This window comes from Kitasatospora sp. SUK 42, assembly GCF_015776785.2.
GTDB lineage: Bacteria > Actinomycetota > Actinomycetes > Streptomycetales > Streptomycetaceae > Kitasatospora.
Genome location: NZ_LFMD02000002.1, coordinates 646,916 through 704,586, shown reverse-complemented (window position 1 = coordinate 704,586; position 57,671 = coordinate 646,916). Strand labels below are relative to the sequence as shown.

At 72.2% G+C, this 57,671-nt stretch carries 47 protein-coding genes, 2 pseudogenes and 1 other annotated feature (2 of these 50 running past the window's edge); of the genes and pseudogenes, 42 read left to right on the top strand and 7 right to left on the bottom strand.

Features of this window, described 5'->3' with window-relative positions:
- The 4 genes from RZ50_RS02910 to ftsH all read left to right on the top strand — a co-directional run.
- Positions 1-2,154: the 3' portion of a [protein-PII] uridylyltransferase gene (locus RZ50_RS02910; protein ID WP_196946886.1), read on the top strand. The gene continues 342 nt to the left of window position 1, outside the view; 2,154 of the gene's 2,496 nt are visible here — the last part of the coding sequence; its start codon lies off the left edge, out of view; the stop codon is at positions 2,152-2,154.
- 101 nt (positions 2,155-2,255) lie between these two features.
- On the top strand, positions 2,256-3,821 hold the full coding sequence (gene ffh / locus RZ50_RS02905) for a signal recognition particle protein (protein ID WP_196946926.1): 1,566 nt from the start codon (positions 2,256-2,258) through the stop codon (positions 3,819-3,821).
- 148 nt (positions 3,822-3,969) lie between these two features.
- Positions 3,970-4,512 carry a GNAT family N-acetyltransferase gene (locus tag RZ50_RS02900; protein ID WP_196946887.1) on the top strand — a complete coding sequence of 181 codons (543 nt, stop codon included), beginning with the start codon at positions 3,970-3,972 and terminating at the stop codon, positions 4,510-4,512.
- Positions 4,513-4,584: 72 nt separating this feature from the next.
- Positions 4,585-6,621 (top strand): ATP-dependent zinc metalloprotease FtsH, encoded by a 2,037-nt coding sequence (ftsH, locus tag RZ50_RS02895; protein ID WP_196946888.1) that lies wholly within the window; start codon positions 4,585-4,587, stop codon positions 6,619-6,621.
- Between the two features lie 55 nt (positions 6,622-6,676).
- Here the strand turns inward: ftsH and RZ50_RS02890 are convergent, their stop codons facing one another.
- Positions 6,677-7,501 carry a class I SAM-dependent methyltransferase gene (locus RZ50_RS02890; RefSeq protein WP_196946889.1) on the bottom strand — a complete coding sequence of 275 codons (825 nt, stop codon included), beginning with the start codon at positions 7,499-7,501 and terminating at the stop codon, positions 6,677-6,679.
- A gap of 200 nt (positions 7,502-7,701) precedes the next feature.
- Between RZ50_RS02890 and proS the strand changes: the two genes are divergently transcribed.
- From proS to RZ50_RS02800, 18 genes are all read left to right on the top strand, one after another.
- Positions 7,702-9,114, top strand: a complete 1,413-nt coding sequence (gene proS, locus RZ50_RS02885; protein WP_196946890.1) for a proline--tRNA ligase — start codon at positions 7,702-7,704, stop codon at positions 9,112-9,114.
- Positions 9,115-9,516: 402 nt separating this feature from the next.
- On the top strand, positions 9,517-10,095 hold the full coding sequence (locus RZ50_RS02880; RefSeq protein WP_196946891.1) for a hypothetical protein: 579 nt from the start codon (positions 9,517-9,519) through the stop codon (positions 10,093-10,095).
- A 413-nt stretch (positions 10,096-10,508) separates the two neighbouring features.
- Positions 10,509-10,937, top strand: a complete 429-nt coding sequence (gene rpsP, locus RZ50_RS02875) for a 30S ribosomal protein S16 (RefSeq protein WP_196946892.1) — start codon at positions 10,509-10,511, stop codon at positions 10,935-10,937.
- A gap of 2 nt (positions 10,938-10,939) precedes the next feature.
- Positions 10,940-11,179 carry an RNA-binding protein gene (locus tag RZ50_RS02870; RefSeq protein ID WP_030056773.1) on the top strand — a complete coding sequence of 80 codons (240 nt, stop codon included), beginning with the start codon at positions 10,940-10,942 and terminating at the stop codon, positions 11,177-11,179.
- Between the two features lie 157 nt (positions 11,180-11,336).
- Complete coding sequence (gene rimM / locus RZ50_RS02865) at positions 11,337-11,897, top strand: ribosome maturation factor RimM (protein ID WP_196946893.1); 561 nt, start codon at positions 11,337-11,339, stop codon at positions 11,895-11,897.
- A gap of 101 nt (positions 11,898-11,998) precedes the next feature.
- Complete coding sequence (gene trmD / locus RZ50_RS02860; protein WP_196946927.1) at positions 11,999-12,817, top strand: tRNA (guanosine(37)-N1)-methyltransferase TrmD; 819 nt, start codon at positions 11,999-12,001, stop codon at positions 12,815-12,817.
- A 154-nt stretch (positions 12,818-12,971) separates the two neighbouring features.
- A complete protein-coding gene (gene rplS / locus RZ50_RS02855) occupies positions 12,972-13,322 on the top strand; it encodes a 50S ribosomal protein L19 (protein WP_030243502.1) in 351 nt (116 codons plus the stop codon).
- Positions 13,323-13,648: 326 nt separating this feature from the next.
- Positions 13,649-14,443 carry a signal peptidase I gene (gene lepB, locus RZ50_RS02850; RefSeq protein ID WP_196946894.1) on the top strand — a complete coding sequence of 265 codons (795 nt, stop codon included), beginning with the start codon at positions 13,649-13,651 and terminating at the stop codon, positions 14,441-14,443.
- Positions 14,427-15,398 carry a signal peptidase I gene (gene lepB / locus RZ50_RS02845; protein ID WP_196946895.1) on the top strand — a complete coding sequence of 324 codons (972 nt, stop codon included), beginning with the start codon at positions 14,427-14,429 and terminating at the stop codon, positions 15,396-15,398. Before lepB (RZ50_RS02850) ends, lepB (RZ50_RS02845) begins: the two co-directional genes overlap by 17 nt.
- A 243-nt stretch (positions 15,399-15,641) precedes the next feature.
- Positions 15,642-16,646, top strand: coding sequence for a signal peptidase I (gene lepB / locus RZ50_RS02840; RefSeq protein WP_196946896.1), 1,005 nt, complete (start codon positions 15,642-15,644; stop codon positions 16,644-16,646).
- A gap of 145 nt (positions 16,647-16,791) precedes the next feature.
- A complete protein-coding gene (lepB, locus tag RZ50_RS02835) occupies positions 16,792-17,547 on the top strand; it encodes a signal peptidase I (RefSeq protein ID WP_196946897.1) in 756 nt (251 codons plus the stop codon).
- Positions 17,548-17,659: 112 nt separating this feature from the next.
- Entirely contained in the window at positions 17,660-18,133 is a 474-nt protein-coding gene (locus tag RZ50_RS02830) for an NUDIX hydrolase (protein ID WP_196946898.1), read from the top strand.
- Between the two features lie 54 nt (positions 18,134-18,187).
- The gene (locus tag RZ50_RS02825) at positions 18,188-18,514 is read left to right on the top strand and encodes a DUF2469 domain-containing protein (RefSeq protein ID WP_030056781.1); all 327 of its coding nucleotides are present in this window, start codon (positions 18,188-18,190) and stop codon (positions 18,512-18,514) included.
- A gap of 168 nt (positions 18,515-18,682) precedes the next feature.
- Entirely contained in the window at positions 18,683-19,186 is a 504-nt protein-coding gene (locus RZ50_RS02820) for a YraN family protein (protein ID WP_196946899.1), read from the top strand.
- 1 nt (position 19,187) lies between these two features.
- Entirely contained in the window at positions 19,188-20,909 is a 1,722-nt protein-coding gene (locus RZ50_RS02815) for a YifB family Mg chelatase-like AAA ATPase (protein ID WP_196946900.1), read from the top strand.
- Complete coding sequence (dprA, locus tag RZ50_RS02810) at positions 20,906-22,090, top strand: DNA-processing protein DprA (protein ID WP_196946901.1); 1,185 nt, start codon at positions 20,906-20,908, stop codon at positions 22,088-22,090. Before RZ50_RS02815 ends, dprA begins: the two co-directional genes overlap by 4 nt.
- A 594-nt stretch (positions 22,091-22,684) precedes the next feature.
- Positions 22,685-23,539, top strand: a complete 855-nt coding sequence (whiG, locus tag RZ50_RS02805) for an RNA polymerase sigma factor WhiG (RefSeq protein ID WP_196946928.1) — start codon at positions 22,685-22,687, stop codon at positions 23,537-23,539.
- Positions 23,540-23,713: 174 nt separating this feature from the next.
- Entirely contained in the window at positions 23,714-24,307 is a 594-nt protein-coding gene (locus tag RZ50_RS02800) for a TetR/AcrR family transcriptional regulator (RefSeq protein ID WP_196946929.1), read from the top strand.
- A 207-nt stretch (positions 24,308-24,514) separates the two neighbouring features.
- Here the strand turns inward: RZ50_RS02800 and RZ50_RS28820 are convergent.
- Positions 24,515-24,715, bottom strand: a pseudogene (locus RZ50_RS28820) (M23 family peptidase); the annotation flags it as partial.
- Positions 24,716-25,636: 921 nt separating this feature from the next.
- Between RZ50_RS28820 and rpsB the strand changes: the two are divergent.
- The 8 genes from rpsB to rlmN all read left to right on the top strand — a co-directional run bounded on the left by rpsB (position 25,637) and on the right by rlmN (position 36,578).
- Entirely contained in the window at positions 25,637-26,509 is an 873-nt protein-coding gene (rpsB, locus tag RZ50_RS02790; RefSeq protein WP_196946902.1) for a 30S ribosomal protein S2, read from the top strand.
- A gap of 129 nt (positions 26,510-26,638) precedes the next feature.
- The gene (tsf, locus tag RZ50_RS02785) at positions 26,639-27,478 is read left to right on the top strand and encodes a translation elongation factor Ts (RefSeq protein WP_196946903.1); all 840 of its coding nucleotides are present in this window, start codon (positions 26,639-26,641) and stop codon (positions 27,476-27,478) included.
- Positions 27,479-27,739: 261 nt separating this feature from the next.
- Positions 27,740-28,504 (top strand): UMP kinase, encoded by a 765-nt coding sequence (gene pyrH, locus RZ50_RS02780; protein WP_030056790.1) that lies wholly within the window; start codon positions 27,740-27,742, stop codon positions 28,502-28,504.
- 105 nt (positions 28,505-28,609) lie between these two features.
- Positions 28,610-29,167, top strand: a complete 558-nt coding sequence (gene frr / locus RZ50_RS02775; protein WP_196946904.1) for a ribosome recycling factor — start codon at positions 28,610-28,612, stop codon at positions 29,165-29,167.
- A gap of 323 nt (positions 29,168-29,490) precedes the next feature.
- Positions 29,491-30,711: a phosphatidate cytidylyltransferase gene (locus tag RZ50_RS02770; protein ID WP_254802167.1), complete on the top strand. Its 1,221-nt coding sequence runs from the start codon at positions 29,491-29,493 to the stop codon at positions 30,709-30,711.
- A gap of 476 nt (positions 30,712-31,187) precedes the next feature.
- Entirely contained in the window at positions 31,188-33,113 is a 1,926-nt protein-coding gene (locus RZ50_RS02765; RefSeq protein WP_196946905.1) for a stealth family protein, read from the top strand.
- 181 nt (positions 33,114-33,294) lie between these two features.
- Entirely contained in the window at positions 33,295-35,379 is a 2,085-nt protein-coding gene (locus RZ50_RS02760; protein WP_196946906.1) for a PIG-L family deacetylase, read from the top strand.
- A gap of 98 nt (positions 35,380-35,477) precedes the next feature.
- Entirely contained in the window at positions 35,478-36,578 is a 1,101-nt protein-coding gene (rlmN, locus tag RZ50_RS02755; RefSeq protein ID WP_196946907.1) for a 23S rRNA (adenine(2503)-C(2))-methyltransferase RlmN, read from the top strand.
- Between the two features lie 12 nt (positions 36,579-36,590).
- Here rlmN and RZ50_RS02750 read toward each other — a convergent pair whose 3' ends face one another.
- The 4 genes from RZ50_RS02750 to RZ50_RS02735 all read right to left on the bottom strand — a co-directional run bounded on the left by RZ50_RS02750 (position 36,591) and on the right by RZ50_RS02735 (position 40,619).
- Positions 36,591-37,742 (bottom strand): hypothetical protein, encoded by a 1,152-nt coding sequence (locus tag RZ50_RS02750; RefSeq protein WP_196946908.1) that lies wholly within the window; start codon positions 37,740-37,742, stop codon positions 36,591-36,593.
- A gap of 27 nt (positions 37,743-37,769) precedes the next feature.
- On the bottom strand, positions 37,770-38,525 hold the full coding sequence (locus tag RZ50_RS02745) for an ABC transporter ATP-binding protein (RefSeq protein ID WP_196946909.1): 756 nt from the start codon (positions 38,523-38,525) through the stop codon (positions 37,770-37,772).
- A 229-nt stretch (positions 38,526-38,754) separates the two neighbouring features.
- The gene (locus RZ50_RS02740) at positions 38,755-40,149 is read right to left on the bottom strand and encodes an aspartate aminotransferase family protein (RefSeq protein ID WP_196946910.1); all 1,395 of its coding nucleotides are present in this window, start codon (positions 40,147-40,149) and stop codon (positions 38,755-38,757) included.
- The gene (locus RZ50_RS02735) at positions 40,146-40,619 is read right to left on the bottom strand and encodes an Lrp/AsnC family transcriptional regulator (protein WP_030243538.1); all 474 of its coding nucleotides are present in this window, start codon (positions 40,617-40,619) and stop codon (positions 40,146-40,148) included. The genes RZ50_RS02740 and RZ50_RS02735 overlap by 4 nt, the downstream gene beginning before the upstream one ends.
- A gap of 297 nt (positions 40,620-40,916) precedes the next feature.
- Here RZ50_RS02735 and RZ50_RS02730 point away from each other — a divergent pair, with 297 nt between their 5' ends.
- From RZ50_RS02730 to RZ50_RS02720, 3 genes are all read left to right on the top strand, one after another.
- Positions 40,917-42,362, top strand: a complete 1,446-nt coding sequence (locus tag RZ50_RS02730) for a gamma-aminobutyraldehyde dehydrogenase (protein ID WP_196946911.1) — start codon at positions 40,917-40,919, stop codon at positions 42,360-42,362.
- Between the two features lie 222 nt (positions 42,363-42,584).
- Entirely contained in the window at positions 42,585-43,943 is a 1,359-nt protein-coding gene (locus RZ50_RS02725) for an aspartate aminotransferase family protein (protein WP_196946912.1), read from the top strand.
- Between the two features lie 67 nt (positions 43,944-44,010).
- Positions 44,011-45,213 (top strand): spermidine/putrescine ABC transporter substrate-binding protein, encoded by a 1,203-nt coding sequence (locus RZ50_RS02720; protein ID WP_374199861.1) that lies wholly within the window; start codon positions 44,011-44,013, stop codon positions 45,211-45,213.
- Positions 45,214-45,235: 22 nt separating this feature from the next.
- On the opposite strand, the gene RZ50_RS02715 is transcribed toward RZ50_RS02720, so the two are convergent.
- On the bottom strand, positions 45,236-46,891 hold the full coding sequence (locus tag RZ50_RS02715; protein ID WP_196946913.1) for a PucR family transcriptional regulator ligand-binding domain-containing protein: 1,656 nt from the start codon (positions 46,889-46,891) through the stop codon (positions 45,236-45,238).
- Positions 46,892-47,160: 269 nt separating this feature from the next.
- Between RZ50_RS02715 and RZ50_RS02710 the strand changes: the two genes are divergently transcribed.
- The 9 genes and pseudogenes from RZ50_RS02710 to RZ50_RS30280 form a co-directional block, all read left to right on the top strand.
- Positions 47,161-48,672, top strand: a complete 1,512-nt coding sequence (locus RZ50_RS02710; protein ID WP_196946914.1) for a gamma-aminobutyraldehyde dehydrogenase — start codon at positions 47,161-47,163, stop codon at positions 48,670-48,672.
- Between the two features lie 52 nt (positions 48,673-48,724).
- Positions 48,725-49,984 carry a spermidine/putrescine ABC transporter substrate-binding protein gene (locus RZ50_RS02705; protein WP_196946915.1) on the top strand — a complete coding sequence of 420 codons (1,260 nt, stop codon included), beginning with the start codon at positions 48,725-48,727 and terminating at the stop codon, positions 49,982-49,984.
- Positions 49,985-50,016: 32 nt separating this feature from the next.
- The gene (locus RZ50_RS02700) at positions 50,017-51,156 is read left to right on the top strand and encodes an ABC transporter ATP-binding protein (RefSeq protein ID WP_196946916.1); all 1,140 of its coding nucleotides are present in this window, start codon (positions 50,017-50,019) and stop codon (positions 51,154-51,156) included.
- Positions 51,153-52,082, top strand: coding sequence for an ABC transporter permease (locus tag RZ50_RS02695; RefSeq protein ID WP_196946917.1), 930 nt, complete (start codon positions 51,153-51,155; stop codon positions 52,080-52,082). Before RZ50_RS02700 ends, RZ50_RS02695 begins: the two co-directional genes overlap by 4 nt.
- A complete protein-coding gene (locus RZ50_RS02690; protein WP_196946918.1) occupies positions 52,082-52,885 on the top strand; it encodes an ABC transporter permease in 804 nt (267 codons plus the stop codon). Before RZ50_RS02695 ends, RZ50_RS02690 begins: the two co-directional genes overlap by 1 nt.
- Before the next feature lie 110 nt (positions 52,886-52,995).
- Positions 52,996-54,390: an FAD-binding oxidoreductase gene (locus RZ50_RS02685; RefSeq protein ID WP_196946919.1), complete on the top strand. Its 1,395-nt coding sequence runs from the start codon at positions 52,996-52,998 to the stop codon at positions 54,388-54,390.
- A 224-nt stretch (positions 54,391-54,614) separates the two neighbouring features.
- Positions 54,615-55,046 carry a hypothetical protein gene (locus RZ50_RS02680; protein WP_196946920.1) on the top strand — a complete coding sequence of 144 codons (432 nt, stop codon included), beginning with the start codon at positions 54,615-54,617 and terminating at the stop codon, positions 55,044-55,046.
- Between the two features lie 58 nt (positions 55,047-55,104).
- On the top strand, positions 55,105-55,869 hold the full coding sequence (locus RZ50_RS02675; protein ID WP_196946921.1) for a hypothetical protein: 765 nt from the start codon (positions 55,105-55,107) through the stop codon (positions 55,867-55,869).
- A gap of 236 nt (positions 55,870-56,105) precedes the next feature.
- Positions 56,106-57,518, top strand: a pseudogene (locus tag RZ50_RS30280) (CoA-acylating methylmalonate-semialdehyde dehydrogenase); the annotation flags it as partial.
- A 59-nt stretch (positions 57,519-57,577) separates the two neighbouring features.
- Positions 57,578-57,671: a sequence feature (23S ribosomal RNA rRNA prediction is too short), on the top strand (it continues 156 nt past the right edge of the window).

Sequence of the window (57,671 nt, the reverse complement as noted above, 5' to 3'; positions counted from 1 at the left end):
GCCCGTTCCGTCGCCGCCGCCGACCTCAAGGCCCAGCTGGGCCTGCTGAACGCCCGCCACCTCGCGGGGGACGGGGCGCTCACCGCCGCGCTGCGCTCCGCGGTGCTCACCGACTGGCGCGCGAGCGCCCCCGCGCGCCTGCCCGAGCTCCAGGAGCTGGGCCGGGAGCGGGCCGAGCGGCACGGCGAGCTGTCCTTCCTGCTGGAGCCCGACCTCAAGGAGTCCCGCGGCGGTCTGCGCGACCTGGTCGCGCTCGACGCCGTCGCCGCCACCTGGCTCGCCGACGCGCCCCGGGACGGCCTGGCCGCCGCCGCGCTGCGGCTCGCCGACGTCCGCGACGCGCTGCACCTAACCACCGGCCGGGCCACCGAGCGGCTCAGCCTGCAGGACCAGGACCAGGTCGCCGAGCGGCTCGGCGTCCTGGACGCCGACACCCTGCTGCGCCAGGTCTACGAGGCCGCCCGCACGATCGCCTACGCGAGCGACGTCACCTGGCGGGCGGTGGACCGGGTGCTCGCCGCCCGCTCCGGCCGGGGCCGCCGGGTGGGCCGGCTGGCCTTCCCCTTCACCGGCGCCGGACGCGGCACCGGCGCGGTGGCCCGGGGCGCGGTCCAGCGCCGCCCGCTCGCCGAGGGCGTGGTCGAACAGGACGGCGAGGCGGTGCTCGCCCAGGCCGCCCGCCCTGCCGCCGACCCGGTGCTGCCGCTGCGCGCCGCGGCCGCCGCGGCGCAGAACGGGCTGACCGTCTCCCATGCGACGGTGCGCCGGCTGGCCGCCGAGTGCCGCCCGCTGCCGGTGCCCTGGCCGGACGAGGCACGCGAGCGGCTGGTCGCCCTGCTCGGCGCGGGGGCGGCGGCCGTCCCGGTGTGGGAGGCGCTGGAGGCGCAGGGCCTGGTCACCCGGCTGCTGCCGGACTGGGAGCGGGTCCGCTGCCGTCCGCAGCGCAACGCGGTGCACCGCTGGACGGTGGACCGGCACCTGGTGGAGACGGCGGTCCGGGCCGCCGCGATGACCCGCCGGGTGGCCCGGCCGGACCTGCTGCTGGTCGCCGCGCTGCTGCACGACATCGGCAAGGGGTGGCCCGGCGACCACAGCGCGGCGGGCGAGGTGATCGTCCGCGACCTGGCCGCCCGGATGGGCTTCCCGCCCGAGGACACCGAGACCCTGGCGGTGCTGGTCCGCCACCACCTGACCCTGGTGGACACCGCGACCCGGCGCGACCCGGACGACCCGGCGACCGTCGAGGCGGTCACCAAGGCGGTCGGCACCCTGCCCGAGCTGGAGCTGCTGCACGCGCTCACCGAGGCCGACGCGCTGGCCACCGGCCCGGCCGTGTGGAGCCGCTGGCGCGCCTCGCTGGTGGACGGCCTGGTGGCCCGGGCCGCCGCGCGGCTGGACGGGGGCGGGACCGGGGGAGGGGGCGCGGAGGTGACGGCCGCACCGACCGTCGAGCAGGAGCGGCTCGCCGTCGAGGCCGCCCGCACCGGCGGTCCGGCGCTGTCCCTGCGGGCCCAGGCCCCGGGTGCGGACAAGCGTGTGGACAAGCGTGCGGACCAGGGCGTGGATCAGAGCGCGGACCAGGGCACCGAGCCGATGGGCGTCGAACTGAACCTGGCCGTCCCGGACCGGCCCGGGCTGCTCGGCACCGTCGCCGGGGTGCTCGCGCTGCACCGGCTGACCGTCCGCTCGGCGGGCCTGCGCGAACTGGACCCGATCGGCGCCGGCCCGGTGCTGCTGCTGTCCTGGCGGGTGGCCGCCGAGTACGGCGAGCCGCCCGAGGCCGCCCGGCTGCGCGCCGACCTGCGCCGGGCGCTGGACGGCTCGCTGGACGTCGCCCGGCGCCTCACCGAGCGGGACGCCGCCGCCCCGCGCCGCCGGGGGATACCGACCCCGCCGCCGCTGGTGGCGGTGGCGCCCGCGGTGGCCTCGGCGACCGCGACCGTCCTGGAGGTCCGTGCGCACGACGCCCCCGGGCTGCTGCACCGGATCGGCCGGGCGCTGGACGGGGCGGGCGTGCGGGTGCGCACCGCGTACGTCTCCACGCTGGGCGCGGAGGCCGTCGACTCCTTCTACCTGACCGATCCGGAGGGCCGGCCGCTCACCGCCGAGCGGTCCGGGGAGGTGGCGGCGGCGGTCCGGGCGGCGCTGGGCTGAGAACCGGACCGGGCAGGGGTGGAGACCGTACCCGGGGCGGCCGGATACCCTGGGGGACGACGACCGTACCGATACCGATGCCGCAGAGGACCCGCGCCGACGTGTTCGACACCCTTTCCGATCGCCTCGCAGCGACGTTCAAGAACCTCCGGGGCAAGGGCCGCCTGAGCGAGGCGGACATCGACGCCACCGCCCGCGAGATCCGCATCGCGCTGCTGGAGGCGGACGTCGCGCTGCCGGTCGTCCGGGCCTTCATCAAGCAGGTCAAGGAGCGGGCGCTCGGGTCCGAGGTCTCCGGCGCGCTGAACCCGGCGCAGCAGATCATCAAGATCGTCAACGAGGAGCTCGTCGCGATCCTCGGCGGCGAGACCCGCCGGGTGCGGTTCGCCAAGAACGGCCCGACGGTCATCATGCTCGCCGGCCTCCAGGGTGCGGGTAAGACCACCCTCGCGGGCAAGCTCGGCCTCTGGCTGAAGAAGCAGAAGCACACCCCGCTGCTGGTCGCCTGTGACCTCCAGCGCCCCAACGCGGTCACCCAGCTCCAGGTGGTCGCCGAGCGCGCCGGCGTGGCCTTCTACGGCCCGCAGCCGGGCAACGGCGTCGGCGACCCGGTGCAGGTCGCCAAGGACTCGATCGAGTACGCCAAGCAGAAGCAGTACGACGTCGTCATCGTCGACACCGCCGGCCGCCTGGGCATCGACGCCGAGCTGATGCAGCAGGCCGCCGACATCCGCGCCGCGGTGAACCCGGACGAGGTCCTGTTCGTCGTCGACGCGATGATCGGCCAGGACGCGGTCACCACCGCGCAGGCCTTCCTCGACGGCGTCGACTTCACCGGTGTCGTGCTCTCCAAGCTCGACGGCGACGCCCGCGGCGGTGCCGCCCTGTCGGTCGCGCACGTCACCGGTCGGCAGATCATGTTCGCCTCCAACGGCGAGAAGGTCGACGACTTCGACGCGTTCCACCCGGACCGGATGGCCTCGCGCATCCTCGGCATGGGTGACGTCCTCTCGCTGATCGAGAAGGCCGAGCAGACCTTCTCGCAGGAGGAGGCCGAGAAGATCGCCGCCAAGCTGCGCGGCGGTCCGAAGCAGTTCACCCTGGACGACTTCCTGTCCCAGCTGGAGCAGGTCCAGAAGATGGGCTCGATCTCCAAGCTGCTCGGCATGCTGCCCGGCATGGGGCAGATCCGGGACCAGATCAACAACATCGACGACAAGGACGTCAACCGGGTCGGCGCGATCATCAAGTCGATGACCCCGGCCGAGCGCGCCGAGCCGGAGCTGATCAACGGCTCCCGCCGGGCCCGCATCGCCAAGGGTTCGGGCGTCCAGGTCGGCGAGGTCAAGAACCTGGTCGAGCGGTTCTTCGACGCCCGCAAGATGATGTCCGCGATGGCCTCCGGCAAGGGTGTGCCCGGCATGCCGGGGATCCCGGGCATGGGCGGCGGCGGGAAGAAGTCCGCCAAGAAGGCCCCGCAGGCCAAGGGCAAGCGCAAGAGCGGCAACCCGCTGAAGCGGGCGCAGGAGGAGGCCGCGGCCGCCGAGCGCCGCGCGCTCGGCCCGGGCGCCGGCCAGGGCCCGGCCGACGGCGGCGCGTTCGGGCTCGGCGCGGGCAAGGGCCCGGCGGACTTCGAGCTGCCCAAGGAGTTCAAGGACCTGCTGTAGTCCTCGACCAGGTGCGCGTAGCCGGCTGTAGGTCGTGGCCGGGTGTGGCCCCTGACCGGCTTTGACCGGCCTTGATCGGCTTGCGTCGGTCAAGGCCGGCTTTCGATCGGCCCGTCGTTCGGTGATCTCCGGGCGGCGGGCCGTTCGCATGTCCGATGATGTTGGTGTGCGAGTGACGATCAGGGCCCCGAGGGCCGAGGACGTGGTTCTGTACGCCGAGGCGGTCCGCCGGTCCGCCGAACACATCGGGCGGTGGAACCCGGTCGAGCCGGACGGCCTGCCCGATCTGCTGGAGCGCCAGGGTGCGGGCCTGCGCACCTTCCTGATCTTCGACCGGGAGACCGGCGGGCTGGTCGGCAAGGTGAACGTCGCCAACATCGTGATGGGCCGCTTCTGCAACGCGTCGCTGGGCTACGACTCGTACCTGCCGTTCGCCGGCACCGGGCGGATGACCGAGGGCCTGCGGCTGCTCGTGGACCGCTGCTTCGCGCCGCAGTCGGCCGGCGGGCTGGGCCTGCACCGGCTGGAGATCAACGTGCAGCCGGAGAACGAGCGCTCGATCGCGATGGCCAAGCGGCTCGGCTTCCGGCACGAGGGCTTCACCCCGCGGATGCTGTTCCTCCAGGGGGACTGGCGCGACCACGAGCGCTTCGCGCTGACCGCCGAGGAGTGGCCGGGAACCGAGGTGTGACCCTCGTCGGGGGAGCCCCCGGCGCGGCGTTGCGGTTGGCCCGCCCGGACGCCTGTCCGTATCGTCCGGTGGGTGACCGAACCCGTGCCGCCGCGCCAGACCCCGGACCAGCCCTGGCGGTCCGAGGGTGCCCCACCCCCGCCACCGCCCCGCCGCCGGATGCCCGGTGGCTGGGCGGGCCTCGTCCTCACCGCACTCGTCGTGTTCCTGATCTCCGACGTGCTGCTGTCCTTCTTCGGCAACGAGGCCGCCACCACGATCTCCTACACCGAGTTCAACAACCAGTTGAACAAGGGCAACATCACCAAGATCTACTCCAAGGGCGACTCGATCGAGGGGACCCTCAAGAGCGCCCAGCCCAAACCGGACGGCGGCAAGGGCAACTACACCGAGTTCGACACCCAGCGGCCGTCCTTCGCCGGGGACAACCTGTGGGCCACGCTGCAGCAGCACGGCGTCGAGGTCACCGCCACCTCGCCGGTCCAGCAGCGCAGCTTCCTCACCAACCTGCTGATCTCGCTCGCCCCGATGCTGCTGCTGGTCTTCATCTGGGTGCTGCTCGCCCGCCGGATGGCCGGCGGCCTCGGCGGCGGACCGCTCGGCCGCAAGGCGCCGCCCAAACCGGTCACCGCCGAGCAGGGCAAGCGCACCACCTTCGCCGACGTGGCCGGCATCGACGAGGTCGAGGCCGAACTCACCGAGGTGGTCGACTACCTGAAGAACCCCGACCGGTACCGCAGGCTCGGCGCCAAGATGCCGCGCGGCGTGCTGCTCAGCGGCCCGCCCGGGACCGGCAAGACGCTGCTCGCCCGGGCCGTGGCCGGTGAGGCGAACGTGCCGTTCTTCTCCGCCTCCGCCTCCGAGTTCATCGAGATGATCGTCGGCGTCGGCGCCAGCCGGGTGCGCGAACTGTTCGCCGAGGCCCGCAAGGTCGCCCCGGCCATCATCTTCATCGACGAGATCGACACCATCGGCCGCCAGCGCGGCGCCGGCGGCGGCATGGGCGGGCACGACGAGCGCGAGCAGACGCTCAACCAGATCCTCACCGAGATGGACGGCTTCACCGGCTCCGAGGGCGTCATCGTGATCGCCGCCACCAACCGGGCCGACGTGCTCGACCCCGCGCTGCTGCGCCCCGGACGCTTCGACCGGCGGATCACCGTCAGCCCGCCCGACCGGGAGGGCCGCGCCGCCATCCTGCGCATCCACACCCGGGCCGTCCCGCTGGCCGGCGACACCGACCTCAACCAGCTGGCCAAGGTCACCCCCGGGATGACCGGTGCCGAGCTCGCCAACCTGGTCAACGAGGCCGCCCTGCTGGCCGTCAAGCGCGAGCAGGACGCGGTCAACGAGCGGGACCTCTCGGACGCCCTGGAGAAGGTCCAACTCGGCGCCGTGCGGCCGCTGGTGATGCCGCAGGAGGAGCGCGAGCGGACGGCGTACCACGAGAGCGGGCACGCGCTGCTGGGCATGCTCCAGCCGGGCGCGGACCCGGTCCGGAAGATCACCATCGTGCCGCGCGGCCGGGCGCTCGGCGTCACCCTCTCCACCCCGGAGAACGACCGCTACTCGTACACCGAGCCCTACCTGCGCGGCCGGATCATCGGCGCGCTCGGCGGGATGGCCGCCGAGCAGGTGGTCTACGGGGTGATCACCACCGGCGCGGAGAGCGACCTGGAGCAGGTCACCAGCATCGCCCGCGGGATGGCCGGGCGCTGGGGGATGAGCGAGCGGGTCGGGCGGCTCACCGCGGTGCCCGCGGACGTGCAGGGCGCCGGTGCGTACGGGCTCTCCGCCGCGCCGACCACGCTGGACGCGGTGGACGAGGAGGCCCGGCGGATCGTCGCCGAGTGCTACGAGGACGCGGTGCGGATCCTGACCGAGCAGCGGCACCGGCTGGACGCGCTCGCGGCGGCGCTGCTGGAGGCGGAGACGCTGGACGAGGCGGAGGCCTACCGGGCGGCGGGGGTGCCGCGGAAGACGTCCGAGGAGGACGGGCCCGACGCTGCCGGTGGTGCCGGCGCTGCCGGTGGTTCCGGTGGTCCTGGGGGCTCCGGCGGTTCCGGTGGCGCCGACGGTTCCGGCGGGAAGTCGCTCGACCGGGCGTGAGGGCTATGACCGGGGGCGCTCGCCAGGGTGGCGGGCGCCCCCGGTTTTCGTTCCGTCAGCGCGGCCGCTCGGCGACCAGGTAGCGGAAGACGTTCTCCATCCGGACCGAGCCGTCCGCGCGCAGGTACGGCTGCAGCGCCTCCTCCAGCTCCTTGGCCACCAGCGAGGCGCCGGAGAACTCCTCGGCCGGCTCGAACAGCCCGGTGGAGAGCAGGCCGCGCACCGCGCTGTCCAGGTCCGGGTAGGCGAACGGGCAGCTCACCCGGCCGCTGCCGGCCGGGCGCAGGCCGGCCGGGGCCAGCAGGTCCTCCAGGGCACCGGGCACGCTCAGCTCGAAGGGGTCGCGCGCGGTGGTCCGGCCCGCCATCCGGCGTGCCACGTCCAGCACCGGGGCGCTCTCGCAGCGCTCCGTCGGGCCCCAGGCGGCCAGCACCACGTGCCCGCCCGGGAGGGCGAACCGGGCGGCCTCGGCGATCACGGAGCAGGGCTCGGCGGCGCCGGGCAACTGCTCGAAAACGGTCACCAGCGAATGGGCCGAGCGGGGGACGGCGGCGGTCGGCCGGGGCCCCGCGCACACCCGTAGCCGACGGTCCCGCGCCAGCTCGCGCAGCTCCTCCTGCGGCTCCTGCCCGGCGACCTGGGCACCCCGTCCGGCCGCGAGCAGCAGGGCCAGTCCGGACCGGCAGCCCAGCCCCAGCACACTGCTCGCCGGGCCGACCTCCAACCGGTCGTAGACCGCCTCGTAGAGCGGCACCAGCATGCGTTCCTGGATCTCCGCCCAGTCGCGCGCCCGCGCGGGCCGGGCGGCCCCGGGCCGTGGGTGGTGCGGCCGTACGCCCGTGGGTCGTACGGTCGCACCGGTCGTCCGAGCTGAAGCCATCGCGGCCTCCCATCCGGTCCTTAGGTGTGCTGCTACGGCTCCCCCAAAGTCCCGCCCCACTCCAGCGAACAGCGGGTCGGGCCCGGCGTCCAGAGGGGTGCAGGGTGGTGCGCGCGTGTCACGGTCGTGCGCCCCCTGCGGGGGCCGCGGGTGTGATACCGATTCGAAGTCGGGGGGCCGCTCCCCGTACCATTCGGCCCATGGCTAAGGCACCCGTTCTCACCCCTCAGGCGGAAGACTTCCCGCGCTGGTACCAGGACCTCATCAACAAGGCCGAGCTGGCCGACAACGGTCCGGTGCGCGGCACCATGGTCATCCGACCGTATGGCTACGGCCTGTGGGAGCGGATGCAGCAGGAGATGGACGCGCGCATCAAGAAGGCGGGCGCGCAGAACGCCTACTTCCCGATGTTCATCCCGCAGTCCTACCTGACCAAGGAAGCCGAGCACGTCGAGGGCTTCGCGCCCGAGCTCGCGGTGGTCACCCACGGCGGTGGCAAGCAGCTGGAGGAGCCGGTCGTGGTCCGGCCCACCTCCGAGACGATCATCAACGAGTACTTCTCCAAGTGGGTACAGAGCCACCGCGACCTGCCCCTGCTGATCAACCAGTGGGCCAACGTGGTCCGTTGGGAGCTGCGCCCGCGCGTCTTCCTGCGCACCACCGAGTTCCTCTGGCAGGAGGGCCACACCGCCCACGCCACGTACGAGGACGCCCGCGCCTACGCGTCGATGATCCACACCGACGTCTACGGCGACTTCATGACCAACGTGCTCGGCATCGACGTCGTGCTCGGCCGCAAGACCGCCAAGGAGCGCTTCGCCGGCGCCATCAACACCCTCACCCTCGAAGGCATGATGGGTGACGGCAAGGCGCTGCAGATGGGCACCAGCCACGAGCTGGGCCAGAACTTCGCCAAGGCGTTCAACACCACCTACCAGCTGCAGGGCGCCGAGCGCGAGTACGTCTGGCAGACCTCCTGGGGCGTCTCGACCCGCATGGTCGGCGGCCTGATCATGTCCCACGGCGACGACAACGGCCTGCGGGTGCCCCCGCGCCTGGCCGCGGTCCAGGCCGTCGTGCTCGCCATCAAGGGCGACGACGCGGTCATCGCCAAGGTCCGCGAGATCGGCGCCGCGCTGGAGGCGGCCGGCATCCGGGTCGTGGTCGACGACCGCACCGACACCCCGTTCGGCCGCCGCGCCGTCGACTGGGAGCTCAAGGGCGTTCCGCTGCGCATCGAGGTCGGCCCGCGCGACCTGGAGAACGGCACCGCGATGCTGGCCCGCCGCATCCCGGGCGGCAAGGAGCCGGTCTCCATCGACGCCCTGGCCGCGCTGCTGCCGGGCATCCTGGACGAGGACCAGGCGCTGCTGCTGCGCCAGTCCCGCGAGCGCCGCGAGGCCCGCACCGTCGACGTCAAGACCATCGACGAGGCCGCCGAGGCCGCCGCGACCGGCTGGGGCCGGATCTCCTGGGCCGAGCTCGGTCCGGAGGGCGAGGCCAAGCTGTCCGAGCAGGGCGTCTCGGTGCGCTGCATCGTCGCGGCCGACGGTTCGGTGCCGCAGTCGGACGACCAGGACGGCAATATCGCGATCGTCGCCCGCGCGTACTGATACCTCTTACTCACGGGTAGTGACCGTTACCGGCGACATTTGCCCGGAATGCGGGTGAGTAAGAATCCGGTAACTTTCGCAGAGGCGTCCCGGCACCGGACATCCCTACTGGCCGGTCAACTGCCGGTATTAACGGAATAGCGGTACGGTGTACGGCCCGTGGCCCTGTCAACTTCGGCAGGTCCGCGGGCCGTACGTCCAGGGGGCGACAGCCCGCCCCCGGGGACGGAATTCACGAGGCCCGCCGACTCTTCGACGGGCCGAAACCGGCAGGGGGTTGGTCTTGCGTCAGATCCGGAACGCGCAATTCGCGCGCAGTCGCGCATTCCTGGGAGTTCCCTGGGAATTCCCGGAGAACGGGAACATGCGGAACATCGGCTCACTCTGCATCGTTGGTCTAGCGTGAGCACGACACAGCCCCTCGTTCTCGCGGCCGAACTGGCCGCCGCCTGGAGTGACATCCAGGCCTACCACCAGGACCTCCCCGACCTGGCCTCGCCCGAGGCACTGATCGGCGAGTCCTCCTCGGCCTGTGGCACGCGGCTCGGCTTCGAGCGGCTCCTCCACGAGGCTGCCCACGGTCTGGCCGCGGCCCGGGACATCCGGGACACCTCGCGGGCCGGCCGCTACCACAACCGGCGCTTCCTGATGCTCGCCTCCGAGCTCGGTCTGGCGCACCCGGTCGAGCCGCACGCCAGCAGCGGCTTCTCCCAGGTGACCATGCTCAAGGAGACCCAGGAACGTTACGCCGAGACCATCGAACGCCTGGACCGCGCCCTCGGTGCGCACCAGGAGGCGGTGGCCGGCGAGGGCGCGAACCGCGCCTTCCGCGGCCCGGCCGCCCGGCACGGCTCCTCCGGGGGCGGCGTCCGGGTCAAGGCGGTCTGCGGCTGCGGGCGCAACGTCCGCGTCGTGCCGTCGGTGCTCGCGCAGGCGTCGATCGTCTGCGGGGCGTGCCAGCAGCCGTTCAAGATCGCTTAACCCGGTCGGGACCGCGTAACCCGGTCAGGATCGCGTAGCCGGGAAACCGGAACCGGCCGACGGCTGTGCGGGCAGCCGATGCGCCGGAGCGACCGACCGGATGGATGGATCGGTACCGGTGAGTCCGTGGGCTGACCGGGAGCGGGGGCTCCCGGTCGGACCCTGAGCGGCGGTGCGCGGCCGCGCACCGGGCAGTGGTTCCGTCCTGTCCTGAGCGGTGCCGCCCAGGTCCGGCCTGCAGGGCCGCGTGCGGGCGGTTCGCGCCGGTATGGCAGAATGGACAGCTGAGTACTCGGCAGCCGAGCAGGACCCCTCTCTCCTACGGCTGGCGTGTCCCTTGAACGACCCGCCCCGCAACCCCACGCGGACGGCGAGGCCGCTCACCCACGTCAACACCAGGAGAATCCACTCCCGTGGCAGTCAAGATCAAGCTGAAGCGTCTCGGCAAGATTCGCTCCCCGCACTACCGCATCGTCGTCGCCGACGCCCGCACCAAGCGTGACGGTCGCGCGATCGAGGAGATCGGCATCTACCAGCCGACCTACAACCCCTCGAAGATCGAGGTCGACAGCGACCGCGCCCAGTACTGGCTGTCCGTCGGCGCCCAGCCGACCGAGCCGGTGCTCGCCATCCTCAAGCTGACCGGCGACTGGCAGAAGTTCAAGGGCCTGCCGGCTCCGGAGCCGCTGAAGGTCGCCGAGCCGAAGGTCGAGGACTTCTCGCACCTGTTCGCGAAGGCCGTCGCCGGCTTCGAGGACGCCACCACCGGTGTCGCCATCACCCCGAAGGCCAAGAAGTCGGACAAGGCCGAGGCTGAGGCCGACGCCGCCGCCGAGGCCTGATCGTGATCGAGGACGCCCTCGACCACTTGGTGAAGGGCATCGTCGAGCACCCCGACGAGGTGCAGGTGCGCTCGCGCAACCTGCGTCGGGGGAACACCATCGAGGTGCGGGTGCACCCCGATGACCTCGGCAAGGTGATCGGCCGGGGCGGCCGCACGGCGCGCGCTCTGCGCACCGTGGTCGGCGCCCTCGGCGGTCGCAACGTCCGGGTCGACCTGGTCGACGTGGACAACATTCGCTGACGCAGCTGCTCGTTCAGCCGTCGGGCTTGAGGCCGACCGGGACGCATGTCGTCCCGGTCGGCCTTTTTCGTCGTGCCTCCCGTCGCGTCGTGCCCCGCGTCCCGCCACCTTCCGTCTCGCCATCACTCGTTTCAGGAAATCCAGGAGAACGATCACCGTGCAGCTCGTCGTCGGCAGGATCGGCCGTGCCCACGGCATCAGGGGGGACGTCAGTGTCGAGGTCCGCACCGACGAGCCGGAACTCCGGCTCGGCCCCGGTGCCGTCCTGCTCACCGACCCGGCCTCGGCCGGACCGCTGACCATCGAGTCCGGCCGGGTGCACAGCGGCCGACTGCTGCTGCGCTTCGCCGGCGTCAAGGACCGCAACGCGGCCGAGGCGCTGCGGGGCACCCTGCTCATCTCCGAGGTCGACCCGGAGGAGCGGCCCGAGGACCCGGAGGAGTACTACGACCACCAGCTGATCGGCCTGGACGTGGTGCTGCTCGACGGCACCCTGGTCGGCGAGCTGACCGAGGTGGTCCACCTGCCGTACCAGGACCTGCTCACGGTGAAGAAGGCCGACGGGACGGAGGTGCTGGTGCCCTTCGTCAGCCAGATCGTGCCGACCATCGACCTGGAGAACCAGCGGGCCGTGATCACCCCGCCGGCCGGCCTGATCGACCCCGAGCAGGCCGAGGTCGTCGGCGGTGCGGCGGAGGAACCGGAGGAGTCGGAGTGACCGCCGAACAGGCCGGTGCGGGTGTGGACGCGGGTGCCGGTGCCAGTGCTGCCGTTGCCGTGGATGCCGCCCAGGAGGCCGTGCCGGGCGTCCAGTCCGGGATGCGGATAGACGTCGTCACGATCTTCCCCGAGTACCTGGAGCCCCTGAACATCTCGCTGGTCGGCAAGGCCCGCGCCCGCGGCCAGCTGGACGTGCGCGTCCACGACCTGCGCGAGTGGACCCACGACGTGCACCGCACGGTGGACGACAGCCCGTACGGCGGCGGCCCCGGCATGGTGATGAAGCCCGAGCCGTGGGGCGAGGCGCTGGACGCGGTGGTGGCCGGCGGGCCCGAGGGCGAGCTGCCCACCCTGGTCGTGCCGACCCCGAGCGGGCGCCCGTTCACCCAGGAGCTCGCCCAGGAGCTGGCCGGCCGCCCCTGGCTGGCGTTCACCCCCGCGCGGTACGAGGGCATCGACCGCCGGGTGATCGAGGAGGCGGCCACCCGGATGCCGGTGGTCGAGGCCTCGATCGGCGACTACGTGCTGGCCGGCGGCGAGGTCGCCGTGCTGGTGATGGTCGAGGCGATCGCCCGGCTGCTGCCCGGGGTGCTCGGCAACGCCGAGTCCCACCGGGACGACTCCTTCGCGCCCGGTGCGATGGCCGACCTGCTGGAGGGCCCGGTCTACACCAAGCCCGCCGAGTGGCGCGGTCGGACGGTGCCGGACGTGCTGCTCAGCGGCAACCACGGCCGGATCGCCCGCTGGCGCCGGGAGCAGGCCTTCGCCCGCACCCTGGCGAACCGCCCCGACCTGGTCGGGCGCTGGCCGTACGGCGCCTTCGACAAGAAGGACCGGGAGGCGCTCAGCATCCTCGGCCTCGCCTGGGACGAGGGGCTCGGCCGATTTCGGTCCGTCGCCGGTGATGTGGAAGAATAGGCCGCTGTTGTCTGTCGCTGGTTCCCTTCCGTAGGGGGCACGTGGACCGGCGCCCCCGCCACGGGGGGATCGCCGTCAGCCGATGCGGCCCGCAACGAACCCCATTGTGACGAACTTCCGTGGGCGGCCCGTGGCGCCTGCGATGGAGAGCAACATGAGCAACAAGCTCGCTGCTGTCGACGCGGCCTCGCTGCGCACCGACATCCCGGCCTTCCGCGCCGGTGACACCCTGAAGGTCCACGTCCGGGTCATCGAGGGCAACCGCTCCCGTGTCCAGGTCTTCCAGGGCGTCGTCATCCGTCGCCACGGCGCCGGCGTCGGTGAGACCTTCACCGTTCGCAAGGTCAGCTTCAACGTCGGCGTGGAGCGCACCTTCCCGGTGCACACCCCGGTCGTCGAGAAGATCGAGGTCGTGACCCGCGGTGCGGTTCGCCGCGCCAAGCTGTACTACCTGCGTGACCTCCGCGGCAAGGCCGCGAAGATCAAGGAGAAGCGCGACCGCTGATCCACCGACCCTCGGCCTCGCCGGGGGATCGGAGAGCTCTGAAGGGCCGGGCCGCCGCAAGGTAAGCTCACCCCCCGATGAGCACGCACGAACCACCCGCGGACCGCGACGGCAGTCCCGCACCCACCGGTGCGGACTCGCTGTCGCGGTCCGCGGTCGTTTCCGGGGGTGCCGCTACTGCTCCCGCTGCTCCCGCTGCTCCTATTGCTTCCGGGGGTGCGGAGCCGCAGGGCGGTGAGCGGCGGCGACAGGGCGAGGAGACGGGCCGGGCCGGGGAAGCGGGACCGGATGGCCGGTCGGCCCCGGCCGCGGAGCCCGACCCCGGTGTGGAGCCCGATCCGGACGAGCAGTCCGGTCCAGGCGAGGAGCCCGACTCGGACGAGGAGCCCGACTCGGACGAGCAGCCCGATCCGGACGAGGGGGTCGATCCGGACGAGGAGCCCGGGCGCTCGCGTTCGTGGGACCTGCTGCTGTTGGTCGGGATCTGCCTGGGGGCCCTGCTCCTGGTGAACGCCTTCGTCGCCCGGCCGTACTCGGTGCCCTCCGGTTCGATGGAGGAGACGCTGCGCCCCGGCGACCGGCTGATCGCGAACCAGCTCGCCTACGCCTTCGGTGGCCACCCCCAGCGGGGCGACATCGTGGTCTTCGACGGTACGGGCTCCTTCCTCCCGGCCCCGGCGGAGCCGCCCGGGTTCTGGGACGGGCTGCGTTCGCTCGGCCGTGACCTCGGGCTGGCCCCGGCCGGGGACACCGTCTACGTCAAGCGCGTGATCGGCGTCGGCGGGGACCGGGTCACCAGCACCGGGCCGGGCGCGCCGATCACCGTCAACGGCGTGCCGGTGGACGAGACCGCCTACCTGGACCCGGGCGACCAGCCGTCCGACGTGGCCTTCGACATCGTGGTGCCGGCCGGCAAGCTGTTCGTGCTGGGCGACCACCGGAGCGCCTCCCGGGATTCGCGCGACCACCTCGGCGAGCCCGGCGGCGGCTTCGTGCGCGAGGACAAGGTGATCGGCCGGGCGGACTGGGTGGTCTACCCGTTCTCCCGCTGGACCAGCCTGGACCGGCCCGCGGCCTTCGCCGTGACTGCGGGGACGGGTGGTCATGGGAACCAGAGGTAGGGGGCGGGTCGCCGACCGCCGGGCCCCGGAGCCGGAGGACGGTAGACCGGACGGCGGCAGACCGGGCGACGGCAGACCGGGCGACGCGCCGTTCGACCCGGCCCCGCCGGCCCGAGGCCGCGCCGAGCGCCGCCGCAGCGCCCGCCGGGCGGCCCGACGGCGCAAGCGCTCGCTGCTGCGGGAGTTCCCGCTGATCGTCCTGGTGGCGCTGCTGGTGGCGCTGGTGATGAAGACCTTCCTGATCCAGGTGTTCGTGATCCCCTCGGGCTCGATGGAGCAGACCATCCAGATCGGGGACCGGGTGCTGGTGGACAAGCTGACCCCCTGGTTCGGTAGTGAGCCGCAGCGCGGCGACGTGGTGGTGTTCAAGGACCCGGGCGGCTGGCTGGAGCACGATCGCAAGCCGTCCGACGACGGTCCGGTGCTGGGCGCGGCCAAACAGGTGCTCACCTTCGTCGGGCTGCTGCCGTCAGAGAACGAGCAGGACCTGATCAAGCGCGTGATCGGCGTCGGCGGGGACACCGTCGAGTGCTGCGACGCGCAGGGGCGGCTCAGCATCAACGGTCGTGCCGTGGAGGAGACGTACCTGGCGCCGGGCAACCCGCCCTCCCGGCAGTCCTTCAAGGTCACGGTGCCGAAGGGACGCCTGTGGGTGATGGGCGACCACCGGGACGTCTCCGCCGACTCCCGCTTCCACATGGGCAATCCGGGACAGGGCACCGTCCCGCTGAGCGACGTGGTCGGTCGAGCGTTCCTGATCGGCTTTCCGTTGGACCGCTTCCATCAACTCGATGAGCCGAGTTCACTCTCCTCTCTCGCCCTGGCTCCGCAGGCCGGGGGAACTGTGCCGAGATCGATGGGCGTTGGGCCGGTTCCCGTGGAACCCCCGCTCGTTATGGGGGTGTTGGGCATCCTTCCGTTCGTCGTTCGTCGGCCGGGGCGGCCTCCCGAGTGAGCCAGCCCGGGTGCCGAACGGCCGGATCGCGCGTGTGGAACCGCAAGCCGGATGCTCTGGAGTGATAGAGAAGTGCAGGTGCGGCCGGGAGCGGTCCCGGTCGTGCTCCGAAGCCGTGTTGGGTGTCAGGGGAGTCCACTGTGGGCAGCCCTGATGCGTTCATGGTCGTGGTGAGCGTGGTGCCCGCTGTGCGGCACTCTGAGCGCGGGCGCGCGGGCGTCCGCACAGCAGGGAGGAGACGTTGTGGGGGATTTGGCGATCGGCGCCCGCTCAGGCGCCGGGGATCCCGAGGGCCTGGGCAACAGGGTGACCCAGTCGGCGGAGTCCTCGGCACCGTCCGCCGCGGTCGACGACGCGGCGGCCCAGTCCGCCGATGAACACCACACCGGGGCGGACGGATCCCCGGAACCCCAGGAGCCGGAGACCGAGGCGGTGAACAGCGCGACGGGGAAGACCCCGGCCAAGCCGCGCAAGCAGCGCTCCTTCCTGAAGGAGCTGCCGATCCTGATCGGCATCGCGCTGATCCTCGCTCTCGTGATCAAGACCTTCTTCGTCCAGGCGTTCTCCATTCCGTCGGAGTCGATGCAGAACACGCTGCAGGTCGGCGACCGCGTCCTGGTGGACAAGCTGACCCCCTGGTTCGGGGCCGAACCCGAGCGCGGCGAGGTCGTGGTGTTCCACGACCCGGGCGGCTGGCTGAACGACGAGCCCACCCCGCAGAGCAGCAACTCCTTCGTCCGCGGTGTCCAGGACGTGCTCAGCTTCGTCGGCCTGATGCCCTCCGCCAACGAGAAGGACCTGATCAAGCGGGTCATCGCGGTCGGCGGGGACACCGTCGAGTGCAAGGGAGACGGACCGGTCACGGTCAACGGTGTCGCGCTCAACGAGCCGTACATCTACCCGGGCAACACCCCGTGCGGGACACAGCCCTTCGGCCCGGTGAAGGTGCCGGACGGCCGCATCTGGGTGATGGGCGACCACCGCGCCGACTCGCTGGACTCCCGCTTCCACATGGACCAGCCGGGCGGCGGGTCCGTGCCGGTGGACAACGTGATCGGGCGAGCCTTCGTGGTGGCCTGGCCGATCAGCCACTGGTCCACGCTCCCGGTGCCGGACACCTTCGACCAGAAGGGCCTGGCGGCGGCCTTGCCGGTGGCGCCGCCCGTGGCCGGCGCGGTGGGTGCCGTCGCCCTTCTTCCGCTGGTGCGTCGGGTTCGGACCCGGGCGGACCGCCGGAAGGAGTCCTGAGCTCCACCGGGTCCTCCCCGACCCTTGCGCGGGCCGTGGTACCGACGAGTAATCTGCTCGGACGTGCCACGGCCCGTCGGCGTTTCCGCCCGTGCCCCCGGCGTGCCAGTGGTGTTCTCCGGTCGGCCAGAGGTGGACGGTGTCGATGAGCAGTGTCGTGGAACAGCCGGCCGACAGCCCGGCGGCGCCCGCCCGACCCCGCCGCAGGCCCGCCGCGGTGCTGCAGGGGATCGCGCTGGCCGTCGGACTGGTGCTGATGGTCGGCGGCTTCGCCCTGATCGCCGTCGACTACCGGCCGTACAAGATCCCGACCGCCTCGATGCACCCGACGCTGCAGATCGGGGACACCGTCCTCGCCCGCAAGGTCGACGGCGGAGCCATCGGCCGGGGGGACGTCGTGGTCTTCCGCGACCAGGCCTGGGGCGGGGAGCTCATGGTCAAGCGGGTGGTCGCGATCGGCGGGGACACCGTCGCCACCACCGGCGCCGACCAGCGGCTGACCGTCGACGGACAGCCGGTGGACGAGCCCTACCTCGCGACGCAGGGCCGTCAGGGCGAGTCGTTCAGCGTGACGGTGCCGCAGGGGAGGCTGTTCCTGCTCGGCGACAACCGGCTCGGCTCGCTCGACTCCCGCACCCACATCGAGGTCGACGGCGGGACCGTCCCGACGACCGCCGTCGAGGCCAGGGTCGAGGCCACCCTGCTGCCCTTCGGTCGGACGGGTGTGCTCGACCGGGTCACGGCCTTCGACGGGCTCGCGGGCCCGAAGGCCTCCCGGCCGGGGCCGCTGCAGCCGGCCGCCTACGCCAGCGTTGCGGGCGCGGCGCTGATCCTCGTGACCTCGGCGGTGGGCGGGGTGGCGGGCCTGGCCCGTCGGCTCCGCCGGGGGCGCAGCTCCTGAGCGCGACCGCCGCCGGTCGGGCCGCTCTGCCGAACATCGCCCCGGACGGACGCGTCGGGTGGCAGGATCGGTAGCGCCACCGGCGCGGACGGAAGGAGCGTGGAGCGCTGCCATGACAGCACAGCGTCGCAGGGCGGCGCGGATCCTGCTGCTGGACGGGCTGGACCGCATCCTCCTCTTCCTGGGCTCCGACCCGGCCGTGCCGGAGGAGACGTGGTGGTTCACGCCAGGGGGCGGCTTGGAGCCGGGCGAGGACGTGCGCGAGGCCGCAGAGCGGGAGCTCGCGGAGGAGACCGGCCTGCGGGGTGTGGACCTGGGGCCCTTGGTGGCGTACGGCACGGTGTCGTTCTCCTTTCAGGGACAGCGCTACGAGCAGGAACAGTGGTTCCACCTGGCCCGGACCGCGGAGACGGGTCTGGACCACTCGGGCATGGGCGATGAGGAACACGCCCAGCTGCTCGCGGCGCGCTGGTGGACGGTCGAGGAACTGCGGGGGACGGCCGAGACGGTCTATCCGGCCGGACTGGCGGACTTCCTGGGACGACTGCTGGCAGAGGGCCCGCCGGTCGATCCGGTACGGCTCTGAGCGTGGGTGCGGTGGTCCACAATGGGTGGACTGACAAGTTGAGGGGACGCCTGGATGAGTGCCGAAGATCTCGAAAAGTACGAGACCGAGATGGAGCTCAAGCTCTACCGGGAGTACCGGGACGTCGTCGGCCTGTTCAAGTACGTGATCGAGACCGAGCGACGGTTCTACCTCACCAACGACTACGAGCTGCAGGTGCACTCGGTCCAGGGCGAGGTGTTCTTCGAGGTGTCGATGGCGGATGCGTGGGTCTGGGACATGTACCGGCCGGCCCGGTTCGTCCGCAAGGTCCGGGTGCTGACCTTCAAGGACGTGAACATCGAGGAACTCGCGAAGAGCGATCTGGAGCTGCCCTCGGACGAGTCCGGCTTCGGGAACTGACGTTGGACGACTCCGTCCCGCGTTGTCCAGCCGAATTTCGCGTGACGCGGGCATCTCACCCCTGCGGGTGACAAGAGTTATCCACAGGCCCGGGTTATCCACAGGGGAACCGAATTCCCCGATCCCACCGCGCACGGTGGTGCAGCCTCCTCGGCGGAGGTGGTCACCATGCAGAACACCATCGTGCAGGACCAGGCCGTACCGAACACGGCCACAGCCGGGCAGGGCGCCGACAGGAGCCCGGAGCGCGGCACCAGGAACGGGCTCGGCCGCTACGGGGAGCGGGTAGCCGCCCGGCACCTCACGGAGGCCGGGCTCCTCATCCTGGACCGCAACTGGCGCTGCGTCGAGGGCGAGCTGGACATCGTCGCCCTCGACGGGGACACCGTTGCGATCTGCGAGGTGAAGACCCGCTCCGAGCGGGGTTTCCAGCAGCCCACCGAGGCCATCGACCAGGCCAAGGCCGCCCGGCTGCAGCGCCTGGCCGAGCGTTGGATGGCCGAACGCTGGCCCGGGAAGTTCGCGCAACTGGCCGGGCCCGGCTACGACCCGGGGCCGACGGATCCGCAGTGGCCGCCCGCCCCACCGGGCGGGGTGCGGATCGATCTGGTCGCCGTGGTCAACCGGGCGCGGGGTGCGGCCCTGGTCGACCACCTGCGGGGGGTGGTCTGAGATGGCCTTCGCCCGTACCTGTTCCGTCGCACTGGTCGGGGTCGACGGAGTGATCGTCGAGGTCCAGGCCGATCTGGAGCCCGGGGTGGCCGCGTTCACCCTGGTCGGCCTGCCCGACAAGGCACTCAGCGAGGCCCGGGACCGCGTCCGCGCGGCGGTCTGCAACAGCGGGGAGGCCTGGCCCCAGCGCAAGCTGACCGTCGGCCTCAGCCCCGCCTCGGTGCCCAAGAGCGGCAGCGGCTTCGACCTGGCGGTGGCCTGCGCCGTACTGGCCGCCGCCGAGCGGCTGGACCCGTCCTCCATCGCCGAGCTGCTGCTCATCGGGGAGCTGGGGCTGGACGGCCGGGTGCGGCCGGTCCGCGGGGTACTGCCGTCGGTGCTGGCCGCAGCCGACGCCGGGTACGAACGGGTGGTGGTCGCCGAGCAGACCGCGCCCGAGGCCTCACTCGTCCCCGGGGTCACGGTGACCGGCATCCGCAGCCTGCGCCAGCTGGTCGCCATCCTGACCGGGGCGGCCGAGCCGGAGGAGCCGCCCGATCCCATCGGCGGCCGGCCGGATCCGCTGATGGCCGGCCTGATGCTGCCCAGCGCGAGCGTGCGGGGCCTGTCGGACGACAAGGCGCTCCGCCTCGACATGGCCGACGTGGCCGGCCAGTACGAGGCCCGGCGGGCCCTGGAGATCGCCGCCGCCGGCGGGCACCACCTCTACCTCAAGGGGCCGCCGGGCGCGGGCAAGACCATGCTGGCGGAGCGGCTGCCCTCGCTGCTCCCGCCGCTGACCCAGACGGAGGCGCTGGAGGTCACCGCCGTCCACTCGGTGGCGGGCCTGCTCCCGGCCGGGCGCCCGCTGATCGACACCGCGCCCTACTGCGCCCCGCACCACTCCACCACGATGCCCGCGATCGTCGGTGGCGGCAGCGGCCTGCCGAGGCCGGGTGCGGTCTCGCTGGCGCACCGGGGCGTGCTGTTCCTGGACGAGGCGCCGGAGTTCCCGGTGCGGGTGCTCGACGCGCTGCGCCAGCCGCTGGAGGCCGGCGAGGTGGTGATCGCCCGCTCGGCCGGATCGCTGAGGCTCCCGGCCCGCTTCCTCCTCTGCCTGGCCGCCAACCCCTGTCCGTGCGGCCGGTACTCGCGGCGGGGCGAAGGCTGTGAGTGCACTCCCGCGATGGTCAGCCGGTACCAGGGGCGGCTCTCCGGACCGCTGCTGGACCGGGTCGACCTCCAGGTCCAGGTCGCCCCGGTGACCAGGATCGAACTCATGGAGCGGGACGCCACGGCGGAGAGCACCGAGACCGTCGCGGCCCGGGTGCTGGCCGCACGGGAACGAGCGGCGGCCCGGCTGGCGCACACCCCGTGGCGGACCAACGCCGAGGTGCCGGGCCACGAGCTGCGCACCCGCTGGCAGCTCGCGGCCGGCGCGCTCAACGACGTCGCACGCCAGTTGGAGCGCGGACTGCTGACCGCCCGCGGCCTGGACCGGGTGCTCCGGGTCGCGTGGACGGTCGCCGACCTGGCCGGCCGCGACCGGCCGGACCAGCGGGACGTCCGCACCGCACTGGTCCTGCGCACCGGGGTCGAACAGGGGCTGCCGCTGACCGAGCGCGTCCTCGGCCGACTCGGGCGCATCCCGGCCCAGCGGGTGAGCGACCCGGGCGACGACCGGCCCGGGAGGCCGGGCCAGCACCCGCCGAACGAGGAGAGCAACGAGGAGAGCGAGGCATGAATCAGTTGTTGAGACACCCTCATAGGCCCCACGCGGCCGAGACCGACACCACGGTCGCGCCCGATCCGGAGCGCCTCGCCCGTGTCGTGCTCAACCGGCTCAGTGAGCCGGGGGACGCGGTGGTGGGCCGCTGGCTCGGCCGGCTCTCCGCCGTGGACGTCGTCCGGGCGATCCGGACCGGCACCGTCCCCGAGCACCCCGCACTGGACGCGGAGAGGCTCGCCGCCTACCAGGCCCGACTTCCGGGCCTCGACCCGGCAGAGGACCTGAAACGGGTACACGCCGTCGGCGGACGCTTCATCATTCCGGGTGACACGGAATGGCCCAGTCAACTGGACGACCTCGGCGACGGACGTCCGATCGGGCTGTGGACCACCGGTACCGGTTCACTGCGGCTGCTCGCCCTCCGCTCGGTGGCCGTGGTGGGCTCCCGGGCCTGTACGGCCTACGGCGCCCACGTGGCCGGGGAGCTGTCGGCCCAACTGGCCGAGCGCGGCTGGGTGGTGGTCTCCGGAGCCGCCTACGGGATCGACGCGTCCGCCCACCGAGGGGCGCTCGCCGTCGGAGGTATGACCATCGGCGTACTCGCCTGCGGGGTCGACGTGGCCTACCCGAAGGGGAACGCCGAGCTGATCCGGCGGATCGGCGCCCAGGGCCTGCTGGTCAGCGAACTCCCGCCGGGGGAGCACCCGAACCGCTTCCGCTTCGTGCTCCGCAACCGGGTCATCGCGGCGCTCACCCGGGGAACGGTGGTGGTCGAGGCGGCCGTGCGCAGCGGCGCCCTGAGCACGGCCAGACGGGCGCGGGACCTCAACCGGCACACCATGGGCGTCGCCGGCCCGGTGACCTCGGAACTGTCCGCCGGGGTGCACGCCCTGATCCGCAGCGGCGGAGCCACCCTGGTCACCGACGCCGCCGAGATCACCGAGCTGATCGGGGCGATCGGGGACGACCTGGCACCGCAGCGCAGCGGCCCGGTGCTGCCCCGCGACCTGCTGGAACCGGCGGTGGCCCGGGTGCTGGAGGCCGTTCCGGCCACCGCGGACGGAGCCCCGGTCGAGAGACTGGCCCGGCAATCCGGGCTCCCCGCGGACGAAGTCCTCCAGCGGCTCTACGAGTTGACCTCGCTCGGTTATGTGGAGCGACACGGCGCCCACTGGCGCATGGTGCGGAGGAGGTGATCGTCGGAACAGGACACGGATACGCCTGGGGAAGGCCTGTCGAACGGCCCGACTGACCTGCTGATCCGGTTCTTCCGTGCGTTGCCCGGATTCGGCGGGCGAATGCCACCGGATCGGGGGACGACCGAGTGGCGGTAGCGCTTTGCAGTGAGTTGGTCACGCTACGCTCCACCCACATGCCTTCCCTATCAGCACATGACTCGGCAGAACGGCGCAGACCAACGCATGCCCACACACATTCCCGGACACAGAGTGACCGGTGGCGCTCGGTCCGCGGGAGGGCCGCGGACCGAGCGGCGTCCCGTGACCGAGTTCCCGTCCAAGTCGGCGGGGACGATGGGAGGCCTGTCGCGACAGGGCGGCCGGCCGACGGCGGTGCCAGGCCAGCCTGCGGACGCTACCCGTGACGCCGATGCGGCTCGTGGCACGGACACCATCCGTGGCGCGGACGTGATCCGCGGCATCGAGTCGGCCCGTGGCATCGAGGCGGCGTGCAGCGCCGAGCCGGCCCGGGGCGCCGGTGCGGTCGGTGCGGCGGAATCGTTCGGCGGTGCGGCCGTCGAGCACGCGCTCGGCCCGTCCGGCAACACCCCCATGCCGGAGGCCACCTCCCCGCCGGTGTCCCGGCCCCGCCGGGAGCAGTCGGCGGAAGGCCTGGGGCCTGGGCCCCGGGACGCCGGCGCCCAGGGGCGCACCGCGCTCGAAGAGCTCTGGCGTTCCTACAAGGAGACCGGCGACCGGCGGCTGCGGGAACAGCTGATCCTGCACTACTCACCACTCGTCAAATACGTGGCGGGCCGGGTCGGGGTCGGTCTGCCCTCCAACGTCGAACAGGCGGACTTCGTCTCCTCCGGAGTGTTCGGGCTGATCGACGCGATCGAGAAGTTCGACATCGGCCGCGCCATCAAGTTCGAGACCTATGCGATCAGCCGCATCCGTGGCGCCATCATCGACGAGCTGCGAGCCCTGGACTGGATCCCGCGCTCCGTGCGGCAGAAGGCCAAAGCCGTCGAGCGGACGTACGCGACGCTGGAGGCCCGGCTGCGCCGGACGCCGCACGAGCCGGAGGTCGCGGCCGAGATGGGCATCGCCATCGAGGACCTGCACGCGATCTTCAGCCAGCTGTCGCTCGCCAACGTGGTGGCCCTGGACGAGTTGCTGCACCCGGTGGGGGAGGGCGGCGACCGGCTGAGTCTGATGGACACCCTGGAGGACCACGGCGCGGACGACCCGGTCGAGGTGGCCGAGGACCGCGAGCTGCGGAGACTGCTGGCCCAGGCGGTCAACACCCTCCCCGAGCGGGAGAAGACCGTGGTGACGCTCTACTACTACGAGGGCCTCACCCTCGCCGAGATCGGGCAGGTGCTGGGGGTGACGGAGAGTCGGGTGAGCCAGATCCACACCAAGTCCGTCCTCCAGCTGCGCGCCAAGCTGTCGGACATCCGGTAGCGCGTCGGAGCTGCCAGCAGCTGCCAGGGCCCGCCGGAGCTGCTGGAACCGTCAGAGCTGCCGAGCCGCCCGACGGTCCTGTCCCATCGGTGTGCCGTTCGAATGCGCGGCGCCGTATCGGCCGAAGGTGGGGCTCCGTACAGTGGGAGCGTGCCGAAGATCCGAGCGGCCACGGTGGCCGAGCATCGCCAGCTGCAGCGGGCAGCCCTCCTCGACGCTGCCCGCACCCTGCTCACCGAGGGCGGCATGGAGGCCCTGACCTTCCCGGCGCTCGCGGCGCGCACCGGACTGGCGCGTTCCTCCGTCTACGAGTACTTCCGCTCCCGGGCCGCCGTGGTCGAGGCGCTCTGCGAGGTGGACTTCCCGCTCTGGGCGGCCGAGATCGAGGCCGGGATGGAGAGCTGCGACACCGCCGCCGAGCGGATCGAGGCGTATGTCCGGGGCCAGCTGGCGCTGGCCGCCGACCCGCGCCACCGCGCGGTCGTGGCGATCTCCGCGCTGGAGCTCGACGAGGTCGCGCGGGAGCGCATCCGGGCGGCGCACGGACGACTCGTCGGTCTGGTGGTCCAGGCCCTGGAGGACCTCGGCCACACCCGGCCCCGGCTCGCCGCGGCACTGTTGCAGGGGGTGGTGGAGGCCGCCGTCCGCCGAGGAGAGCAGTCGGCCGCCGGGGACCGCGCGGCCTGCCCTGCCGACACCCGCGAGACCCCCGAAGCGATTGCCGAGGCCGCCGTCGCCCTGGCGCTGCACGGCCTCGACCGCGCCTGAGTCGCCCAGCCGCCTGAGTCGCCCGGCCGTCCGCGTGGCCTGGGCCCCGTTCGCCCCGGGCTCTCCACCCGACCTGTCGGCCGGCTCGTCCCGCCCGGTTCCACCCAGAGGCAGCAGCCGGGCCCGACCCGCGCCGAACAGGGCCAGCGGATCCAGGTAGCGGCCGCCGCGCAGCAGCCCCCAGTGCAGGCAGTCCCGGGCGCCGCAGTGCCGCCCGTCCGGGGCGAGCCGCCCGATCACCTGCCCAGCAGCCACGGCGGTGCCGACCGGGACGGTGCCGACGACGGGCAGATAGGTGGTCCGGAGCGGGGGAGTCCCCGAGCCGGGGTGGGTGACGGTCACCACCGGCCGCCCCGCCACCAGACCGGAGAACGCGATCACCCCGGCCGCCGCAGCCCGCACCTCCATCCCCGGCGAGGCGGCGAGGTCCACACCCCGGTGCCCGGCAGCCCAGGGCTTCGCCGGCGGATCGAACCGCCCCAGCACCCCGCCGGGCCCGCCCACCGGCCACGCCCGCGAGGCGGCCGAGCCGGAACCCCAGCCGGAACCTCCGTCACCGCCACCGCCCGAACCGCCACCCCCACCGCTCGAACCGCCACCGGGCCCACCCCCGGCCCCGGCAACCCCCGCCAACGCGAACACCACCGAGAGCGCCGCCGCCAGCACCAGCACCACCGCCGGCACCACCACGGCAACCACTCTGCGAACCCCGCTACACCAAGTCATGCCCCGAGGCTCGCCGTACCCCCACCCCCGCACCACCCGCTTCCGGATTCCTGTGGACAAACCACCCCACAGTCGAAAGCCATCCCCCCGACGGGTGTACGGGCGCCGCCATCCGGTGTACAAACGGCATACGTGCACCCGGCAGTGGGCAGGCGGCCGAGCAGCCGACACCGCCCTCCCAGCGCCACGAGCCCGACTGCCGCAGCTGCTTCCCGGGCCCCCGGGCCCGAAGTGCAGGCTTGAATACAGGCCTCCCACAGGCCGTTCACGGCCACTCCGCAGGCCCCCGGCCACTGCTGAGGTCGCCTGCGCCTCGGCGCTTCCCGTACACTTCACACGCGACCCGGTCCGCCGGGTCGACTTCGCACGCCCCGCCACCGGCGGTCGGACGCGGTTCGTCCGCAGCCCCGCCAGGTGCGAGTGCCGCTCGGTCCGCCGAGCCCGACCGGTCCCCGGACCGAGCGGGTGGAAGCGGCTCGGCACGTTCGGGGCGTCAGGCGTGGCTGTCACCTGGCCGCCACGGACAAACCGAGCCTGACCCGGCTGTCGGCAGTCGTGTAACGAATCGCCGCCGCCGGGCCGTAACACCTGAGGAGCACGGCAATGGCCGTCGTCACGATGCGGGAGCTGCTGGAGAGCGGCGTCCACTTCGGTCACCAGACCCGCCGCTGGAACCCGAAGATGAAGCGCTTCATCATCACCGAGCGCAACGGCATCTACATCATCGACCTGCTGCAGTCGCTGAACTACATCGACCGCGCCTTCGAGTTCATCAAGGAGACCGTTGCCCACGGCGGCAGCGTCCTCTTCGTCGGCACGAAGAAGCAGGCCCAGGAGGCCATCGCCGAGCAGGCCACCCGCGTGGGCATGCCCTACGTGAACCAGCGCTGGCTCGGCGGCATGCTGACCAACTTCTCGACCGTCTACAAGCGTCTGCAGCGCCTGAAGGAGCTCGGCGAGCTGGACTTCTCGGACGTGGCCGGCTCCGGCCTCACCAAGAAGGAGCTCCTGGTCCTCCAGCGCGAGCACGACAAGCTGGAGAAGACCCTCGGCGGTATCCGCGACATGCAGCGCGTTCCCAGCGCCGTCTGGATCGTGGACACCAAGAAGGAGCACATCGCGGTCGGCGAGGCCCGGAAGCTCAACATCCCGGTCGTCGCCATCCTCGACACCAACTGTGACCCGGACGAGGTCGACTACAAGATCCCGGGCAACGACGACGCGATCCGCTCCGTCACCCTGCTGACCCGTGTGATCGCCGACGCCGTGGCCGAGGGCCTGAAGGCCCGCGCCGGTGTCGCCAAGGGCGACACCAAGGCCGAGCCGGGCGCCGACCAGCCGCTGGCCGACTGGGAGAAGGACCTCCTCGAGGGCGAGAAGAAGGCCGAGGAGGCCCCCGCCGCCGCCGAGGCCCCCGCCGCCGAGGCCCCCGCCACCGAGGCGCCGGCCACCGAGGCGCCGGCCGAGCAGGCCTGACGTACCAAGGGTGAGGGGCGCCCGCCGGTACGAAGCCGGCAGGTGCCCCTCTCTCCCGCGCCGGGACCGGATCGACGGTCCCGGCGCCACCCCACGCAGACACGCGAGACGCGAGAAGAGATTCACACCATGGCGAACTTCACCGCCGCGGACGTCAAGAAGCTCCGTGAGCTCACCGGCGCCGGCATGATGGACTGCAAGAAGGCCCTGGACGAGGCCGAGGGCAACGTCGAGAAGGCCGTCGAGCTCCTGCGCATCAAGGGCCAGAAGGGCGTTGCCAAGCGCGAGGGCCGTGACGCCTCCAACGGCGCCGTCGCCGCGCTGATCGCCGAGGACAAGAAGTCCGGCGTTCTGGTCGAGCTGAACTGCGAGACCGACTTCGTCGCCAAGGGCGAGAAGTTCGTCGAGGTCGCCGACGCGATCGCCGCCCACGTCGCCAAGAGCGCCCCGGCCGACCTGGAGGCCGCCCTGGCTTCCGAGATCGAGGCCGGCAAGACCGTCCAGCAGTTCGTGGACGAGGCCAACGCGTCCCTGGGCGAGAAGATCGTCTTCCGTCGCTTCGCCCAGTTCGACGGTGACGGCTTCGTCGCGGTCTACCTGCACAAGACCAGCCCCGACCTGCCGCCGGCCGTCGGCGTCCTGGTCGAGCTGGACAAGGAGAACGCCGAGGTCGCCAAGGACGTCGCGCAGCACATCGCCGCCTTCGCGCCGAAGTACCTGTCCCGCGAGGAGATCCCGGCCGAGGAGCTTGAGAACGAGCGCCGCGTCGCCGAGGCCACCGCTCGCGAGGAGGGCAAGCCGGAGGCCGCCCTGCCGAAGATCGTCGAGGGTCGCGTCACCGGCTTCGTGAAGGAGCACTCCGTCCTGGAGCAGGCCTTCGCGAAGGACAACAAGAAGACCGTCGCCAAGGTCCTTGAGGAGAACGGCGTCGCCCTCAAGCGCTTCGCCCGCTTCCGCGTCGGCGCCTGAGCCACGTTCCACCTGGTTCCCGGCCCCTCTAGGCTGGGAATCGCCCCCGCCCGCTGACCAGGGCGGGCGGGATGCCGAACGGGCTCACCCAGCGCCATCCGTCGACGGGCGGGCCGCGTCGGCACCATGAACGACGAGGAGGCCATTGCCGTGCAGGACACCGAACCGGTTCCCGCGGCAGTGGCCTCCTCTCGTGTACGCGCAGGCCGGGTATCCGCACACCCAGGCCTGTGAGCCAGTAGGTGCAAAAAGGAGAAGTCCATGCAGGAGACGCAGGAGACCGCGCAGGACCCCAAGGCGGGCTCGCGCCGCCGGGTGCTGCTCAAGCTGTCCGGTGAAGCCTTCGCCGGTGGCGGCGGGCTCGGCGTCGACCCGGACGTCGTGCACGCGATCGCCCGGGAGATCGCCACGGTCGTCCGCGCCGGTACCGAGGTCGCGGTGGTCATCGGCGGCGGCAACTTCTTCCGGGGCGCCGAGCTCCAGGTCCGGGGAATGGACCGGGCCCGTTCCGACTACATGGGCATGCTCGGTACCGTCATGAACTGCCTGGCGCTGCAGGACTTCCTGGTCAAGGAGGGCATCGAGACCCGGGTCCAGACCGCCATCACCATGGGCCAGGTCGCCGAGCCGTACCTGCCGCTGCGGGCCGTCCGGCACCTGGAGAAGGGCCGCGTGGTGATCTTCGGTGCCGGTATGGGCATGCCGTACTTCTCCACCGACACCACGGCCGTCCAGCGGGCCCTGGAGATCCACGCCGACGTCCTGCTGATGGGCAAGAACGGCGTGGACGGCGTCTACGACTCCGACCCGCGGACCAACCCGGACGCCGTGAAGTTCGACGCGCTGGAGTACTCCGAGGTCATCGCCCGCGACCTCAAGGTCGCCGACCTCACCGCGATCACGCTGTGCAAGGACAACAACCTCCCGATGCTGGTCTTCGAGCTGCTGGCGGAGGGCAATATCGCGCGTGCGGTGAAGAGTGAGAAGATCGGCACACTCATCAGCCAGGATTCCGTCCGGGCCTGAGCAGCAACCAGCCGTACGGAACGGTGTCGGCGATCGGCACCGCGACCGGCCCCGAAGCCGGCACCGGTCGGGACAACAGCAGATGAACCGGACAGGGAGACCACAGTGATCGAAGAGACCCTCCTCGAGGCCGAGGAGAAGATGGAGAAGGCCGTCGTCGTCGCCAAGGACGACCTCGCGGCCATCCGCACCGGCCGTGCGCACCCGGCGATGTTCGCCAAGATCGTCGCCGAGTACTACGGCGCCGTGACGCCGATCAACCAGCTGGCCTCGTTCTCGGTGCCGGAGCCGCGGATGGCGGTCGTCTCGCCGTTCGACAAGACCGCGCTGAAGGCCATCGAGCAGGCGATCCGCGACTCCGACCTGGGCGTCAACCCGTCCAACGACGGCTCCATCATCCGGGTGGTGCTGCCGGAGCTCACCGAGGAGCGCCGCCGGGAGTTCATCAAGATCGCCCGCACCAAGGGCGAGGACGCCAAGGTCTCGATCCGTTCGGTGCGCCGCAAGGCCAAGGACGCCATCGACAAGCTGGTCAAGGACGGCGAGGTCGGCGAGGACGACGGCCGCCGCGCCGAGAAGGAGCTCGACGACACCACGTCCAAGTACGTGGCCATGGTCGACGAGCTGCTGAAGCACAAGGAAGCCGAGCTGCTCGAGGTCTGATGAACGACGCCCCTGACGCCCCTGGCTACTGGGGCCCGTCCGACCAGCAGTTCCAGCCCTACCGCCCGGCGCCGCAGCCGCAGGCACCCCGGCCGTCGGCCCATCCGGCGCCGGGGTACGGCGAGTACCCGACGCCGGCCCAGGGCCACCCCGGTCATCCCGCGCAGGGCCATGCCGCCGTGCAGGGCCACGCCGGACACCCGGGCAGCCCGGCCGCCCAGCAGGGCGTGCCGGGTGCTGCCCCGGGCGACCAGGGCCTCCGTTCGGATCACCCGCAGCAGCCTCCGGTGTACTGGGGCGGCGACGCGGAGGAGACTCAGGTCATGCCCCCCGTACCGGCCGACCCCGGCCCGCCGCCCGGTGCGCCCGGCCACGGCCGGGGCCGGCACACGGCACACGGCCGGCCGGCGGTTCCCGGTCAGCAGGCCGGGCCCGCCGACGCCCAGGCCCGGGAGGCCGGCCAGGTGGGCGGCCTGCTGTTCCGGGACGAGCAGCCCGAAGCGGCGCCGCCGGGCGTGACGGATACGGTCGTGCTGCGCGCGATAACCGACGACGTCGCCCCCGTTCCCGCCCCCGGTCACGGCGCTCCGCCGTACTCGGGGGCTCCGGCGCATCCCGTGCCGGAGCAGAGCCACCCGGCGGCCGGGCAGCCCTACTTCGTGCCGTCGTCCCACCCAGGGCAGGAGACACCCGTGGCCGCCCAGCCCGCCCCGCAGCCGGAGCCGCGCAAGCAGCGCGGCGGCCGTAACCTCCAGGCCGCCATAGGCGTGGGGGTCGGTCTCGGTGCGGTGATCGTCGCCTCGTTGTTCGTGGTCAAGGCGCTGTTCCTGGTCGTTGTGATGGCCGCGGTCGCGGTCGGCGTCTGGGAGCTGACGACCCGGCTCGCCGAGCGCAAGGAAATCAAGGCGCCGCTGGTCCCGCTGGTGGTGGGCGGCGTCGCCATGGTGGCCACGGGCTACTGGGCCGGGATCCAGTGGGCCGCGGCCTCGCTCGCGCTGACGGGGCTGGCGGTGATGGTCTGGCGGATGGCCGCACCGCCGGAGAACTACCTGCGGGACATAACGGCGGGCGTGTTCACCGCCTTCTACGTCCCGTTCCTGGCCACCTTCGTGGCGATGATGCTGGCGGCCGACGACGGCCCGCAGCGCATCGTGCTCTTCCTGATCGTCACGATCTGCAGTGACACCGGCGCCTACGCCGTGGGCTACAAGTTCGGCAAGACCAAGCTGGCCCCGACGATCAGCCCCGGGAAGACCCGCGAGGGCCTGGCCGGCGGCATCGGCCTGTCGATGCTGGCGGGCGCGCTGCTGATGCAGCTGATCATCGACGGCGGCAGCTGGTGGCAGGGCCTGATCCTGGGCGGCTGCGCGGCGGTCACCGCGACCCTGGGCGACCTGGGCGAGTCGATGATCAAGCGCGACCTCGGGATCAAGGACATGGGCACGCTGCTGCCCGGCCACGGCGGCATCATGGACCGGCTGGATTCGCTCCTGCCGACCGCCCCGGTGGTCTGGCTGCTGCTGGCGGCCTTCGTCGGCAGCTGATCCTCTCCTCGCACGTGGAGTGCGATCTGGTACGCAGGGAGGGCCCCGGACGCCACGCGTCCGGGGCCTCCGCCGTACGCGCCGCCGGAACGGCCGGGCCCGGGCCCGGGGCGCACACACAGGCAGGAGCGGCGGCGGGGCCGTACCACCCGTGGGTTCTCCACCGGTAGAGCGCCCTTTACGTGTACGTGGGGCCGTCTTGGTCCGCCGGGTCGCCGTTTCTCCGGTGTGAAACGGTCGGTCGACGGCCTTCCGGGCGCGGTTCCGGTCAGGGTCCGGTCTCCAAAAGGACGCGTGATCGTTACCGGAACTCTATGAACTGTTTCCCTGGTCGCATACGATCTCCCGCAGCGCAATGGGACCCCCGTTACGGGCGGTGCGGCGGAGACGAAGCCGGTGGAACCGGACGCTCGGGCACAAGGCACTTCCCCCCGTCATCTTGCGGCTCCACCCCCCACCCCCCCCTTGGAGTTTCCGTGTCCGTCCGCTCGGCCCGCTTCGCCACCGCGATGCGCCCGCTCGCTGTGCTGGCGCGCCGTCGCCGGTCCTCCACGGGAGAAAGTCCCGAACAGGCCCAGGCCCAGGAGCAGGCGCAAGGAGCACCGGAGCCCGTCGAGGAGGAGCCGCTTGCTCCGATCGAGCGGTTGGCCCGGGCGCGTTCCGCCCGCGAGGCGGAGCTGATCGCGGCCCCGACCGGTGTGGCCCGCTGCGGCGACCTCCTGGCGGAGCCGCACCGGAAGCTCCTGCCGGGGCAGCGCCGGGACGGCAACCTGGCCGAGGTGACCGGGGCGCTGCGCGAGGTCGGCATCGCGCACGGCATCGTGCCCGACCGGCATCCGCGTCACCGGCTGGCGATAGCCCCCGGTGACCGCGAGGCGGTGCTGGAGGCGCTGTCCGCCGCGTTCGCCGGACAGGCCGTCTACGCGGACCTGCTGGAGCACGGCCGTACCCTCGGCACCGTCCTGGCCGAGCAGCTGCCCGCCGCGGTCGTCCTGATGGAGGAGGCCCAGGGCGGTCCGGACGACGCCCCGGCCGACGGACCGGACGAGGACGCCGCGTCCGACGAGGGCGGCGCACCGGAGGAATACCAGGTCGGCCCGGTCTGGCCGACGGACCGGGTCAAGGGCGTGCGGATCTACCGGCCCGCGGCGATCGACACCCTGGTGTACGGCCCCGACACCGGCTGCGACGTCGAGTTCTGGGACTCCGCCGCCCCTTCCCGGGGCGCGATCGCCTCGATAGACGAGACCCCGCTCGGCTGGTGGGTGCCCTCGCTGGAGGCCACCGCCACGACGACCGTCGACGGGCGGTCCTACCCGCTGCTCGACGTCTTCGCCACGTCCCTGCCGGACCAGGTCACGTTCCCCGTCGACGCCGTGATCACCTGGGTCGACGACGCCGACCCCGCCTGGCAGGAGCGCCGTGCCGCCGCCCGGGCCCGGCTCGCCCACACCGCGGGCCCGATCGCGGAGGAGGACGGCACCGCCGCCAGCGGCATCGCGGGCGACGCCGACCAGCGCTTCCGCAACCGCGACGAGTTGCGGTACTGCCTGCGCGCGCTCGCCGCGCACGCGCCCTGGATCAGACACGTGTACCTGGTCACCGACGATCAGGTACCGCACTGGCTGGACACCGACGAACCGGGCCTGACGGTCGTCTCGCACCGCGAGCTGTTCGCCGGCACCGATGGTGGACCGGTGTTCAACTCCCACGCCATCGAGAGCCGGCTGCACCTGATCCCCGGACTCGCCGAGCACTTCCTGTACGTGAACGACGACGTCTTCCTCGGCCGCCCCCTCGTGCCCGAGGACTTCTTCCTCGGCAACGGACTGCCCCGCTGCTTCTCCGACAGCCGAATCGTTCCGCCCGGCGACGTCGAGGCCGACGACTCGGTCTACGTCGCCGCCCTGAAGAACACCCGCGCCGTCCTGGCCGCTGCCGTCGGCAAGACGTACCCCCGCACCCTCAAGCACTCTCCGCACCCGTTGCGCCGCAGTGTCCTGGCCGAGAGCGCGGAGAGGTTCGCGGACGAGCTGCACGACACCGTCCGTTCGGCCTTCCGGTCCGCCGCGGACCTCGCGCCGGTCACCCTGGCCATCCACTACGCCCACGCGACCGCCCGCGCCGTGGAGGGGCACCTCTACGACGGCTACTTCGTCACCGACAGCACCGAGGACCTCGCCCGGCTCGCGGAACTGCGGGACGAGCGCTGGGCGGACTACTTCTGCCTCGCCGACGGAACCCGCGACCTGCTCTCCCCGCAGGAGCAGGAGGAGGCCGTCACCGGTTTCCTGCGGGCCTACTTCCCGGTCCCCTCCCCGTTCGAGACCGTGGAACCCGAGGAGGAGGGCGGCCCGATCCGCCCGGAGGCCGACGGATCCACGCCCGTCGAGGTGGAGTGAGGACCACGCCCCGACGCCCCGACGCCCCGACGCCCTGACGGCCGGGTCGGCCCGGCCGTCCCGGGCCCGTCCTCGACCGGCCGGTCCACCGCGACCTGACAGGGTGTGATAATCCTTCGGGAGCGCCCCCTTGGGCGGATGCGGCCGGGGCGGACGAATGGGCGGGTGCAGGGTGGGGCGGGTGACGACCGCCGTGGCGGCGTTGGCCTTGATGGTGTCGCAGACGTGGGCGGCGCCGACCGTGCTGACGACGGGGCCGAGGCATCACCTGCCGCCGCCGTTGGAGCGGACCGCCGGTCGGCCCACGACGGTCGTCCAGGTCGTCGCCCACCAGGACGACGATCTGCTGTTCATGAATCCGGACCTGTCCAACAGCATCCGGGCGGGCCTGAAGGTGACCACCGTCTACGTGACCGGCGGCGCCGCCGGCGCCGGGGCGGCCTACGCGGCCCACCGGCAGGACGGCGCCCGGCTCGCCTACGCCCGGATGGCGGGCGAGGCGACCGGGGCCGGGGCCGGCGAGTGCGCCGACGACCCGGGCCCGGCCTGCTGGGACCGGGAGAACTACAGGCCGGCGCCGGGCGGTCCGGTCGCCGAGCGCTTCACCCTCAAGGCGAACCGGTCGCTGCAGCTCGTCTTCCTCAACCTTCCCGAGTACGCGGACTCGTCCTACCTCGGCGGGAACGCCCTGCGCCGGCTCTGGGAGACCAGGGACAGCGCCGTGCCCGCCCGGACCGCGACGCTGGACATGGACGGCCCCGGCACCGTCTGGCCGCAGGTCTACGACGGCAAGCGGCTCCTCGGCATGCTGGACGACGTGCTCGCGGACCAGAGGCCCACCCTGGTCAGGGTGCAGGACCCGGCGCCGGACCCGACGCTCTGGACGGCCCACGCGGACCACGACCACCCGGACCACATCTCCGCCGCGTGGTTCGCGGACGCGGCGGTCGCGGAGTACACGGCGCTCGGACGCCAGGTGCTGGTCGAGCACTACCGCGACTACAACACCTGGCTCTCACCGGCCGTCCTCTCCTCCGTGGAGACCGCCGCCAAGTACGCCACCTTCCGGAGGTACGCCGGGCGGGACGTCAACCTGCCCACCGGAGCAGCCTTCGCGAAGGGCAGGTACGGGGGTTGGCAGTCCCGGCAGTACCTGCGCTCCCCCCGGTCCACCCAGGTGGTGGCCGCCGACCGGACCGGTACCCTGCACGCCTTCGCGGTGGAGAGCGGCTCGCTCCTCGAATGGGCCGAGGACGAGGACAAGGTGTGGCACGGCCCGGTCGTGCACGAGCGCCCGGGCGGACCGCTGGCGGCGGGTCTGACCGTGACCCGCCGTGGGGACGGCGGGCTGGCGGTGTTCGGGCAGCGCGCGGACACCGGCGAGATCGTCTCCCGCACGCAGGATCCCGCGGGGGAGTGGACCTGGACCGGCCTGGGCAGCCCCGACACCATGGCCGCCCAGGGGACCTCCAAGCTCGCCGACCCCGCGCTCCAGGTGAGCCTGCCCGTCTCGGTCGCCGACGGAACGGGCCGGCTGCACGTGTTCGTCCGCAACCGCGGCGGCGGCATCAGCAGCAGGACACAGACCGGACCCGACGGGACGTGGGGCGACTGGGCCGATCTCGGAGGTGCGGGCGTGCAGGACGCGCCCTCGGCCGTCGCCGACGCGAACGGCCGGATCGAGGTGTTCGCCGTCGCCGCACCGCCCGGCGCACGCCCGGCGGTGCTGCACTGGTCCCAGCCGACACCCGACGGCGTCCTGGCGCCCGACCATGACTTCCCGAGCGTCTCCCCGAGCGGGGGCATCGCGGTGGGAACGGACCCCGACCGCCGCCCGGTGCTGTTCTACCGGCAGCTCTCCAGCGGCAACCCGCTGTCCGAGGACGTCCGCTCGTACACGATGCGCCTCGTCCAGGGCGACCCGGACGGCCGATGGGCGCCGGAGACCGAGCCGGTCGGCGGCGGGCCCGACCACGGTGGCAGCGGTGCGCCGGCCGTGGCGTCCGCACCCGGTCCCTCCCCGCACCGAACGGTGGTGGCCGTACGCAACCGGGACGGTGGTGTCAGCGTCAACCGCGAGGGCGCCGACGGGCGGTTCGGCGACTGGAGCGACCTGGCCGGCTTCATCGTCGGGGTGCCGGCCGCCGGAGTCGACCGCGACGGCCTGACGGACCTGGTGGCGCTCGGCCCGGACGGCCGCCTGCGCGAGAGCCGGCAGCGGGAGGACGGTTCGTTCGGCGACTGGAGCACCGTCGGGGAGCCCTGAGCCGGGGCCCCGGTGCGCACGCACGCGCGCCGCGGCCGCGTCCTCCGACCGGTGCGCGGGCGGGGCGGACTTCCGGCGTCTGCGACACTGGAACAACCATGCCTAAGCCCGGAGAACTCACCTTTGTCGCGCCGCGCGGCGCCAAGCCCCCGCGACACCTCGCCGACCTGAGCCCCGCCGAGCGCAAGGAGGCCGTCGCCGAGCTGGGCGAGCAGCCGTTCCGCGCCAAGCAGCTCTCCAACCACTACTTCGGCCGGATGTCGAACGACCCGGCGAGCTGGACGGACATCCCCGCCGCCAGCCGGGAGAAGCTCACCGAGAGCCTGCTGCCCGAGCTGATGTCGGTGGTCCGGCACGTCTCCTGCGACGGCGACGACACCCGCAAGACGCTCTGGAAGCTGTTCGACGGCACGCTGGTCGAGTCGGTGCTGATGCGCTACCCGGACCGGGTCACCATGTGCATCAGCTCGCAGGCCGGCTGCGGCATGAACTGCCCGTTCTGCGCCACCGGCCAGGCGGGGCTGACCCGGAACCTGTCCACGGCCGAGATCGTCGAGCAGATCGCCGCCGGGATGCGCGCGCTGCGCAGCGGAGAGATCCCCGGTGGCGAGGCGCGGCTGTCCAACGTGGTCTTCATGGGGATGGGCGAGCCGCTGGCCAACTACAACCGGGTGCTGTCCGCGATCCGCCGGCTGACCGATCCGGCGCCGGACGGCTTCGGCCTGTCCCAGCGCGGCATCACGGTCTCCACCGTGGGCCTCGTCCCGGCGATGTACCGGTTCGCCGACGAGGGCCTCAGCTGCCGTCTGGCGCTGTCGCTGCACGCCCCGGACGACGAGCTGCGCGACGAGCTGGTCCCGGTGAACACCCGCTGGAAGGTCGACGAGGTGCTGGAGGCGGCGTGGAACTACGCCGAGAAGTCCGGCCGCCGGGTCTCCATCGAGTACGCGCTGATCAAGGACATCAACGACCAGGCGTGGCGGGCCGACCTGCTCGGCCGGCTGATCAAGAACCGCCGGGTGCACGTCAACCTGATCCCGCTGAACCCGACCCCGGGTTCCAAGTGGACGGCCTCCCGGCCCGAGGACGAGCGGGAGTTCGTCCGCCGGCTCCAGGCGCACGGCGTGCCGACGACCGTCCGTGACACCCGTGGCCAGGAGATCGACGGCGCCTGCGGCCAGCTCGCCGCGGCCGGCTGAGCCGGAGGGGCGTCAGCGCAGTCCGGCGGCCGCCAGCGCGGCGGTCGCCCCGCCGGTCACCAGCAGCGTGGTGCCCACCGCCAGGGTGCGCAGCGCGACCGCGCCGAACAGCAGCCGGGGCGAGGCACCGAGGCGCAGCAGCGCCTCGGTGACGTCCCGGCGGTCGATGCGGACCTCGGCCAGCCGGGAGACCACCGCGGCGGCGGCGCAGCCGAGCACCAGGCAGGCCTCGATGGCGGGCAGCGCGTCGGCGCTGTCGGGCGTGCCGATCCAGTAGCGGATGGTGGTGAGCACCATCGCGACGACGAGGGTGAGGACGGCCAGCGGCGGGCCGAGCCGCCGGGCCTGGGCGGTGAGGCCGCGCCCGGCCAGCAGCCGCAGCGGGGTGGGCCGGCCGACGGCGAGCAGCCGCCCCGTCCAGGCGAGCAGCGGGCCGGTGAGCAGGGCGAGTCCGAGGGCGCTCGCGGCCCAGGCGCCGAGGGCGTCGGTGCTGGTGGAGCCGAGCCCGGCGGGCAGATGGATCGGGCGGCCGTCGACGGCGGCGCCGGGCCGCAGCGCGATGAGTTCGAGTGCGGCGCCGACCACGACCAGCCCGATCGGCAGGGCGATCCGCAGCGCGCCGAAGCCGGTGCGGCTGCGGGTGCGGCCGCCGGGCAGGGTCTCGTTGGCGGGTACCGCGCAGGCGGCGGCGATGCCCGCGGTGAGCGGGACCAGGGCGAGCAGGGTGACGGGCGCGGCGGCCGGCAGCGGTACGCCCATGCCGAGGTCGGGGGCGAGCGAGGGCCCGGCGATGTCGTTGCGCAGCACCAGGAAGAGCAGCAGGGTGACGACGCTGCCGAGGGTGCAGGCGAGAGCGACCTCGCCGGCGATCAGGGAGCGGATCCGGCGGGAGCCGGCGCCGGCGGCGGTGAGTCCGGCGATGCGTTCGGGCCGCCGGGCGGGCACCGAGCGGGCGGCGACGGCCGCGAACCAGGCGACGGCGGCGAGCGGGGGCAGGCACCAGAGCAGCCGGGCCACCGCGTCGGTGCCGCCGAGCGGGTCGCTCATCGCCCGGCCGAGGGAGCGCAGGAGGAAGGCGGCGACCACGGCGGCGGCCAGCGCGGTGAGCAGCCAGCGGCCGAGGTCGGGCACCCGGTAGCCCCGGGCCAGACGGAGGTAGAACACGTCGACTCTTTCAGCGGCTCGGCGTCGTCAGCGGCGGGTGGCCGTGACGGCGGACGCACCGGGCGTCCCCTGGGCGGGGGTGCCGCGCGGGACGGGGGCGGCGGGGGCGGTGAGCCGTCCGTCGACGAGGGCGACGGCGCGGTCCGCGAACCGGACGAGCTCGGGGTCGTGGGTGGCCAGGACGAGGGTGAGCTGGTGCGAGCGGGCCGCGCTGGTCAGTATCCGCAGGACCTGCTCGGCGGCTTCGCGGTGCAGCGGGGCGGTGGGGTCGTCGGCGAAGACGACGGGCGGCAGCGGGGCGAGGGCGCGGGCGACGGCGATCCGCTGGCACTGGCCCTGGACCAGCCGGTCGGGGCGCTGCCGGGCGACGTCGCCGACGTCGAGGCGTTCGAGCCATTCGTCGGCGGCGGTGTACGCGGCCTTGTTGCCGGCCCCGGCGAGCAGCAGCGGCAGGGCGACGTTCTCACGGGCGGTCAGTTCGGGAACGAGGTGCGGCTCGGAGCCGACGAAGCCGAAGCGGTCGCGGCGCAGCCGTTCGCGGCCGGCCCGGCCGAGGGTGTGCACGGGGGAGCTGTTGAACCAGACCTCGCCCTCGTCGACCGCGAGTTGGGCGGAGAGGCAGCCGAGCAGGGTGCTCTTGCCGGAGCCGCGCGGGCCGGTGACGGCGAGCACCTCGCCGTCGCGGACGCCGATCGAGATGCCGCGCAGGGCGGGGGTGCCGTAGTGGGACTTGACGATCCCTCGGGCCCACACCACGTCGTTGTCAGGCGGTGCCGCTGACATGAGGTTCCATCCTCGGTGGCCGCAGGGATATGACAGTCGTCAGATTAGAACGACAGGGGCCGGTCGCGGTTGCGGCACACTGGGCCATCGCGGGCAAATCACCCGCAATCAGGCATGTTTGGTCGTACGACTGTGATGTTGGTGGGCCTGTGGTGTGAACGCCGAAGGGCGGCCCCGTGGGGGAACGGGGCCGCCCTTCGGCGGAGGGTGGGGAAGAAGGCTCAGGTGATCAGATCTTCGCCCACGCGTCGGTCAGGCTGGTCCGCAGGATCTGCTCGATCTCGTCGAAGGTCGACTGGTCGGAGATCAGCGGCGGGGCCAGCTGGATGACCGGGTCGCCACGGTCGTCGGCGCGGCAGTACAGGCCGTTGTCGAAGAGGGCCTTCGAGAGGAAGCCGTAGAGCACGCGCTCGACCTCTTCGTCGTTGAAGGACTCCTTGGTGACCTTGTCCTTCACGAGCTCGATGCCGTAGAAGTACCCGTTGCCGCGGACGTCGCCGACGATCGGCAGGTCGCGCAGCTTGTCGAGGGTGCCCAGGAAGGCGGCCTCGTTGTCGAGCACGTGCTGGTTCAGGCCCTCGCGCTCGAAGATGTCGAGGTTGGCCAGCGCCACCGCGGAGGAGACCGGGTGGCCACCGAAGGTGTAGCCGTGCAGGAAGGTGTTGTCGCCCTTGTAGAACGGCTCGGCCAGGCGGTCCGAGATGATCGTGGCGCCGATCGGGGAGTAGCCCGAGGTCATGCCCTTGGCGCAGGTGATCATGTCGGGCTGGTAGCCGAACTTGTCGGCGCCGAACATGGTGCCCAGGCGGCCGAAGGCGCAGATGACCTCGTCCGAGACCAGCAGCACGTCGTGGCGGTCGCAGATCTCGCGCAGGCGCTGGAAGTACCCGGGCGGCGGCGGGAAGCAGCCACCGGCGTTCTGCACCGGCTCGACGAAGACGGCGGCGACGGTCTCGGCGCCCTCGTTGAGGATGGCCACCTCGATCTCGTCGGCGCACCAGCGGCCGTAGGCCTCGGGGTCGACCGTGCCGTCGGGGCCCTCAAGGAAGGCCGGGGCGCGGTAGATGTTGGTGTTCGGCGCCTTGTGGGTGCCCGGCACCAGCGGCTCGAACGGGGCCTTCAGGCCCGGCAGGCCGGTGATGGACAGGGCGCCCTGCGGGGTGCCGTGGTAGGCGACGGCGCGCGAGATGACCTTGTACTTGGTCGGCTTGCCGGTCAGCTTGAAGTACTGCTTGGCGAGCTTCCAGGCGGTCTCGACGGCTTCGCCGCCACCGGTGGAGAAGAAGACCTTGTTCAGGTCGCCCGGGGCGTAGTTGGCGAGGCGCTCGGCCAGCTCGACGGCCTTGGGGTGGGCGTAGCTCCACACCGGGAAGAAGGCGAGCTCCTTGGCCTGCTTGGCGGCGGCCTCGGCGAGCTCCTCGCGGCCGTGACCGGCCTGGACGACGAACAGGCCGGCGAGGCCGTCGAGGTACTTGCGTCCCTTGTCGTCCCAGACGTAGGTGCCCTCGCCCTTGACGATCGTCGGCACGGGGGAGTTCTCGTACGACGACATGCGGGTGAAGTGCATCCACAGGTGGTCGTAGGCGGTCTTGGAAAGGTCCTTCTGCGCCGGGTCGGCTGTCATCGGGTGCCCCAGGTGTAGGTCTGTTTCCGGAGCTTCAGGTAGACGAAGCTCTCGGTGCTCCGCACGCCGGGAAGCGCGCGGATGCGCTTGTTGATCAGTTCGAGCAGGTGCTCGTCGTCCTCGCAGACCAGTTCGGCCAGGAGGTCGAACGAGCCTGCGGTGCAGACCACGTAGTCGACCTCGTCGAGGGCGGCCAGCGCGTCGGCGACGGGTTCGATGTCACCTTCGACCCGGATGCCGACCATCGCCTGGCGGGTGAAGCCGACGGTGAGCGGGTCCGTGACGGCGACGATCTGCATCACGCCCTGGTCGAGGAGCTTCTGGACGCGCTGTCGCACGGCCGCCTCGGACAGGCCGACGGCCTTGCCGATGGCTGCGTACGGGCGGCGCCCGTCCTCCTGGAGCTGCTCGATGATCGCCTTGGAGGCGGCGTCGAGGGGAACGCTCGCGTTCCGGTCGCGGTTGGCCACGCCGCCACTGTGCCTGATCGGTCTCTTGTTCGCAAGCGAGGAAACTGCTGATTTCGTCGTGATCTTGGAAATCGCATGCGGATTTCATCGTGTACGCGAGTTCGGTCTGTCGATCCCGACAGTCTTCTGGTTACCCTGGCACGGTACGCGCGCGCCCCCGCACGGTGGTGCGCGTTCCACCACCAGTGGACCGCGCCGTGCCCGGCCCGGCCACTCGACGGCCTTCGTACGCCGAACCCGCCGACGTACCATGGCGCCGGAATCTGCAACGCCGCAGGCCCAGACCGAGGAGAGACCGTGAGCGACCTTCGCACGCTGCGCAACTACATCAACGGGGAGTTCGTCGACGCGGCTGACGGCCGCACGCTCGACATCGTCGACCCGACCACCGGCGAGGTGTACGCGACGTCGCCGCTGTCCGGTGCCGCTGACGTGGACGCCGCGATGGCCTCGGCCGCCGCCGCGTTCCCGATCTGGCGCGACGCGACCCCGAGCACCCGGCAGAAGCTGCTGCTCAAGGTCGCCGACGCGGTCGAGGCCCGGGCCGACGAGATCGTCGACGCCGAGGTGCGCAACACCGGCAAGCCCCGCGCGCTGACCCTCTCCGAGGAGATCGGTCCCATGGTGGACCAGATCCGCTTCTTCGCCGGTGCCGCCCGCCTGCTGGAGGGCAAGGCCGCCGGTGAGTACATGGACGGGATGACCTCGATCATCCGCCGCGAGCCGGTCGGCGTCTGTGCCCAGGTCGCGCCGTGGAACTACCCGATGATGATGGCGGTCTGGAAGTTCGCCCCGGCCATCGCCGCGGGCAACGCCGTGGTGCTGAAGCCCTCGGACACCACCCCGGCCTCCACCGTGCTGCTGGCCGAGATCATCGGCGGCGTGCTCAAGGAGCTGGAGCTGCCGGCCGGCATCTTCAACGTCATCTGCGGCGACCGCGAGACCGGCAGGCTGATGGTCGAGCACAAGACCCCGGCGATGGCCTCCATCACCGGCTCCGTCCGGGCCGGCATCCAGGTCGCCGAGTCCGCCTCCAAGGACGTCAAGCGCGTCCACCTGGAGCTGGGCGGCAAGGCCCCGGTCGTGGTCTTCGAGGACGCCGACATCGCCGAGGCCGTCGAGGGCATCTCGGTGGCGGGCTACTTCAACGCCGGCCAGGACTGCACCGCCGCCACCCGCGTGCTGGTGCACGAGTCGATCCACGACGCCTTCGTCGAGGCGCTGGCCAAGGCCGCGGCCGAGACCAAGACCGGCGGCGTGGACGACGAGGACGTGCTGTACGGCCCGCTGAACAACGCCAACCAGCTGAAGCAGGTCTCCGGCTTCATCGAGCGGCTGCCCGCCCACGCCAAGGTCGAGGCCGGTGGCCACCGGGTCGGCGACAAGGGCTACTTCTACGCCCCGACCGTCGTCTCCGGCCTGAACCAGGACGACGAGATCATCCAGAACGAGGTCTTCGGCCCGGTCATCACCGTGCAGAAGTTCACCGACGAGGACCAGGCCGTCGAGTACGCCAACGGCGTCGAGTTCGCGCTGGCCTCCTCGGTGTGGACCAAGGACCACGCCCGCGCCATGCGGATGTCGCGCCGCCTGGACTTCGGCTGCGTCTGGATCAACACCCACATCCCGCTGGTCGCCGAGATGCCGCACGGCGGCTTCAAGAAGTCGGGCTACGGCAAGGACCTGTCGTCCTACGGCTTCGAGGACTACACCCGCGTCAAGCACGTCATGACCGCGATCTGAGCGGGTCATGACCGTCAGGCGCAGAATGACCGCGATCTGAGCGGGTCGTGACCGTCAGGCGCAGAATGACCGCGATCTGACGCTTGTGCGTCGTATGAACTGACAGTGGGCTCGGGTCGACAGGACCCGGGCCCACTGGCTTTGCACCCTGTCGGTGGGGCGTGCGACCGGCTGACAGGATGAAACTGCACTTCGCGGGCGGGCGGCCCTAGCCTTACCGGCATGAGCATCCCCACCGCCGACTCAGCCGCCGGCCAGGCCGTCAAGGCAGCCGACCGCGCGCACGTCTTCCACTCGTGGTCCGCCCAGGCGCTGATCGACCCCCTCGCGGTGGCCGGTGCCGAGGGCTCGTACTTCTGGGACTACGACGGCAACCGCTACCTCGACTTCTCCTCGCAGCTGGTCAACACCAACATCGGCCACCAGCACCCGAAGGTGGTCGCCGCGATCCGGGAGCAGGCGGAGAAGCTCTGCACCATCGCCCCCGGCTTCGCGGTCGAGTCGCGCAGCGAGGCCGCCCGGCTGATCGCCGAGCGCACCCCGGGCGACCTGGACAAGATCTTCTTCACCAACGGCGGCACCGAGGCCGTCGAGAACGCCATCCGGCTGGCCCGGCTGCACACCGGCCGGCAGAAGGTGCTGTCCACCTACCGCTCGTACCACGGCGCCACCGCCAACGCGATCGCCCTCACCGGTGACCCGCGGCGCTGGGCCAACGAGACCGGCGTCTCCGGCGTGGTGCACTTCTGGGGCCCGTACGCCTACCGCTCCAACTTCCACGCCGAGAACGAGGCGCAGGAGTGCGAGCGCGCGCTGGAGCACCTGGAGCAGGTGATCGCCTTCGAGGGGCCGGGCACGGTCGCCGCGGTCATCCTGGAGACCGTGGTCGGCACCGCGGGCATCCTCGTCCCGCCGCCGGGCTACCTGGCCGGGGTGCGGGAGATCTGCGACCGCTACGGGATCGTCTTCATCCTGGACGAGGTGATGGCCGGCTTCGGCCGCACCGGCGAGTGGTTCGCCGCCGACCACTGGGGCGTCGTGCCGGACCTCATGACCTTCGCCAAGGGCGTCAACTCGGGCTACGTCCCGCTGGGCGGCGTGGCGATCAGCGCCGAGATCGCCGCCACCTTCGCCGAGCGGCCGTTCCCCGGCGGGCTCACCTACTCCGGGCACCCGCTGGCCTGCGCCTCGGCCGTGGCCACCATCAACGCCATGGCGGAGGAGGGCATCGTCGAGAACGCCAAGCACATCGGCGAGACGGTGCTCGGCCCGGGCCTGCGCGAGCTGGCCGAGCGGCACCCCTCGATCGGCGAGGTGCGCGGCCTCGGCGTGTTCTGGGCGCTCGACCTGGTGAAGGACCGGGAGACCCGCGAGCCGCTCGTGCCGTACAACGCCGCGGGCGCCGACAACGCGCCGATGGCCGAGCTGGCCGCCGCCTGCAAGCAGCGCGGGCTCTGGCCGTTCGTCAACATGAACCGCTTCCACGTCGTCCCGCCGTGCACCGTCACCGAGGAGGAGGCCAAGACCGGCCTCGCGGTGCTGGACGAGGTGCTGTCGCTCACCGACGCGCACACTGTCTGACGTACCTACCAGGACGGCCCCGGACACCCGTGTGTCCGGGGCCGTCCGACGCTCCGGAAGGCCCCCCATGTCCCGCAGCACCACCCTGACCCGACGCTTCCCCAACTCCCGTGCCATGCGCCGACGTTCGGTGCTCAGCGGGGCCGCGCTGCTCGGCGCCGGCACGCTGGCGGGCTGTGGCATCCCGTCCGCGTACGTGGCCGAGGACCGCCGGTCGGCGCCGGACCGATCGGAGGGCGACAAGCGGCTCGCCTTCTCCAACTGGACGCAGTACATCGACACCGACGACCAGGGGAAGCGCCCGACCCTGGACGCCTTCATCGAGCAGACCGGGATCGCGGTCACCTACACCGAGGACATCAACGACAACGACGAGTTCTTCGGCAAGATCAGCCCGGTGCTCACCCAGGGTGCCGCCCCGGGCCGGGACCTGATGGTGATCAGCGACTGGATGGCCGGGCGGTACGTCTCGCTCGGCTGGGTGCAGGCGATGGACCGGGCCAACCTGCCCAACGTCACCGCCAACCTGGACCCGCAGCTGGCGAACCCGGCCTTCGACCCCGGGCGCAGCCGCAGCGTGCCGTGGCAGTCCGGGATCACCGGCATCGCGTACAACCGCAAGGCGCTCGGCCGGGAGATCAGGTCCACCGCCGACCTGTGGGCGCCCGACCTCAAGGGCAGGGTCACCCTGTTCGCCGGGCTGGACGAGGCGCTCGGGCTGCTGATGCTCTCCCAGGGTGGGGACATCGCGAAGTTCGGCGACGACGACGCGCACAGGGCGATGGACCTGGTGCAGCGGATGGTCGACACCGGGCACGTCCGCCGTTTCACCGGCAACGACTACACCAGCGACCTCGCCTCCGGCGCCGCGCTGGCCTGCCAGGCCTACTCCGGCGACGCCGTCCAACTCACCGCCGAGAACCCGGACATCGCCTTCGTGGTGCCGGAGGAGGGCGGCGAGCTGTGGGCGGAGAGCATGATGATCCCCAACCGGGCCGCCCACAAGCGCAACGCCGAGCTGCTGGTCGACTACTACTACCGGCCCGAGGTGGCGGCCGAACTCGCCGCGTTCGTGCAGTACATCTGCCCGGTTCCGGCCGCCCGCGAGGTGCTGGCGGACAGCGGGGACAAGGAGAAGGCCGAAGTCGCCGAGAACCCGCTGGTGTTCCCGACCGAGGAGATGCGCGAGCGGCTGCACACCATGCGCGACGTCACCTCGGCCGAGCGGCCCGAGCTGCACAAGGTCTGGGGACGCATCACGGGGGTGTGAGGGGTGCCGGGGTGCGGCCGGTCTACCGGCGCACGGCGTCCAGGGCGAGCAGCGCCACGTGCAGGGACAGGCAGGACTCCACCTGGTCGAGGTCGACGCCGAGGATGCGCTCGACCTTGTGCAGCCGGTCGTAGAAGGACGGCCGGGACAGGTGCGCGGCGTCGGCGGCCGCCGACTTGTTCCGGCCCTGCTCCAGGTAGATCCGCAGCATCTGCACCAACTGGCCGTTGTGCTCGGCGTCGTGGGCCAGCAGTGGGCCCAACTCCCGTTCCACGTAGGTCTGTAGGCGGGCGTCGTCGCGCAGCAGGTGGAGCAGGCCGCGCAGCCGCACGTCCGGCAGCCGGTAGTAGGAGGCGGTCCGGCCGCCGCCGGGCGCGTCGTGCAGGGCGGCGTCGGCGACCTGGGCGGCCTCCAACAGGGTGCGCCGGGCGTCGCGGACCGAGCCGACCGAGGAGCCGACCGCGACCACCGGGCCCGGGGCGTCGGCGCCCTCCCGTCCGGCCTCGGCGGACATCCGGCGCAGGGTGGCCGAGAAGGAGTCCAGCGCGGCGTGCTCGTCCTGCTGGGCGCCGAGCGCGATCAACAGCCCGACGCCCTCGTCGTCCAGCGCGCCGACCAGGGCGGAGTGCCGGCAGGCCCGGACGGCCCCGGCGGCCAGCTCGGTGAAGTCGCGCAGCCGGGCCTGCGCCTCCAGCGCGGCCGGGATCGGCCCGCGGCGCTGGCGCAGCACCACCCCGACCAGTCGGCGGCCCTCCAGTGGCACGCCGAGCGCCTGGGCGCGCAGGGCCACCTCGGAGACGGTCAGGGCGTGGGTGAGGATGCCGGAGAGCAGGGTGCGGTGGGTCTGCCGCTCCAGGCTCTCCCGGTCGCGCACCACCAGCCGGTTGAGCGCCAGCGCGGACGCGCCGCGCTCCAGCAGCATGGTGTGCGGGTGCGCCTCGCCCTCGGGCAGCGGGCCGGGCTCCTGCACCAGGACCAGCCGGCCCCAGTCCTGGCCGCGGGCGCCGACGGTGGTCACCAGCCAGCCGCTGCGCGGGTCGTGGCCGGTGCGGCCGGGCGGACGGACCCCGCGCGAGCGGCGCTCCCAGTCCTCCAGCAGCTCGGCCTCCGGCCGTCCGGCGGTGTCGTGGGCGAGCACCTGGTGGGCGAGGTTCTCCAGCACCACCGGCGCCCCCGCCATCCGGGCCACCTGGCGGATCACCTCGGGCGGCTCGGCGCCCTCCACCACCAGCTCGTTGAACACCTGGTGGACGGACTCGGAGACGCGCAGCTGTTCCAGCTGGGCGTTGACCACCAGGGCGTGCACGGCCTCGGTGACGGCGACGAAGCGCACCTCGCGGCGGAGCGTGACCAGCGGCAGTCCGCGCTGTTCGGCGGCGTGCACCAGGGCGCGGGGGAGCGAGTCGAAGTAGCGGCGCCCGAACTCGACGACCAGGCCGGCCACCCCGACCTCGTCCAGCTCGCGGACGTAGCGGGCCAGGCCCTCGCGGTCCTCGGGCAGCGCGATGCCGGTGGTCAGCACCAGTTCGCCGCCCTGCAGCATCCCGGCGACGTCGGGCAGTTCGCTGACGTGGACCCAGCGGACCGGCCGCTCCAGGCGGTCGGCGCCGGCCACGACCTGGGGCAGGCCGCGCCGCATCACGTCCAGGTCGAGTACTCGGGCGACGGTGGGGAGCATCGCGGGCCTCCAGGGCGGGGGAGGGGAATGGGGGCGGGGCGGGGCGGGGGAGGGACGGGGGATCAGAGTGTCAGGTAAATCATCCATCGCGGCGACGACCTGTTGCCCTGCGAAGAGCCTTGCACTCTGTAAGGCCCTTCATGCCGAGCCTGTCGCAGTGACCCTTGTCACGTCCGTCGTGCAGCGGGCAAGGTCAGCGGGACCGCAGAGCCCACCGCGGAAGCGTGACCCGGCGCACGCGGTCGCACCACCGCACTTGGAGGAACCAGATGGACCTGACCGACTTCGGCGCGGGCGCGCAGTACATCGCGGGCCGGCAGACCCGGGGCGGCGGCGAGCCCTTCCAGGTCGTCAACCCGGCCGACGGCAGCGTGGTCGAGCAGGTCGCGCTGGCCACCACCGCCGACGTGGACGCGGCCGTCGCCGCCGCGAAGGACGCCCTGCCCGGCTGGTCCTCCGCCACCCCCGGCGCCCGCAGCGAGGCGCTCACCCGGCTGGCCGCCGTCCTGGCCGGGGCCGCGGACGACCTCGCCCGGGTGGAGACCTCGCAGACCGGCAAGCCGGTCAAGCTGGCCACCGAGTTCGACGTCCCCGGCACCGTCGACAACGCCGCCTTCTTCGCCGGCGCCGCCCGCAACCTGGAGGGCAGGGCGGCCGGCGAGTACTCCGGCGACCACACCTCCTACGTGCGGCGCGAGGCGATCGGCGTGGTCGGCTCGATCTCGCCGTGGAACTACCCGTTGCAGATGGCCGCCTGGAAGATCCTCCCGGCGATCGCCGCGGGCAACACCATCGTGCTCAAGCCGGCCGAGCTGACCCCGCTGACCTCGCTGATGTTCGCCAGGGCCTGCACCGAAGCGGGCATCCCGGACGGCGTGGTCAACGTGGTCACCGGCGCCGGGCGCACGGCCGGCGAGCACCTGGTCTCCCACCCCGACGTCGCGATGGTCTCCTTCACCGGCTCCACCGCCGTCGGCCGGAGGGTCGCCGAACTCGCCACCGCGAGCGTCAAGCGCACCCACCTGGAGCTCGGCGGCAAGGCCCCCTTCGTGGTCTTCGACGACGCGGACCTGGACGCCGCGGTGCACGGCGCCGTCGCGGCCTCGCTGATCAACGGCGGCCAGGACTGCACCGCCGCCACCCGCGCCTACGTCCAGCGCCCGCTGTACGAGGCCTTCGTGGCGGGGGTGGCCGAGCTGTACGCGGCGATCCGGATCGGCGACCCGCTGAACCCGCGCACCGACCTCGGCCCGCTGGTCTCGTACACCCACCGGGACCGGGTGGCCGGCTTCGTCGAGCGCGCCCGGTCGTACGCCACCGTGGTCACCGGCGGGCGCGCGCCGCAGCGGGGCCACGACGGCACCGACCTCGCCCGGGGCGCCTACTACGAGCCGACCCTGATCACCGACGCCGCCCAGGACAGCGAGGTCGTCCAGGGCGAGGTCTTCGGCCCGGTGCTGGTCGTGCTGCCCTTCGACGGCGACGACGAGGGCCTGCGACTGGCCAACGACACCCCGTACGGCCTGGCCGCCTCGGCCTGGACGACCAACGTGCACCGCTCGCTGCGCGCCACCCGGGAGATCGCCGCCGGGTGCGTCTGGGTCAACGACCACATCCCGATCATCAGCGAGATGCCGCACGGCGGGTACAAGGCGTCCGGCTACGGCAAGGACATGTCCCAGTACTCGCTGGACGAGTACACCCAGGTCAAGCACGTCATGTTCGACACCACCGCGGTCGCCCGCAAGGACTGGCACCGCACCGTCTTCGGAGACAGATAACACCGGCCAGAGGGTGCCCCCACACCCCTCTTCTCCCCAGGAGGCCCGTTCCATGGCGTTCAAGGCGTTCAACGAGCTCACCGACGGTCTGCCCGAACCGGTCCGCAGGGCCTGGGAGCGCAGTCTGACCGGCGGCCGGGCGGCGGTCGGCCGCCGCACCCTGCTGCGGGCCGCCGCGCTGACCGCCGGCGCCGGCACCCTGGCCGCCTGCGGCATCCCGGCGGCCCCCAGGGTGACCGGCGACTCGACCGCCAACGCCGCCAAGGACTTCTCGGAGACCGAGAAGGAGGTCGACTTCTCCAACTGGCCGCTGTACGTGGACACCGACGAGAAGGACAAGCAGAGGCACGGCACCCTGGACGCCTTCACCGCGGCCACCGGCATCAAGGTCAAGTACAACGAGGACGTCAACGACAACGTCGAGTTCTTCGGCAAGGTCAAACCGCAGCTCGCGGCCGGCCAGGACACCGGCCGCGACCTGATGGTGCTCACCGACTGGATGGCCGCCCGGCTGATCCGGCTCGGCTGGGCGCAGAAGCTGGACCCGGCGAACGTCACCACCGCGATCACCACCATCGAGGCCCGCTTCCGCGCCCCCGACTGGGACCCGGGCCGGCTCTACTCCTACCCGTGGGCCGGGATCCAGACCGTCGTCGCGTACAACCGCAAGGCGACCAGGGGCAAGGAGGTCACCAGCGTCTCCCAGCTGCTGGACGACCCCGAGCTCAAGGGCCGGGTCACCTTCCTCTCCGAGATGCGCGACAGCGTCGGGATGGTCCTGCTGGACCAGGGCAAGGACCCGGCGAAGTTCACCGCCGACGACTACGACGGCGCGATAGCCCGGCTGCAGAAGGCCGTCGACGGCAAGCAGATCCGGCGCTTCACCGGCAACGACTACGGCCAGGAGCTCTCCTCCGGGGACATCGCCGCCTGCATCGCCTGGGGCGGGGACCTGACCCAACTGCGCGCCGACAACCCGGACATCGAGTTCGTGATCCCGGAGAAGGGCTACCTCGCCTCGACCGACAACATGCTGGTCCCGGCCAGGGCCCGGCACAAGACGAACGCGGAGAAGCTGATCGACTTCTACTATCAGCCGAAGATCGCGGCGCAGCTGGTCGCGGGCATCGGCTTCGTCTCCGCCGTCACCGGGATGAAGGAGGAGCTCGCCACCCTCGCCCCGGACTCCGCGGCCAACCCGCTGGTCGTACCCACCCCCGAGATGGCGGCCAAGGCACACGTGTTCCGCACCCTCACCGAGGGCGAGGAGAGCGACTTCGAGCAGAAGTTCTCCAAGCTCATCGGCGCCTGACCCCCCCCGGCAGAGACCCAGGAAGACACCCCATGACAGACCAGCTGCGCGACGCGGCCGGCGGCGACGTCCGCCTCACCGGCATCGGCAAGACCTACGGCTCCTTCACCGCCGTCCACCCGCTCGACCTGACCGTCCCCCAGGGCTCCTTCTTCGCCCTGCTCGGCGCCTCCGGCTGCGGCAAGACCACCACCCTGCGCATGATCGCCGGCCTGGAGGAGCCCACCACCGGCACCGTCCTGATCGGCGGCCAGGACGTCACCGCCCTGCCCCCGTACAAGCGGCCGGTGAACACCGTCTTCCAGAGCTACGCGCTCTTCCCGCACCTGGACATCTTCGAGAACGTCGCCTTCGGCCTGCGCCGCCGCGGAAGGAAGGACGTCAGGAAGCAGGTCGAGTCCATGCTGGAACTGGTCGAACTCGGCCAGTACGCCCGGCGCAAGCCGCACCAGCTCTCCGGCGGCCAGCAGCAGCGCGTCGCGGTCGCCCGCGCGCTGATCAACCACCCCCAGGTGCTGCTGCTGGACGAACCGCTCGGCGCCCTCGACCTCAAGCTGCGCCGTCAGATGCAGCTGGAGCTCAAGCGGATCCAGACCGAGGTCGGCATCACCTTCGTGCACGTCACCCACGACCAGGAGGAGGCCATGACCATGGCCGACACCATCGCGGTGATGAACGGCGGCCGGGTCGAGCAACTGGGCGCTCCCGCCGAACTGTACGAGAACCCCGCCACCACCTTCGTGGCCAACTTCCTCGGCCAGTCCAACCTGCTGCCCGCCGAGGTCACCGGCGGCTCCGGCGAGGACCTGCTGCTCACCGTGGCCGGCACCCGGCTCGCCGTGCCCAGGGCGCGCTGCGCCAGCGAGGCCGGGCAGGTCCACCTGGGCGTGCGCCCGGAGAAGATCACCATCACGCACGCCTCCGAGGACGTCGCCGACGGCCGCAACCGGCTGGCCGGCACCGTCGTCGACTCCAGCTTCATCGGCGTCTCCACCCAGTACGTGGTGCGCACCGACGGCGGCCAGGAGGTCACCGTCTTCGAGCAGAACATGGAGCGCGACGCCCGGATCGTCCCCGGCGCCCCCGTGCTGCTGCACTGGAACCCGGCGCACTCCTTCGCCCTGGACGCCTCGCAGGCGATCGACGCGGGCACCGCGGAGGAGGCCGCATGACCACCACCACCCCGCCGGCGCCGCCCCAGGTCATCCCCCTGAAGGAGCCCTCGCCCAAGCCGAAGCGCAAGCTCACCCCGTACTGGCTGCTGCTGCCCGGCATAGCCTGGCTGGTCGTCTTCTTCGCCGTCCCGATGCTGTACCAGGGCTCCACCTCGCTGCAGACCGGCTCGCTCGAAGAGGGCTTCAAGGTCACCTGGCACTTCTCGACCTACTGGGACGCCCTGGTCGAGTACAAGTGGCACTTCGTCCGCTCGTTCTCCTACGCGGCCATCGCCACCGTGCTCTGCCTGGCCATCGGCTACCCGCTCGCGTACACCATCGCCTTCAAGGCGAGCCGGCGCTGGCGCAACGTCATCCTGATCCTGGTCATCGCGCCGTTCTTCACCAGCTTCCTGATCCGCACGCTGGCCTGGAAGACCATCCTGTCCGACGGCGGACCGGTGGTCGGCGCACTCAACACCCTGCACGTCCTGGACGTCACCAACGCGCTCGGGCTCACCTCCGGCGACCGGGTGCTCGCCACCCCGCTCGCCGTGGTCTGCGGCCTGACCTACAACTTCCTGCCGTTCATGATCCTGCCGCTGTACACCTCGCTGGAGCGGATCGACCCCCGGCTGCACGAGGCGGCCGGCGACCTCTACGCCCGGCCGTTCACGACCTTCCGCAAGGTCACCTTCCCGATCTCGCTGCCGGGCGTGGTCGCGGGCACCCTGCTCACCTTCATCCCGGCCTCCGGCGACTACATCAACGCCCAGCTGCTGGGCTCGCCGAGCGAGCAGATGGTCGGCAACGGCATCCAGAAGCAGTTCCTGAACGTGCTCGACTACCCCACGGCGGCCGCGCTGAGCTTCATCCTGATGGCCCTGATCCTGGGCATGGTGACGGTCTACATGCGCAAGGCCGGGACGGAGGAACTGGTCTGATGTCCCGCATCTTCAAGTGGATCCGCGCCCACCTGGTGGTACTGGCCGGCCTGCTGGCCCTCGCCTACCTGGTGCTGCCCAACCTGGTCGTGCTGGCCTTCTCGTTCAACAAGCCGGTCGGCAAGTTCAACTACGAGTGGAACGAGTTCTCCACCGACGCCTGGACCAACCCCTGCGGCGTGGCCGACATGTGCCAGTCGCTCTCGCTCAGCCTGCAGATCGCGGTGCTCGCCACCATCGGCGCCACCGTGCTCGGCACCATGGTCGCCTTCGCGCTGGCCCGCTACCGCTTCCGCGGCCGCTCGGCCACCACCGCGATGATCTTCCTGCCGATGGCCATGCCCGAGGTGGTCATGGCCGCCTCGCTGGGGACGCTGTTCCTCAACATGCGCATCCCGTTCGGCTTCACCACCATCCTCATCGCGCACATCATGTTCTGCCTCAGCTTCGTGGTGACGGCGGTCAAGGCGCGGGTGATGAGCATGGACCCGAGGCTCGAACAGGCCGCCCAGGACCTCTACGCGACCCCCACCCAGACCTTCCTGAGGGTCACCCTGCCGCTGGCCGCCCCCGGCATCGCCGCCGGAGCGCTGCTCAGCTTCGCGCTCTCCTTCGACGACTTCATCATCACCCAGTTCAACTCGGGCCCGACCACGGTCACCTTCCCGATGTTCGTCTGGGGCGCCTCGCAGCGCGGCATCCCGGTGCAGGTGAACGTCATCGGCACCGCGATGTTCATCGCCGCGGTCGCGCTGACCGTCGGCGGACAGTGGCTCGGCAACCGCCGGAAGGCCGCTGCCTGACCCGCCGTCCGACCCGTTGCCCGACCTACCGCCCGACGCCGTGGGTGGCGTACGGTCGGCAGCGGCGGCACACGAACCATCACCTATCCGTGGAAAGTGGCTGATAATGCATGGACTCCGCCCGCGCGCTCAGTGACGCCAGGCCCACCCCCTTCTGGCTGGAGGACCCCGGCCGGCCGGAGGCGCTCCCCGCCCTGGTCGGCGACACCACCTGCGACCTGCTGGTCGTCGGCGGCGGCTACTCCGGCCTGTGGACCGCCCTCATCGCCAAGGAGCGCGACCCCTCGCTGGACGTCGTGCTGGTCGAGGGCAACGAGGTCGGGTGGGCCGCGTCCGGGCGCAACGGCGGATTCTGCGCGGCCAGCCTCACCCACGGCTTCGGCAACGGCCTGGACCGCTGGCCCGGCGAACTCGGCCGGCTGGAACGCCTCGGCGCCGCCAACCTCGACGGCATCGAGGCCGCCATCAAGCGCTACGGCATCGACGCCGAGTGGGAGCGCACCGGCGAGATCGACGTCGCCACCCAGCCCCACCAGGTCGAGGAACTGCACGAGATGGCCGAGGCCGTCGCCCGCTACGGCCTCGACCTCACCGTCCTGGACGCCGACCAGCTGCGCGCCGAGGTGGACTCGCCGACCTTCCTCGGCGGCGTCTGGGACAAGGAGGGCGTGGCCATGGTCCACCCCGCCAAGCTCGCCTGGGGCCTCAAGGACGCCTGCCTGAGCCAGGGCGTACGGATCTTCGAGCACACCCGGGCCACCGACCTGCGGGAGCACGGCAGCGGGATGGCCGCCCGCACCCCGTACGGCCGGGTCTTCGCCCGCAGGGTCGCGCTCGGGACCAACGTCTTCCCGTCCCTGCTCAAGCGGGTCCGCCCGTACATCGTGCCGGTGTACGACTACGCGCTGATGACCGAGCCGCTCAGCGCCGAGCAGCTCGCCTCGATCGGCTGGCGCGGCCGGCAGGGGCTCGGCGACAGCGCCAACAAGTTCCACTACTTCCGGCTCTCCGCCGACAACCGGATCCTCTGGGGCGGCTACGACGCGGTCTACCACTACGGCGGCCACGTCCGGCACGAGTACGACCAGCGGCCGGAGACCTTCCGCACCCTGGCGGGCCACTTCTTCCGCTGCTTCCCGCAGCTGGAGGGGCTGCGCTTCACCCACGCCTGGGGCGGTGCCATCGACACCTGCAGCCGGTTCTCGGCGTTCTTCGACACCGCGTACCGGGGCAAGGTCGCCTACGCCGTCGGGTACACCGGGCTCGGCGTCGGTGCTACCCGCTTCGGCGCCGAGGTGATGCTCGACCTGCTCGCGGGCGAGCGCACCGAGCGCACCTCGCTGGACATGGTGCGCTCCAAGCCGCTGCCGTTCCCGCCCGAGCCGGTGCGCTGGGCCGGGATCGAGATCACCACCCGATCGCTGGAGCGGGCCGACCGCAACGGCGGCCACCGCAACCTGTGGCTGCGCACGCTCGACCGGCTGGGGCTCGGCTTCGACAGCTGACCCCTGACGCTCCTCGGTTCCGCTTGGTCCCGTTTGGTCCCGTTGACCTCGCGTTGACCCGGCAACCCCGCTGACCTCGTGATTCCGCCACCCCGCGAATCCGCGCTACTCGTGTAGCGCGACCCGTGTAAGAGGGACCCGCCGTCCACCTCTCCTTGGTGGCGGCGGGTCTCGGTCTTCCCGCCGCGCCGGATCGGTACCAGCGTCGAGAAGCGGGGACGGACATGGAGAACACCGGACTGCACTGGCTCACCCAGGTGGCATTGGACCCGGAGGGCTTGCGGAAGCAGTGGGAACGCGCAGGACTGGGCCTGATGCTGCTGCCCGCCGGGAGGGGCTGGGACGTCCTGTCCGTCCCCGGCCGACTCGGGCGGCCGGCCCTGGACATGCTGGACACCCGCCACCGCGGCCCGGTCCTCACCGACTTCGGGGGCGAGCACGTCAGCTTCCTGGTGCCGGTCGGCACCGCCGCCGGCTGGGTCGGCACCAACGTGCGCGGCGCGGGGGAGGGCAACTGGATCGTCGTTCCGCACCCCGAACGCAGCAGCCGGGGCGTGCGCTGGCTGGTCCCGCCCGACGGCTCCGGGCGGCTCAACGACCCCGCACTGCTGGAGCTGGCCCTGCACGAGGCGGCGGCCCGGCTCAGCGGCTGGTGAGCCCCGGGCGGCTCCCCGAGGTGGCGCACGGGGCGGGCGGTCGCGTCAGACTGGAGGCGTGACCGCCGCCCCTCACACCGTCGACGCGACCCTCCGCCCGGGCCCAGCCCAGCTGCGCCTGGCCGCTCTGGCCGCGCCCGTCTGCGACCGGTACGGGCTGGCGCTGGCCGGTGGGCACGCGCTGCGCGCGCACGGCGTCGCGGCCTGCGCGCAGGACGGGCTCACCCTGGCGACCGGCGGCGCCGACCTGCCGGAGGTGGCCGCCGCGCTGGCCGGGGCGTACCGCGCGGCGGGCGGCGGGGTCGCCGAGCGGCCCGGCACGCCGCGCCTGGAACAGCTGACCGTACGGCTGGCGCTGGGCGGGCGGTCGCACTCGGTGGAACTGCGGAAGGAGCCGCTCGGCCACCGGCCGGTCCGGCTCGACCTGGCTGCTCCGGGGGTGGAGGAGCCGCCGGTGGTCCTGCCGGTGGTCGCGCTGGAGGACGCGGCGGCGCTCACCACCGCGCTGCTGGTCGACCGGGGGATGCCGCGCGACCTGATCGACGTGCGGGCCCTCACCCGCTGCTACCGCGAGGGCGAACTGCTGGCACTGGCAGGGGAGTTGGACCCGGACTTCCAGCCGGCGGCGCTCGCCGACCGGCTGGAGACCCTCGCCGAGGCGGCGGACGGCCGGTTCCGCGCCCGGGGCGTCGAGGCCGGGGCGGTGGACGGGCTCAAGCGGTGGGCGCTCGTCTGGGCGCAGGACCTGCGGCTGGACCTGCTGGAGACCCAGGAGGCGGCGGACGGGCTGCACGACCCGTACCTGGAGGACGAGGAGTCCTGAACGAGTCCTGAACCACCGGGCCGGGCGGTTCAGGCGTTCGGAGCAGTCGTGAGACGACCTGTAAGGCTGAATCCGAGATCCCCGTCAGCCTGTTCGTTGAGCCTCGCCCCAGCGGCCACCAGACTGGGAGATGAGCGCGGTAGCCCCGTGAATTCCCGTCGCCCGGCCCTCTCGCGGGCGGCGCCAGACCGGACCGGTGGCAGGACGCCGCCCGGGACTTCGGAGGCAGACGTACCTTGAGCAAGCACATCATTCACTGGATCGGCGGCAAGCCGGTCGCCACCGCCGGTGCGGCGCCCCGCCGTGGTGACATCTTCGACCCGGCCACCGGCCAGGTCTCCGGCCACGTGGACTTCGCCGAGATCGCCGAGGTCGACCAGGCCGTGGCCGCCGCCGCCTCGGCCTTCACCGAGTGGCGCACCGCCTCGGTGGCCAAGCGGACGACGGTGCTCTTCGCCTTCCGTGAGCTGCTGAACGCCCGCCGCGACGAGCTGGCCTCGATCATCGTCTCCGAGCACGGCAAGGTGCACTCGGACGCGCTGGGCGAGATCGCCCGCGGCCTGGAGGTCGTCGAGTACGCCTGCGGCATCCCGCAGCTGCTCAAGGGCGGCTTCACCGAGCAGGCGTCCACCGGCGTCGACGTCTACTCGATCCGCCAGCCGCTCGGCCCGGTCGCGATCATCTCGCCGTTCAACTTCCCGGCCATGGTGCCGATGTGGTTCTTCCCGATCGCCATCGCGGCCGGCAACACCGTCGTGGTGAAGCCCTCCGAGAAGGACCCGTCCGCGGCCAACTTCCTGGCCGGACTGTGGAAGGAGGCCGGCCTGCCGGACGGCGTCTTCAACGTCGTGCACGGCGACAAGGTGGCCGTGGACCGCCTGCTGGAGCACCCGGACGTCAAGTCCGTCAGCTTCGTCGGCTCCACCCCGATCGCCCGCTACGTCTACGAGACCGGCACCCGCTACGGCAAGCGCGTGCAGGCCCTGGGCGGCGCCAAGAACCACATGCTGGTCCTGCCGGACGCCGACCTCGACCTCGCCGCCGACGCCGCCGTCAACGCCGGCTTCGGTGCGGCCGGGGAGCGCTGCATGGCCGTCTCCGTCCTGGTCGCGGTCGACCCGATCGGCGACGAGCTGGTCGAGAAGATCAAGGAGCGGGTGGCGACCCTCAAGGTCGGCCCCGGCTGCAACGGCGACTCGGAGATGGGTCCGCTGGTCACCGGCCAGCACCGCGACAAGGTCACCTCCTACGTCGAGTCCGGCATCGCCGACGGCGCCGAGCTCGCCGTGGACGGGCGCAAGCACCCGATCACCGCCGAGGACGAGAACGGCACCCCGACCGCCGACGGTTTCTGGCTCGGCCCCACGCTGTTCGACCACGTGAAGCCCGGCATGTCCGTCTACAACGACGAGATCTTCGGCCCGATCCTCTCCGTCGTCCGCGTCGCCTCCTACGAGGAGGGCCTGGCGCTCATCAACGCCAACCCGTACGGCAACGGCACCGCCCTCTTCACCAACGACGGCGGCGCGGCCCGGCGCTTCCAGTTCGAGGTGGAGGTCGGCATGGTCGGCATCAACGTGCCGATCCCGGTGCCGGTCGCCTACTACTCCTTCGGGGGCTGGAAGGCCTCGCTCTTCGGCGACGCCCACGCGTACGGCCCGGACGGCGTGCACTTCTTCACCCGGGGCAAGGCCGTGACCCAGCGCTGGCTGGACCCCTCGCACGGTGGCATCAACCTCGGCTTCCCGACCAACAACTGAGCCGGCGGGCTCTGCCCGCGCCGCCTGCTCCACCGGCTGGGC

Excerpts from the sequence above, each read along its gene's own strand:
- proS (WP_196946890.1), top strand. The coding sequence starts at position 7,702 with ATGGCTAAGGCACCCGTTCTCACCCCTCAGGCGGAAGACTTCCCGCGC.
- RZ50_RS02725 (WP_196946912.1), top strand. The coding sequence starts at position 42,585 with ATGAGCATCCCCACCGCCGACTCAGCCGCCGGCCAGGCCGTCAAGGCA.
- RZ50_RS02680 (WP_196946920.1), top strand. The coding sequence starts at position 54,615 with ATGGAGAACACCGGACTGCACTGGCTCACCCAGGTGGCATTGGACCCG.
- RZ50_RS02890 (WP_196946889.1), bottom strand. The coding sequence starts at position 7,501 with ATGGCTTCAGCTCGGACGACCGGTGCGACCGTACGACCCACGGGCGTA.
- lepB (WP_196946897.1), top strand. The coding sequence starts at position 16,792 with ATGAGCAGTGTCGTGGAACAGCCGGCCGACAGCCCGGCGGCGCCCGCC.
- trmD (WP_196946927.1), top strand. The coding sequence starts at position 11,999 with ATGCGGATAGACGTCGTCACGATCTTCCCCGAGTACCTGGAGCCCCTG.
- rpsB (WP_196946902.1), top strand. The coding sequence starts at position 25,637 with ATGGCCGTCGTCACGATGCGGGAGCTGCTGGAGAGCGGCGTCCACTTC.
- rplS (WP_030243502.1), top strand. The coding sequence starts at position 12,972 with ATGAGCAACAAGCTCGCTGCTGTCGACGCGGCCTCGCTGCGCACCGAC.
- RZ50_RS02685 (WP_196946919.1), top strand. The coding sequence starts at position 52,996 with ATGGACTCCGCCCGCGCGCTCAGTGACGCCAGGCCCACCCCCTTCTGG.
- RZ50_RS02695 (WP_196946917.1), top strand. The coding sequence starts at position 51,153 with ATGACCACCACCACCCCGCCGGCGCCGCCCCAGGTCATCCCCCTGAAG.
- RZ50_RS02830 (WP_196946898.1), top strand. The coding sequence starts at position 17,660 with ATGACAGCACAGCGTCGCAGGGCGGCGCGGATCCTGCTGCTGGACGGG.
- whiG (WP_196946928.1), top strand. The coding sequence starts at position 22,685 with ATGCCGGAGGCCACCTCCCCGCCGGTGTCCCGGCCCCGCCGGGAGCAG.
- RZ50_RS02720 (WP_374199861.1), top strand. The coding sequence starts at position 44,011 with ATGTCCCGCAGCACCACCCTGACCCGACGCTTCCCCAACTCCCGTGCC.
- RZ50_RS02705 (WP_196946915.1), top strand. The coding sequence starts at position 48,725 with ATGGCGTTCAAGGCGTTCAACGAGCTCACCGACGGTCTGCCCGAACCG.
- RZ50_RS02900 (WP_196946887.1), top strand. The coding sequence starts at position 3,970 with ATGTCCGATGATGTTGGTGTGCGAGTGACGATCAGGGCCCCGAGGGCC.
- dprA (WP_196946901.1), top strand. The coding sequence starts at position 20,906 with ATGAATCAGTTGTTGAGACACCCTCATAGGCCCCACGCGGCCGAGACC.
- RZ50_RS02740 (WP_196946910.1), bottom strand. The coding sequence starts at position 40,149 with ATGACAGCCGACCCGGCGCAGAAGGACCTTTCCAAGACCGCCTACGAC.
- RZ50_RS02820 (WP_196946899.1), top strand. The coding sequence starts at position 18,683 with ATGCAGAACACCATCGTGCAGGACCAGGCCGTACCGAACACGGCCACA.
- RZ50_RS02700 (WP_196946916.1), top strand. The coding sequence starts at position 50,017 with ATGACAGACCAGCTGCGCGACGCGGCCGGCGGCGACGTCCGCCTCACC.
- RZ50_RS02715 (WP_196946913.1), bottom strand. The coding sequence starts at position 46,891 with ATGCTCCCCACCGTCGCCCGAGTACTCGACCTGGACGTGATGCGGCGC.
- lepB (WP_196946895.1), top strand. The coding sequence starts at position 14,427 with ATGGGAACCAGAGGTAGGGGGCGGGTCGCCGACCGCCGGGCCCCGGAG.
- RZ50_RS02690 (WP_196946918.1), top strand. The coding sequence starts at position 52,082 with ATGTCCCGCATCTTCAAGTGGATCCGCGCCCACCTGGTGGTACTGGCC.
- rlmN (WP_196946907.1), top strand. The coding sequence starts at position 35,478 with ATGCCTAAGCCCGGAGAACTCACCTTTGTCGCGCCGCGCGGCGCCAAG.
- RZ50_RS02815 (WP_196946900.1), top strand. The coding sequence starts at position 19,188 with ATGGCCTTCGCCCGTACCTGTTCCGTCGCACTGGTCGGGGTCGACGGA.
- tsf (WP_196946903.1), top strand. The coding sequence starts at position 26,639 with ATGGCGAACTTCACCGCCGCGGACGTCAAGAAGCTCCGTGAGCTCACC.
- RZ50_RS02770 (WP_254802167.1), top strand. The coding sequence starts at position 29,491 with ATGCCCCCCGTACCGGCCGACCCCGGCCCGCCGCCCGGTGCGCCCGGC.
- RZ50_RS02710 (WP_196946914.1), top strand. The coding sequence starts at position 47,161 with ATGGACCTGACCGACTTCGGCGCGGGCGCGCAGTACATCGCGGGCCGG.
- RZ50_RS02745 (WP_196946909.1), bottom strand. The coding sequence starts at position 38,525 with ATGTCAGCGGCACCGCCTGACAACGACGTGGTGTGGGCCCGAGGGATC.
- pyrH (WP_030056790.1), top strand. The coding sequence starts at position 27,740 with ATGCAGGAGACGCAGGAGACCGCGCAGGACCCCAAGGCGGGCTCGCGC.
- RZ50_RS02825 (WP_030056781.1), top strand. The coding sequence starts at position 18,188 with ATGAGTGCCGAAGATCTCGAAAAGTACGAGACCGAGATGGAGCTCAAG.